The organism is Candidatus Seongchinamella marina (genome assembly GCF_026262685.1).
Classification (GTDB): domain Bacteria; phylum Pseudomonadota; class Gammaproteobacteria; order Pseudomonadales; family Halieaceae; genus Halioglobus; species Halioglobus marinus.
In genome coordinates, this window is the sequence record NZ_SHNP01000001.1 from 461372 (window position 1) to 518902 (window position 57531).

General features: G+C 53.0%; 54 protein-coding genes (2 of these 54 only partly in view). 28 read left to right on the forward strand and 26 right to left on the reverse strand.

Annotation, left to right across the window (positions count from 1 at the left end; genetic code table 11):
* Positions 1-406, reverse strand: the start of a protein-coding gene (locus tag EYC87_RS01955; RefSeq protein ID WP_279251375.1) for a choice-of-anchor Q domain-containing protein. 3260 nt of this gene lie to the left of the window's left edge; the window shows 406 of its 3666 coding nt (coding positions 1-406); the start codon lies at positions 404-406; its stop codon lies beyond the left edge, outside the window.
* Positions 407-674: 268 nt separating this feature from the next.
* On the opposite strand from EYC87_RS01955, the gene EYC87_RS01960 reads away from it, so the two are divergent.
* The 3 genes from EYC87_RS01960 to EYC87_RS01970 all read left to right on the forward strand — a co-directional run bounded on the left by EYC87_RS01960 (position 675) and on the right by EYC87_RS01970 (position 3286).
* Complete coding sequence (locus EYC87_RS01960; RefSeq protein ID WP_279251376.1) at positions 675-1346, forward strand: hypothetical protein; 672 nt, start codon at positions 675-677, stop codon at positions 1344-1346.
* 210 nt (positions 1347-1556) lie between these two features.
* The gene (locus EYC87_RS01965; RefSeq protein WP_279251377.1) at positions 1557-2354 is read left to right on the forward strand and encodes an SDR family NAD(P)-dependent oxidoreductase; all 798 of its coding nucleotides are present in this window, start codon (positions 1557-1559) and stop codon (positions 2352-2354) included.
* A 101-nt stretch (positions 2355-2455) separates the two neighbouring features.
* Entirely contained in the window at positions 2456-3286 is an 831-nt protein-coding gene (locus EYC87_RS01970) for an SDR family NAD(P)-dependent oxidoreductase (RefSeq protein ID WP_279251378.1), read from the forward strand.
* Positions 3287-3413: 127 nt separating this feature from the next.
* On the opposite strand, the gene EYC87_RS01975 is transcribed toward EYC87_RS01970, so the two are convergent.
* Entirely contained in the window at positions 3414-3707 is a 294-nt protein-coding gene (locus tag EYC87_RS01975; RefSeq protein ID WP_279251379.1) for a hypothetical protein, read from the reverse strand.
* A 275-nt stretch (positions 3708-3982) separates the two neighbouring features.
* Here EYC87_RS01975 and EYC87_RS01980 point away from each other — a divergent pair, with 275 nt between their 5' ends.
* From EYC87_RS01980 to EYC87_RS01990, 3 genes are all read left to right on the forward strand, one after another.
* Complete coding sequence (locus tag EYC87_RS01980) at positions 3983-4735, forward strand: glucose 1-dehydrogenase (protein WP_279251380.1); 753 nt, start codon at positions 3983-3985, stop codon at positions 4733-4735.
* A gap of 946 nt (positions 4736-5681) precedes the next feature.
* Positions 5682-6482: an SDR family oxidoreductase gene (locus tag EYC87_RS01985; RefSeq protein ID WP_279251381.1), complete on the forward strand. Its 801-nt coding sequence runs from the start codon at positions 5682-5684 to the stop codon at positions 6480-6482.
* Between the two features lie 18 nt (positions 6483-6500).
* Positions 6501-7487, forward strand: a complete 987-nt coding sequence (locus EYC87_RS01990) for an NADPH:quinone reductase (protein ID WP_007227101.1) — start codon at positions 6501-6503, stop codon at positions 7485-7487.
* On the opposite strand, the gene EYC87_RS01995 is transcribed toward EYC87_RS01990, so the two are convergent.
* Positions 7484-9556, reverse strand: a complete 2073-nt coding sequence (locus tag EYC87_RS01995; protein WP_279251382.1) for an alpha/beta fold hydrolase — start codon at positions 9554-9556, stop codon at positions 7484-7486. The two genes, EYC87_RS01990 and EYC87_RS01995, sit on opposite strands and share 4 nt — an antisense overlap.
* Before the next feature lie 422 nt (positions 9557-9978).
* On the opposite strand from EYC87_RS01995, the gene EYC87_RS02000 reads away from it, so the two are divergent.
* Entirely contained in the window at positions 9979-11130 is a 1152-nt protein-coding gene (locus tag EYC87_RS02000) for a glycine cleavage T C-terminal barrel domain-containing protein (protein ID WP_279251383.1), read from the forward strand.
* Positions 11131-11231: 101 nt separating this feature from the next.
* Here the strand turns inward: EYC87_RS02000 and EYC87_RS02005 are convergent, their stop codons facing one another.
* Positions 11232-13217 (reverse strand): SDR family oxidoreductase, encoded by a 1986-nt coding sequence (locus tag EYC87_RS02005; RefSeq protein WP_279251384.1) that lies wholly within the window; start codon positions 13215-13217, stop codon positions 11232-11234.
* A 98-nt stretch (positions 13218-13315) separates the two neighbouring features.
* Positions 13316-14392, reverse strand: a complete 1077-nt coding sequence (locus EYC87_RS02010; protein WP_279251385.1) for a helix-turn-helix domain-containing protein — start codon at positions 14390-14392, stop codon at positions 13316-13318.
* A 164-nt stretch (positions 14393-14556) separates the two neighbouring features.
* On the opposite strand from EYC87_RS02010, the gene EYC87_RS02015 reads away from it, so the two are divergent.
* Both EYC87_RS02015 and EYC87_RS02020 read left to right on the forward strand, forming a co-directional pair.
* The gene (locus tag EYC87_RS02015; protein ID WP_279251386.1) at positions 14557-16236 is read left to right on the forward strand and encodes a class I adenylate-forming enzyme family protein; all 1680 of its coding nucleotides are present in this window, start codon (positions 14557-14559) and stop codon (positions 16234-16236) included.
* Between the two features lie 237 nt (positions 16237-16473).
* The gene (locus EYC87_RS02020) at positions 16474-18066 is read left to right on the forward strand and encodes an isocitrate lyase (protein WP_279251387.1); all 1593 of its coding nucleotides are present in this window, start codon (positions 16474-16476) and stop codon (positions 18064-18066) included.
* A gap of 83 nt (positions 18067-18149) precedes the next feature.
* Here EYC87_RS02020 and EYC87_RS02025 read toward each other — a convergent pair whose 3' ends face one another.
* Entirely contained in the window at positions 18150-19613 is a 1464-nt protein-coding gene (locus EYC87_RS02025; protein ID WP_279251388.1) for an NAD-dependent succinate-semialdehyde dehydrogenase, read from the reverse strand.
* A 94-nt stretch (positions 19614-19707) separates the two neighbouring features.
* Here EYC87_RS02025 and EYC87_RS02030 point away from each other — a divergent pair, with 94 nt between their 5' ends.
* Positions 19708-20538: a glucose 1-dehydrogenase gene (locus EYC87_RS02030; RefSeq protein WP_279251389.1), complete on the forward strand. Its 831-nt coding sequence runs from the start codon at positions 19708-19710 to the stop codon at positions 20536-20538.
* Between the two features lie 3 nt (positions 20539-20541).
* On the opposite strand, the gene EYC87_RS02035 is transcribed toward EYC87_RS02030, so the two are convergent.
* Positions 20542-21054, reverse strand: coding sequence for a nuclear transport factor 2 family protein (locus EYC87_RS02035; protein ID WP_279251390.1), 513 nt, complete (start codon positions 21052-21054; stop codon positions 20542-20544).
* A complete protein-coding gene (locus tag EYC87_RS02040; protein WP_279251391.1) occupies positions 21054-21587 on the reverse strand; it encodes a nuclear transport factor 2 family protein in 534 nt (177 codons plus the stop codon). The genes EYC87_RS02035 and EYC87_RS02040 overlap by 1 nt, the downstream gene beginning before the upstream one ends.
* A gap of 134 nt (positions 21588-21721) precedes the next feature.
* Here EYC87_RS02040 and EYC87_RS02045 point away from each other — a divergent pair, with 134 nt between their 5' ends.
* From EYC87_RS02045 to EYC87_RS02055, 3 genes are read left to right on the forward strand one after another with little or no spacing between them, the layout of a single operon-like run.
* Entirely contained in the window at positions 21722-23104 is a 1383-nt protein-coding gene (locus tag EYC87_RS02045; protein ID WP_279251392.1) for an aromatic ring-hydroxylating oxygenase subunit alpha, read from the forward strand.
* A 4-nt stretch (positions 23105-23108) separates the two neighbouring features.
* The gene (locus EYC87_RS02050; RefSeq protein ID WP_007227536.1) at positions 23109-23423 is read left to right on the forward strand and encodes a Rieske (2Fe-2S) protein; all 315 of its coding nucleotides are present in this window, start codon (positions 23109-23111) and stop codon (positions 23421-23423) included.
* A 24-nt stretch (positions 23424-23447) separates the two neighbouring features.
* On the forward strand, positions 23448-24788 hold the full coding sequence (locus EYC87_RS02055) for an aromatic ring-hydroxylating oxygenase subunit alpha (protein ID WP_279251393.1): 1341 nt from the start codon (positions 23448-23450) through the stop codon (positions 24786-24788).
* Here EYC87_RS02055 and EYC87_RS02060 read toward each other — a convergent pair whose 3' ends face one another.
* The 3 genes from EYC87_RS02060 to EYC87_RS02070 are packed head-to-tail and all read right to left on the reverse strand — an operon-like array spanning position 24789 to position 27949.
* A complete protein-coding gene (locus EYC87_RS02060) occupies positions 24789-25949 on the reverse strand; it encodes an aromatic ring-hydroxylating oxygenase subunit alpha (protein ID WP_279251394.1) in 1161 nt (386 codons plus the stop codon).
* Between the two features lie 27 nt (positions 25950-25976).
* Complete coding sequence (locus EYC87_RS02065; RefSeq protein WP_007227592.1) at positions 25977-27164, reverse strand: acyl-CoA dehydrogenase family protein; 1188 nt, start codon at positions 27162-27164, stop codon at positions 25977-25979.
* A gap of 23 nt (positions 27165-27187) precedes the next feature.
* Positions 27188-27949 (reverse strand): SDR family NAD(P)-dependent oxidoreductase, encoded by a 762-nt coding sequence (locus EYC87_RS02070; RefSeq protein ID WP_007227235.1) that lies wholly within the window; start codon positions 27947-27949, stop codon positions 27188-27190.
* 241 nt (positions 27950-28190) lie between these two features.
* On the opposite strand from EYC87_RS02070, the gene EYC87_RS02075 reads away from it, so the two are divergent.
* Together EYC87_RS02075 and EYC87_RS02080 are read left to right on the forward strand one after the other, a co-directional pair.
* Positions 28191-29444 (forward strand): cytochrome P450, encoded by a 1254-nt coding sequence (locus tag EYC87_RS02075; RefSeq protein WP_279251395.1) that lies wholly within the window; start codon positions 28191-28193, stop codon positions 29442-29444.
* Positions 29445-29508: 64 nt separating this feature from the next.
* Entirely contained in the window at positions 29509-30345 is an 837-nt protein-coding gene (locus EYC87_RS02080) for a ThuA domain-containing protein (RefSeq protein ID WP_279251396.1), read from the forward strand.
* A 56-nt stretch (positions 30346-30401) separates the two neighbouring features.
* Here the strand turns inward: EYC87_RS02080 and EYC87_RS02085 are convergent, their stop codons facing one another.
* The 4 genes from EYC87_RS02085 to EYC87_RS02100 all read right to left on the reverse strand — a co-directional run bounded on the left by EYC87_RS02085 (position 30402) and on the right by EYC87_RS02100 (position 34786).
* Positions 30402-31274 (reverse strand): SDR family oxidoreductase, encoded by an 873-nt coding sequence (locus tag EYC87_RS02085; protein WP_279251397.1) that lies wholly within the window; start codon positions 31272-31274, stop codon positions 30402-30404.
* 16 nt (positions 31275-31290) lie between these two features.
* Complete coding sequence (locus EYC87_RS02090) at positions 31291-31500, reverse strand: hypothetical protein (protein ID WP_279251398.1); 210 nt, start codon at positions 31498-31500, stop codon at positions 31291-31293.
* A complete protein-coding gene (locus tag EYC87_RS02095; protein ID WP_279251399.1) occupies positions 31500-32306 on the reverse strand; it encodes a hypothetical protein in 807 nt (268 codons plus the stop codon). Before EYC87_RS02095 ends, EYC87_RS02090 begins: the two co-directional genes overlap by 1 nt.
* 68 nt (positions 32307-32374) lie before the next feature.
* Positions 32375-34786, reverse strand: coding sequence for a TonB-dependent receptor (locus tag EYC87_RS02100; RefSeq protein WP_279251400.1), 2412 nt, complete (start codon positions 34784-34786; stop codon positions 32375-32377).
* Positions 34787-34934: 148 nt separating this feature from the next.
* Here EYC87_RS02100 and EYC87_RS02105 point away from each other — a divergent pair, with 148 nt between their 5' ends.
* Positions 34935-36365: a carotenoid oxygenase family protein gene (locus EYC87_RS02105; RefSeq protein WP_279251401.1), complete on the forward strand. Its 1431-nt coding sequence runs from the start codon at positions 34935-34937 to the stop codon at positions 36363-36365.
* 23 nt (positions 36366-36388) lie between these two features.
* Complete coding sequence (locus EYC87_RS02110) at positions 36389-37810, forward strand: carotenoid oxygenase family protein (RefSeq protein ID WP_279251402.1); 1422 nt, start codon at positions 36389-36391, stop codon at positions 37808-37810.
* Here EYC87_RS02110 and EYC87_RS02115 read toward each other — a convergent pair.
* Complete coding sequence (locus EYC87_RS02115; RefSeq protein ID WP_279251403.1) at positions 37807-38601, reverse strand: SDR family NAD(P)-dependent oxidoreductase; 795 nt, start codon at positions 38599-38601, stop codon at positions 37807-37809. The two genes, EYC87_RS02110 and EYC87_RS02115, sit on opposite strands and share 4 nt — an antisense overlap.
* A gap of 68 nt (positions 38602-38669) precedes the next feature.
* On the opposite strand from EYC87_RS02115, the gene EYC87_RS02120 reads away from it, so the two are divergent.
* Together EYC87_RS02120 and EYC87_RS02125 are read left to right on the forward strand one after the other, a co-directional pair.
* The gene (locus EYC87_RS02120) at positions 38670-40034 is read left to right on the forward strand and encodes an aromatic ring-hydroxylating oxygenase subunit alpha (protein WP_279251404.1); all 1365 of its coding nucleotides are present in this window, start codon (positions 38670-38672) and stop codon (positions 40032-40034) included.
* The gene (locus tag EYC87_RS02125) at positions 40031-40819 is read left to right on the forward strand and encodes an enoyl-CoA hydratase/isomerase family protein (RefSeq protein WP_279251405.1); all 789 of its coding nucleotides are present in this window, start codon (positions 40031-40033) and stop codon (positions 40817-40819) included. Before EYC87_RS02120 ends, EYC87_RS02125 begins: the two co-directional genes overlap by 4 nt.
* A gap of 1 nt (position 40820) precedes the next feature.
* Here the strand turns inward: EYC87_RS02125 and EYC87_RS02130 are convergent, their stop codons facing one another.
* A complete protein-coding gene (locus tag EYC87_RS02130) occupies positions 40821-41231 on the reverse strand; it encodes a nuclear transport factor 2 family protein (RefSeq protein ID WP_007227450.1) in 411 nt (136 codons plus the stop codon).
* A gap of 59 nt (positions 41232-41290) precedes the next feature.
* On the opposite strand from EYC87_RS02130, the gene EYC87_RS02135 reads away from it, so the two are divergent.
* Positions 41291-42652 (forward strand): aromatic ring-hydroxylating oxygenase subunit alpha, encoded by a 1362-nt coding sequence (locus EYC87_RS02135; protein ID WP_279251406.1) that lies wholly within the window; start codon positions 41291-41293, stop codon positions 42650-42652.
* 8 nt (positions 42653-42660) lie between these two features.
* On the opposite strand, the gene EYC87_RS02140 is transcribed toward EYC87_RS02135, so the two are convergent.
* From EYC87_RS02140 to EYC87_RS02160, 5 genes are read right to left on the reverse strand one after another with little or no spacing between them, the layout of a single operon-like run.
* Positions 42661-43089: a MaoC family dehydratase gene (locus EYC87_RS02140; protein ID WP_279251407.1), complete on the reverse strand. Its 429-nt coding sequence runs from the start codon at positions 43087-43089 to the stop codon at positions 42661-42663.
* A complete protein-coding gene (locus tag EYC87_RS02145; RefSeq protein WP_279251408.1) occupies positions 43086-43538 on the reverse strand; it encodes a hypothetical protein in 453 nt (150 codons plus the stop codon). Before EYC87_RS02145 ends, EYC87_RS02140 begins: the two co-directional genes overlap by 4 nt.
* Positions 43539-43542: 4 nt before the next feature.
* Positions 43543-44259, reverse strand: coding sequence for a dienelactone hydrolase family protein (locus EYC87_RS02150; RefSeq protein WP_279251409.1), 717 nt, complete (start codon positions 44257-44259; stop codon positions 43543-43545).
* Positions 44260-44289: 30 nt separating this feature from the next.
* The gene (locus EYC87_RS02155) at positions 44290-45078 is read right to left on the reverse strand and encodes an SDR family oxidoreductase (RefSeq protein WP_279251410.1); all 789 of its coding nucleotides are present in this window, start codon (positions 45076-45078) and stop codon (positions 44290-44292) included.
* A gap of 14 nt (positions 45079-45092) precedes the next feature.
* Complete coding sequence (locus tag EYC87_RS02160) at positions 45093-45749, reverse strand: nitroreductase family protein (protein WP_279251411.1); 657 nt, start codon at positions 45747-45749, stop codon at positions 45093-45095.
* Positions 45750-45876: 127 nt separating this feature from the next.
* Between EYC87_RS02160 and EYC87_RS02165 the strand changes: the two genes are divergently transcribed.
* Positions 45877-47007: an acyl-CoA dehydrogenase family protein gene (locus EYC87_RS02165; RefSeq protein ID WP_279251412.1), complete on the forward strand. Its 1131-nt coding sequence runs from the start codon at positions 45877-45879 to the stop codon at positions 47005-47007.
* Between the two features lie 7 nt (positions 47008-47014).
* On the opposite strand, the gene EYC87_RS02170 is transcribed toward EYC87_RS02165, so the two are convergent.
* The 3 genes from EYC87_RS02170 to EYC87_RS02180 all read right to left on the reverse strand — a co-directional run bounded on the left by EYC87_RS02170 (position 47015) and on the right by EYC87_RS02180 (position 50251).
* Complete coding sequence (locus EYC87_RS02170) at positions 47015-47689, reverse strand: TetR/AcrR family transcriptional regulator (protein WP_279251413.1); 675 nt, start codon at positions 47687-47689, stop codon at positions 47015-47017.
* A gap of 158 nt (positions 47690-47847) precedes the next feature.
* Positions 47848-50016 carry a molybdopterin-containing oxidoreductase family protein gene (locus EYC87_RS02175; protein WP_279251414.1) on the reverse strand — a complete coding sequence of 723 codons (2169 nt, stop codon included), beginning with the start codon at positions 50014-50016 and terminating at the stop codon, positions 47848-47850.
* Positions 50017-50035: 19 nt separating this feature from the next.
* Positions 50036-50251 carry a hypothetical protein gene (locus EYC87_RS02180; RefSeq protein ID WP_279251415.1) on the reverse strand — a complete coding sequence of 72 codons (216 nt, stop codon included), beginning with the start codon at positions 50249-50251 and terminating at the stop codon, positions 50036-50038.
* Between the two features lie 160 nt (positions 50252-50411).
* Here EYC87_RS02180 and EYC87_RS02185 point away from each other — a divergent pair, with 160 nt between their 5' ends.
* Positions 50412-51428, forward strand: a complete 1017-nt coding sequence (locus tag EYC87_RS02185; RefSeq protein ID WP_279251416.1) for an NADP-dependent oxidoreductase — start codon at positions 50412-50414, stop codon at positions 51426-51428.
* Between the two features lie 11 nt (positions 51429-51439).
* Here EYC87_RS02185 and EYC87_RS02190 read toward each other — a convergent pair whose 3' ends face one another.
* Complete coding sequence (locus EYC87_RS02190; protein ID WP_279251417.1) at positions 51440-51871, reverse strand: nuclear transport factor 2 family protein; 432 nt, start codon at positions 51869-51871, stop codon at positions 51440-51442.
* A 153-nt stretch (positions 51872-52024) separates the two neighbouring features.
* On the opposite strand from EYC87_RS02190, the gene EYC87_RS02195 reads away from it, so the two are divergent.
* The 6 genes in view from EYC87_RS02195 to EYC87_RS02220 are tightly spaced (at most 27 nt apart) and all read left to right on the forward strand, a layout consistent with a single transcriptional unit that may run on beyond the window.
* Positions 52025-53431, forward strand: a complete 1407-nt coding sequence (locus EYC87_RS02195) for a carotenoid oxygenase family protein (protein ID WP_279251418.1) — start codon at positions 52025-52027, stop codon at positions 53429-53431.
* A gap of 27 nt (positions 53432-53458) precedes the next feature.
* Positions 53459-53887, forward strand: a complete 429-nt coding sequence (locus EYC87_RS02200) for a Zn-ribbon domain-containing OB-fold protein (RefSeq protein ID WP_279251419.1) — start codon at positions 53459-53461, stop codon at positions 53885-53887.
* Positions 53888-53902: 15 nt separating this feature from the next.
* Entirely contained in the window at positions 53903-55045 is a 1143-nt protein-coding gene (locus EYC87_RS02205) for a thiolase family protein (protein WP_279251420.1), read from the forward strand.
* Positions 55046-55055: 10 nt separating this feature from the next.
* The gene (locus tag EYC87_RS02210) at positions 55056-56441 is read left to right on the forward strand and encodes an aromatic ring-hydroxylating oxygenase subunit alpha (protein ID WP_279251421.1); all 1386 of its coding nucleotides are present in this window, start codon (positions 55056-55058) and stop codon (positions 56439-56441) included.
* 11 nt (positions 56442-56452) lie between these two features.
* The gene (locus EYC87_RS02215) at positions 56453-57229 is read left to right on the forward strand and encodes an SDR family NAD(P)-dependent oxidoreductase (protein WP_007227199.1); all 777 of its coding nucleotides are present in this window, start codon (positions 56453-56455) and stop codon (positions 57227-57229) included.
* A 3-nt stretch (positions 57230-57232) separates the two neighbouring features.
* Positions 57233-57531: the 5' portion of a hypothetical protein gene (locus EYC87_RS02220; protein ID WP_279251422.1), read on the forward strand. It continues 142 nt past the right edge of the window; the window shows 299 of its 441 coding nt (coding positions 1-299); its start codon is at positions 57233-57235; its stop codon lies beyond the right edge, outside the window.

The following is a 57531-nucleotide window of genomic DNA, read 5'->3' on the forward strand; positions in this document are numbered from 1 at the left end:
CTCCAGGCCCATTGCTGGCGGCGCCTGACAATTCTAGGCCGCTGATGATGATAGGGTGGGACTCGTCAGGGTCTGAACTTGAGTTTTCGAAGGAGAAGAGCCCGAAGCCATCAGAAGCAGCATTGATGACCACCTGGGGCCGGCCATCAGCCGCCACCGGAGCTTGAATAATGACGGGCTTGTTTGCAACGGTAATGGTTCCGCTGAGTGAGATCTCCGGGCAATTGGCAACATCAATAACAACGGTTTCCCCAAGCACAGAGTCCACGTCGTTCAACGCTTGTTGCAAACTATCTGCGCAATCGATTGCGCCGGTGCCAGTGACCCCAGCAGCCAGCGACTCAGCCGCGAGAGATAAGGAAACGTTAGCAACGGCTAGCGATAGGAGTCGTTTTTTTATATTCATGACTAGCCCCAGATGTTAAATTTCCCAACCGTGGTTAGCGTCGACTTACTCCATTAAGCCAGATAACGGAAAGATACCTTAAATTCAAGATAGTTACCATGGCATTTTCTGCTGTTGCCGCTTCCCAATGAGACCTATTGTGATGTGCATCACACTTTGCGTCAACGCAGTGGGGGATTGTGTCGCAGTGGACACCGCCACTGTGGTATGGTCAAAGGAGTAAAAAAGCAGCCTGCACCGATGAGTAAAAGGGTGGTATTGTTCAGTTATGAAACCCCTGTCGATAAAATTATTGTTCGTTCTTCCCCTTGCCGTAGTGGCATGTATCGCAGCGTACCAGTCATTTGGGCCAGTGGGCACAGAATTGGTCCACGAGGTGCTGCCGCAAGAATTGCCAAAACCGCAGAACGATTCTGTGGTAAAAAACACAGGTTATAAAGTGGCAGGCCTTGCTGGCGGTAACGGAGGCTCGGAGGCTATTAAGCAGAGCGCAGAAACAGATCATGCAGTGTCGACTTGGGATTCTGTTAGTGCCGACCCGAAAACGATGGCCGAATGGCGAGAAAAGGCAGAAGCCAAGCGAGCGCTAAGAATACACAGTAGAGAGCAACGAGTTAGAAACCCGGAGCAAATGGCAGAGAGAGCAAGCCGTTCCCTCGCTCGTCGTCTAAGGCTCACAGACGATCAACGTAATCAGGTATCTCAGATCTACCAGCAATATGCTAAGCAACTTTCTGCACTGGACAACTTTGACGGCACATCATCAGAGCTTGCCCAGGCGCGCCGTCGTATTGAAGGCGAGCGAATACAGGAGTTGATGCCGATCTGGAGCGCAAGCCCTGCGCTACAAACCGCAAGAGCGCAATTTATGGAGGCAGGACGCCTCGCAGGCGCTACGCTCATTACCCCAGCTCAGGAACGCAAACTAGAGTCGCAATGATGGTGTTTTTGATCACGCGTTAGGCCGTCTTTGGCCCGGGACTGCCTTCATCGGGAGTTTGGAGGCCTGCCGTTTGTACGCCTTTAAATTTACCGACCTACCACCAAGTGATGGCGTTATCACGCTAGTGAACTTACTCATCTTGGCGTTTAGACTCAAAGCGGGCGGGTAGCGTAAAGCAGGTAGCCTAGAGCAAAAGAGATGAAGCATATGAGCCAGTTATTAGAGGGCAGGGTTGCGTTGGTAACGGGTGCTGGTGCTGGCATTGGTCGCGCGATTGCTCGCGCATTCGTTCGCGCTGGCGCTAGCGTTGTGGTTGCTGAATATAATGAGGAAACCGGGGCACAGGTAGCGACAGAACTTGCAGAACTCGGAGGCGAGGGGCTTTTTATCCGCACTGATATCATGGATGTTGCAAGCGTTACTGCAGCCGTTGAGGAGACCATCTCTCGTTGGGGTACCATCGATATTCTGGTAAATAACGCTTATCCAACCATGACTCATCGCCCAGCGGGCATTGAAGCTATTGACCAGCAACGGTTGCGTGACAGCATGACCGCAGGATTTTTTGCTGCGACTGCTGCAATGCAGGCGGCTTTCCCCTCCATGAAGAGTCGCAGTTACGGTCGAGTCATTAATATTTGTTCTTTAAACGGTGTAAATGCCCACAAATTCACTGCCGACTACAATGCGGCCAAAGAGGCTCTAAGGGCCTATACCCGGACAGCGGCAGTGGAGTGGGCTCCGCACGGCATTACTGCAAACATAATTTGCCCCGGGGCAGCCACGACACCTTTTAAGGCACTGGCAGAGTTTATGCCTGGTATGGCCGATGAGATTAAAAAAACGAATCCCATGGGATATATGGGGGACGCGGAGCGGGATATTGCGCCGGTTGCAGTTTTTTTGGCCTCAGATATGTCTGTCTATATGACGGGCAATACACTTTTTGTAGATGGTGGCGGTCATATAAACGGCGTACCGTGGGCACCTGAAATAGACGTTTAGGCGCTTTAAAACGACTGCTCAAAACCTGTCGACAGCCAGTCTATACTGTCCCATAGAAGATCATAGGCACACCTCCCGAAATATAAAAATGCGAGAACTCAATGAGCACATCGAACTTCAAGGATAAAACCGTCATTATCACTGGCGCCTCGGCAGGCGTGGGTGCCGCTTGCGCAGAATTGTTTGCCAACCTGGGGGCCAGACTGGTGCTGTCTGCCAGGGGCGAGGAAGCACTGAACGTTTTTGCCGATACGCTGCGCGATAAAACCAATGTGCTCGCTATCCCCATGGACGTCGCAGACGAGGCGGGATGCGAGGCACTGATTGAGCAAGCTGCAACCGAATACGGTGCTATTCATGTGCTGGTGAATAACGCGGGTGCCCACCATCGCGGTGCTGTAGAAACACAGACACCTGCAAATATGGCCCAAATGGTGGACGTTAATTTACGGGCACCGATCTACCTCACAGCGCTCGCTCTCCCGCATATTCGAAACGCGGGCGGTGGTGCTGTGGTTATGGTGGGTTCTCTAGCGGGTCGCACGCCAATGCAGGGCGCAGCGACTTATGCATCTACAAAAGCTGGTCTAAAAGCATTTACGCACTCACTTGCAGACGAGCTCATGGACAGCGGTATAAATATTGGCGTGGTATCCCCCGGCCCAATCGACACCGCATTCATCATGGGCAGTATCGACGAAGTAGAAGATATCGTTTACTCGCAGCCGATGAGTACCGCGGGTGAAGTGGCCGAGGCAGTAATGGCGGTGGCCAACGGTGAAAGCGTAGAAATTTGCTTGCCTACCATGAGCGGTCGCTTAACCAACCTGAGCTACCTCTCTCCATGGCTGCGTAGAAAGTTGCGTCCGTCGCTTTACAAAAAGGGCGCTAAAAATAAGGAAAAATATCGTAACCGGCCGGTCGTTTCCTGAGCAGCAGGCTCGTCGATCGACTTTTCCGAGCGAATCTGTTTTCAGAAACGCATGAGGCCATGGAGGCTGATCCTGTCTTCTTACCCGAATTAACCCACACGGCTTTGAATTACTTCGGTACGAGATGCTACGACTTGTCTTTTCGTAGCTTCAGCAACCAAGAGCTATTGTTTTTTTCGGCGTCGTAGAATATTGCGACAGTGAAGAAAAACATCAGAATTAAGACAATATGTGCTGCCACACTGAGCCCGAAGTAAGTGATGCTTCCCAGATAAACGGCGAAGGCACCGCTCCACATAAAGGCAAGAATAGTCATGATAAACATTCTGCTGGTGGGGTCAGGGATATGCCTCAATGGGTTTTTACTGGAATCGAAAATGTATTGATAGGCGTCGTAAATCCATAGGCCAAATCTTTTCATGTCATCACCTTTAGTTTTATCTATTTAATAAAAGATACGGATCAGCTATGTGCTTGGATTCGAAAGCAGCCCACATTTTTCTATTTTTAGACAAGAGCTTCATGGCTGCGATGCGGTGATACCGGAAATCTAGCCCTTCAGGGGCGAACCTGGCCTAAAACGTCGGCTTTCGCCCATGAATGCACATCGTCTAGTTATCTTTATTGAGGCCTTTTTCGACTCAATCCTGATATCGGTATATCCTTGTTATAGGTCTAACAATAAGGAAATAAACCATGAACCAAGAGAGTAAAGTCGCGCTTGTCACCGGCGCTGCCTCAGGATTAGGCGAAGCCATTGCACAGCGATTGGCAGCCGATGGCATGGTCGTGGTAGTGGCCGATATCGATATGGCCAATGCCGGGCGGGTTGCTAAGGCGCTCACTGCGAGTTCGATCTCACTGAAACTGGATGTTACTCAAGAACAAGACTGGGTCGAAGCTATAGCGGCCATTGAGCAACAATTCGGGCGCTTGGATGTACTGGTCAATAATGCGGGCATCACCACCATGGGAACGGTTGAGGACTTGACGCTGGAGGCTTTTAAACACGAATTCAGCATTGATGTCGACGGTACGTTTCTGGGCTGTAAACACGGCATTGGGTTAATGAAAAAAAATGGTGGGGCTATTATTAATATGTCCTCGGCGGCGGGCATCAAAGCCAGTTCCTTGCTTTGCGCTTACAACGCGGCCAAAGGTGCTGTGACAATGCTGACCAAATCCGTAGCGCTACATTGTGCGGAACAAAAGAATGGCATTCGTTGCAACTCGGTTCATCCCGGCGCAATTCATACCGCCATCATTGATAAGACTTTGGCGCAGTCAGATGACCCTGAGGCATTAATGGAAACCTTTGTGGCCTCGCATCCGGTCGGTCATTTAGGGAAGCCAAGTGACATTGCGTCGATTGTTTCTTATTTGGCCTCGAATGAATCAGGCTTTGCTACTGGCGCGCAATTTGTCGTTGATGGGGGGATGACCTTGTAGGTTAATGAATTTTTAGCGAGTTCCAGCAGCAGTTTTTTTTGGCGTTATCGAGCGTCTCTTGTTGGCACAAAGCGGCTCCCAAAAGCCGAAATCGGCTGATTCCCTATGACCATCGTGAGGTAATAGCGGACATCTAGTCCACCTGGGCCAACTCAGCTCCTAATGTCTTCGCGTTCGCCCAATAGCGGGCATGGGTGTGCGACGTCAGCCGTCGCAACACCAGGTGGCCTGATCTACTAAAAGACACATCTGCTACTTTTAGAAATAGGATCAAACGGCTCCTTAAGGTTTGACGACGTAAAGTGGCAACCTCTGGGCAACCGTAGCATGAGACCAAAAAAAACTACTGAAGTAGATCTGCACGCGTACGTATGCATAGTGTTCGCTTTTGCCTAATTGCGGAAGCGACTAGGATGAATTAATTCTGTAACAGGGATTCCGACAAAGGATGGTGGCTACCAAGTCTTCTAGTCAGTTTATCCTTGATAGGGGTGGACCATCCTTGGCCCTCTCATCCTTGAGATACCTCCTTGGGGAAAACTAATTCTCGCTCTATATGCATTCTTAGGAGATGGCCCCCTGCGCCAATTTGATGACTCTGTGCGCCACTATTCAGAAATTGGAAATGAAAAACGAGATGACCGCTAGGAGGTGATAGCGGACATTAGCGAAGGCATAGAAAACCTACCGAAGTGGGTCTGGTATTCAGGTCGTGATCACAGAGAAGGAGTTGCTCCCCGTGACATCTCGACCAGCCCTTCCATCTGCAGAAGAGTGAGCTTAAGAGTTTGTGGCTGCAGGTTCGCAGCAAACGGAAATAAACTGGGCGCTCAGTTGCTGTTCGAAGATTGCCGATTTTCTCGCTGGGATTGCAAAAATCATTTGTTCCGCGTCGCCGCTGGTGCCACCATGCGTCTGAATACACTCCTTGGCCAGAGCACCGGACATGACAACACCAAGTATCCAAATAGAGCCCGGGCAAGTGGTACTGGTAACCGCCGGTGCCAGCGGTATAGGGCGTTGCATTGCTGAGACCTTTCTCTATCACGGGTGCAACGTGCATGTGTGTGATATCAATGAGGAGGCACTGGGCGACTTTCTCGCCACTAACGGGTCCGCGGTCGGTACTGTTGCAGACGTTTCAGACACAGGCCAGGTGGACGCGCTCTTTCAAGAGATCGCTAGCCGATGGGGCCGACTCGATATTCTTATAAACAATGCCGGCGTTGCCGGTCCTACTGCTCCGGTGGAAGCCATTGAAGACGATGATTGGGACCGCACTATCGCTATCGATCTCAATGGCCAGTTCTATATTACCCGGCGGGCAGTCCCGATGTTGAAGCAGTCAGGTGGTGGTTCTATCGTAAATATCGCATCTAACGCCGCGATGTTTGGGTGTCCTTTACGGTCCCCCTATACGGCTGCCAAGTGGGCCATGATAGGCCTTACCAAAACCTGGGCGATGGAATTAGGCCCCGATAACATCCGCGTCAATGCCCTGTGCCCTGGTAGCGTGAAGGGGGAACGCATAGATCGCGTTATTGAGCGAGATGCGTCGGAGCGTAATATGTCGATCTCCGCTATTCGCGAGGCCTATGAGCGGCAAAGTTCAATGCGCATGTTTGTTGAACCGCAGGATGTTGCCAACATGGCGCTTTTCCTCAGTTCAAGCCTGGGGTCTGCTATTTCAGGTCAAGCGATCGGTATCGACGGTCACACCGAAGGACTGGCCAACTGGCTAGGCTGAACAGGTTTAGGATTGAGTATGAATGCATTCTGGTTTGAAGCTTTTGGTGATGCAGCAGGTTCGCTGATTTCAGGAGCGCAGCCCAAACCCAAGGCCGAACAGGGACAAGTACTGGTAAAAATTTCGACCACTGGCATAAACCCTTCTGATGTTAAAAAGCGCGCAGGTGCTTTTTCGAACCTGCTCGACGCTGGTCTGGTTATTCCTCACAGTGACGGTGCTGGGGTGATCGAGTCTGTCGGCGAGGGCGTCGAGGAATCCCGGGTTGGTGAACGTGTCTTTGTCTATCAAGCACAGTATGGCCGACGTTTCGGTACAGCGGCGGAGTATGTGGCGGTAGACAGCATAAGAGCGCCAAGGCTGCCCGATACCGCCTCTTTTGAAGTGGGAGCCTGCATTGGTATTCCCATGATGACGGCGCATCGTTGCGTGTTCGCCGATGGCGGCGTTCGAGGTAAAAACATTCTCGTCACCGGGGGTGCGGGGAGGGTGGGTTATTACGCTATTCAGCTTGCCAAATGGGGTGGCGCCAACGTAGTTGCAACGGCCAGCAATCCTGCAGACAAAGCCACTTGTCTTAAAGTGGGGGCAGACTTTGTGGTTAATCATCGGGAAAGCGGGTGGGGAGATGCGGTGCTGACCCTTATTGAAGATGAGAAGATTAATCGTGTGGTGGATGTTGAATTTGGGGCTAATTTACCCGAGTTGCTCAACTGCCTTGCGACAGGGGCGACCATAGCGACCTACTCATCGACTCAGGTCCGTGAACCCAAGCTTCCTTTCCTGCAAATGATGTTTATGGATCTCACGATTCGGATGGTCATTGTTTATGCCATGCCTGAAGAGGCTAAAGCCCAAGCCATAGATGATATCTGTCATTTATTGGACAGCAGTACATTGCAACACAGGGTGGCCCACTGCCTGCCTTTTGAGGAAATGGTGAGGTCACATGAGTTGATAGAGCAGGGCGGGTTTAGTGGTTGTGTGGTGGTGTCCGTACCCTAGGGCAAACGCTGATAGCGCTGGAAAAATTGCCAGAATAAATCCATGCCCCATCGCTGGTCGCTAGCCTCTGGCTGCGGGCACAGAGGTTGCCCGGGTAGTGATTCTTGCTGGGCAGCTGTGACACAACTGGCGGATATTTGCGTGATGCGCTGACCGCGCCATTCGTGACCAGCTTCAGGGTCCATGCAACTAGCCACTTCCTGGCCGCTGTTGGGACAGTTTGTATAAGCAGAACAAATTAATCCGTTGGCTTCGCTAATTGCGGTGCGCCAGGTCTCGATCTCGTTACCGCAGTTCATCGCTCCGGCCCAGTCTTGCGTGTTCTTCGCAGCAGACGTGTAAATCCAACCGTCGCTTGTCGCCGTTCCATCGTGGCCGACACCATCGTCTTTTTCTCCGTAGAGATGAAGCATAGGTAAGCCTGACGCCGGGCCACAGGTGTGCCCCGGTGGCATTTGATAGATGCTCACACCAATCGCAGCAAATCGTTCAGGGTGATCGCAGCCCAGGCGCATGGCCATGCCTCCCCCATTGCTGTTACCAACGATGTAATATCGACTGGCATCAGTATTGAACTCCCGGGTCACTTCATCGAGTACTTGCAGTAGAAACCCGCTGTCATCGTTGCAGCTGGTCCAGGCACAATGGTTGCAGCTGCCGCAGTCGGGAGGGCAGGGGTACTTCAGTCGATCGTCAGTGCAGTGCGGCCCTGCTTCGGTGGGAGTGAAGTTGCTGGTCTCATCGTTCCAGGTGCTGATCAGGTAAGGTTCCACCGTTGAGTCATCGCCAATAACGCCCTGGAAATGCGAGCCCTGGGGGTAAACGATAATGTAACCGTTCTTTTTGGCATGTGCGTTGAGGTCGTAGCTAGTTGCAAACCCCGTCGCGGTAGAGCCAAGACCATGCAGGCCCATGACAACAGGCAGTGGCGTGTCGCCGTGCCCATCAGGCACATAAACAAAATATTCTCGACTCACGCCATCAAATTGTAGGCTGCGCCGAAGCAGGTGTCGCTGATTTCCCTGTTTGAGAAACTCGTTCACATGGCTGGCGACATCGCTCTGGTAGCATTCCGGGTTGGGACCGAAGTGGCCACAATCGCCGCTAATGTTAATGACGTCAAATCCCAGTGATTCTGCCAACTCGAGGTTCGGGCCAGGAATGACAGTCATGTCAGACTCGAAAACAACGGCTAAAGCGCTGATGTGGTGCAATCGTGATAGTCGCTTTGCAAGATCCTCGCGGTTCCTGCGAATATCATGGCTCAGCAAGGCCCTGGTTTGGCTGGCTCTATCAATGAGTCGCTCCTTACTGCGGTGCCGACGCATTGCATCAAAGCGGGATTCGAAAGTCCCTTCATCCAGCTCGCGGTTGACGTAATCGGGAGTCCAGAACAGCAGCGTATCCATGGCACTTATCACATCAGTTACTCGCGCAATTTCTTGCGGGCTATCAAGTGGGCTGTCCAGGGCCGCCATCCAGCCTCGCTCCTTCACATAGTCGTAAAAGGTAGGCCACGGACTTGCTTCAATGGGTACGAAGTGAGAGGCAAATTCGGGGTACATCATCATCCATTCATATACCTGGTGCCCGCCCATTGAGGCTCCTACTACGGCATGGATGTGCTCCAGTCCCAGTTCTTCCAAAAGCAGTCGATGTTGCGCATTGACCATGTCCCGTATAGTGAATTCAGGGAAGGGCACCTGTAGGCTATTAGAGGGTGAAGAGGAAACACCGTTGCCAAACGCATCAATAGCAATGACCTGATAGTTGTGAGTGTCCACGATGCCGCCGGGCCCCAAATAGCCATAGTCGAAAAGGGCCTTTGAATCTCCGTTATGCCAGCTAGGCATCAAGACTATGTTTGAGGCTTCCTCATTGCGCTTCCCATACACCCGGAAGCTCACCTGGCAGTCGAGAATTTCCTCGCCATTTTCCAGTGCACAGCGGCCAAGCTCGATAGACTGCAGTTCGCCTTCTGCCCGGGTTGAAACCGCTGCGAAGGTGACAACCGCCGTCAAAAAAGACCGCGCGCAATAGCGCCTGACAGTTACCCAGTTCGCGGCCATAAACATGTCCCTAAATAATCGTAATGAGCACTGTATTAATACAGGTTATCTTCGCGCTGTCCACGATATATCGGCACCTTTGGGCATTGCGAAGTGTTATCTATGGATGAGCTTTTCTGTGGTGTAGCCGAATTATTTTCGCGTGAACGATGATTGATTTTTGTCCAAGATATCGCCACGCGAAACTAATAAAACCAGCGTTGAAGTAATGCCCGATTTTCGCTCTCGTCTGGAGAAATTCTACCTCGAGGTATTCCCCGTAAAGAAGGTCTAGGCGCAGCTGGAACAGTTGCCTCGGTGTGGTTATCTGGGACTGCCGGGTGCAGTGGATTGCATGAGACTGTTTCGCACTTCCTGAGCGTTGGAGTTGGTCAGCGCGGTGGTAAATTAATATGTCCAAGTAATGAGCGGAGAATAACGCAATGAATGAAAACCAATTTATCAGCGCCTTGACTATCGGCCCCCGGGTGCGCAAATCACCTTTTTTCGATGCGACTCTCGCCGCCGGCGTAAAATCTTTTACCGTATATAACCATATGTATTTGCCAACCAGCTACGGTGACCCGTTGCAAGAGTACTGGGCCATGGTGGAGGGCGTCACCCTGTGGGACGTTTCATGTGAACGGCAGATTGAAGTGAGTGGGTCGGATGCGATTGAGTTCACCCAGTTGTTAACGCCCAGAGATGTCGCAAGCTGTCCAGTGGGACGGTGTCGCTATGTGGTGTTCACTGACCATGATGGCGGCGTAATTAACGATGCCATCATGTTGCGTTTGGAGGAAACTCGTTTCTGGCTTTCACCGGGAGACGGCGACGTCCTGTTGTGGGCTCAGGGAGTAGCCGCCCGCAGTGGCATGGATGTAAAGCTCACCGAGCCCGACGTGTCGCCGCTGCAATTGCAGGGACCATTGGCGCCAAAGGTAGCACGCAAGCTTTTCGGGGATGTGGCTGTTGAAATGGGGTACTACCATCTGCATGAGCTTGAACTCAATGGCATTCCACTGGTGCTCAGTCGAACAGGTTGGAGTGGCGAGTTGGGCTATGAAATTTATCTTCGCGATGGTAGTCGTGGAACGGAATTGTGGGACCTGGTAATGGCGGCGGGCGAAGAGTTTGGTATAAAGCCGGCCTGTCCTTCGGCCATGCGAACAATAGAAGGAGGAATACTGTCTTACGCCTCGGATATCACCCGTGAGGACACACCGTTCACTATCGGTATGGAGCGCTTGCTGGACCTGAATAAATCGCAGGAATACATCGGTAAGGCTGCGTTGCAGCAGATAGCAAAAGAAGGCACGCCCCGTCGCCTTGTGGGCATAGAAATCGATGGCGACCCTATCAGCGGCAATGACCGTTTCTGGGACGTTTTTGAGAACCAGGACAAGGTTGGCCACCTTACCCGCTGTGCCTGGTCGCCAAGGCTGGAGCGGAATATTGGGTTGGTCAACTTGCCCACTGAGTTGGCCGAGGCGGGGACTGCGCTGAAGGTGCAAACTCTGGACGATCTCCGTGACGGTATTGTGGTGGCCTTACCTTGGTTCAAGTCAATCACCAAGATTCCCGACGATTTATAGTATGGCGTTAGTAGCACGGCCTCATTAGAGCGGGCTAAGCACCTTTAAGTCCGCCAAAAAAAACCCGCCTGTTGGCGGGTTTTTTGTCACTTTTTTTCAGTTTAGAAGTGCACGCCCTTCATCAGTGCGGCAAGTGCGACCTGCTCATTCGAGGCCTCAACTTTCTCAACCTTTTTGTCACCGCGCGCGGCAGCAGAGTCATTGAACATGCGAAAGACAACGTTCATTACAACTTCGGTGAACTTGGGTGCGACTGCGGTCATGACCTGCAGATAGACGCCCAGCGGCGAAGCTATGCGCTTGGGCTTCTTGATAACTGCCTCAACCACCATGTCGCCGGCCTCATCGGGCGTCAGGACAGGCATTGAATCGTAGACGCTGGTTGCCTCGATCATCGGTGTGCGAACGAGTGGCATGTTGATGGTCGTGAAGCGCACGTTAAGATCGGAGTACTCTACAGCTGCGGCACGGGTCCAGGCATCCAGCGCTGACTTTGATGCGACATAAGCAGAGAAACGCGGACTGGGTGTGAGCGCACTAATGGAAGACATATTGATAATGTGGCCGGTACCGCGCTCAGCCATTGAAGGCAGCAGCCCCATGGTGAGGCGGATAGCGCCAAAATAATTGATCTGCATGGTGCGCTCGAAATCATGGAAACGATCGTAGGAAAGTTCCAGTGAACGGCGTATGGAGCGGCCAGCGTTGTTGAGCAAAATATCGATGAACCCGTGGTTCTCCAATACCTCGGCAACCAGGCGGTCGCAATCAGCAAGGTCCGATACGTCGGCCTGGTAAATGGTGGCAACGCCGCCAACTGTGGCGATCTCCGCGGCAGTCTCCTCAAGTTTCTCTGCACTGCGAGCGACCAGCAGCACATGTGCTCCGGCTTCTGCAAGGCGCAAGGCAGAGGTCTTGCCGATACCTGACGAGGCGCCTGTGATTAGTACCACTTTGCCACCCACATTGCCTTCCAGCGAATGGTCCACAAAGAGGTCTGGGTCCAGGTTACGTTCCCAGTAGTCCCAGATCACTGGCGCGTAGTTCTCCAGTTCGGGGCATTTGATACCGCTGCCCTTGAGCGCGCGCTCGGTATCACGGTTATCGTAGCGAGTCGGATAGTTCATGAACATGGTTACCGAATCTGGCAGACCCATGTCTGCGAGCAGTGTACTGACAATTCGTTTTACCGGGGGCAAGCCAGAAACCGCCTCGCGCACGAACTTGGGAATAAAATGGAACATTCTCATGTCAAGACGCATGCTGAAGCGCGGCGTGTGACCGGCATCGGCGAACACGTTCAACAGATTTCCCATGCTGTGATGATCGGGGTTGGTCAGGTGGAAGCAGCGCCCTTCAAGATTCTCCTGGTGAACAATGTGGTCCATCGCGTCCACCACATAGTCGACAGGTACTACGTTGAACTTGCCGCCCTCAATGCCGATCAGTGGGAACCAGGGTGGCAGGATTCTGCGGATTTTTTGTAAGCTCTTGAAGAAGTAGTAGGCGCCATCAATCTTGTCGATTTCGCCTGTTTTGGAGTGTCCTACTACCATTGCGGGGCGATAAACCCTGAATGGTATCTTGGCCTCGTTACGCACCACGCCCTCAGAGTCATGCTTGGTAGAGAAGTAGGGGTGCTCCAGGTTTTCTGCCTCTTCGAACATGTCTTCGCGGAAGGTGCCGTTATACATACCGCCTGCTGCGATGGAGCTGACATGCTCAAAGCAACCCACTGCGAGAGCCTCTGCCAGCTGCACAGCATGGCGAGTGCCGTCAATATTGGTTTTGGTTTGTTCTTCTGCGGAGGCGGCCAGGTCATAAATGGCAGCGAAGTGGCAGAAATGTTTGATGCTGCCTTTAAGGTCAGCGATGGTGGCTTCATCAAGGCCTAGCAGCGGCTGACGAAGGTCGCCTTCTACGGGTATGAGGCGATCAGAGCCGCTACCGAAGCGCTCTTGCAGGGCTTCAAATTTCTCACGAGATCCAGCGCGGGTTAATACATAAATATCTCCCTCGCGCTCCTTCAACTTGTCAATGAAGAAACGACCGAGAAAGCCGGTGCCGCCGGTGATGAAGTATGCCATTTTGAGGTTCCTGATTGTTGTGGTGGATTGCAGAAAGTTTAGTTGATTCTGGTAATCTCACCATTGCGATAATTTGCAAACCGTAGGGGCAGGAATTTTCAGTGGGCGCTAATGTGCTTCTTGCGATAGTCCTGGGGCGTTAGCCCGGTCCATTTTTTGAAGGCGCGGTGGAAGGTACTGCTATCCGAGAAACCCATCAGCTCCGATAGTTCTGATGTGGTGTATTGGGCAGAGCTTAAATAGCCAATCGCTGCGTCCCGACGACAGTGATCCTTGATCTGCTGGAATGACGTTTGTTCTTCACGCAAACGGCGGTGCAAGGTAGGTGTCGTCATGTAGAGGCGTTCTGCGACCTCCTGCAGACCAGGCAAGGGACGCTGGAAATCATTGCCAATCAGGTTGCGAATACGTATCGCCAGGCTGTGCTCTTCTGGACTGATGCGAAACAGCTCGGCCGGGTAGGTCGCGAGCATGGCATGCAGCGACTCCTCGCTCTGGACAATGGGAAAGCTCAGGAATCGGCGGTGAAAAGCAAATGCGTCGCGCTCACTGCCGAAACGAACTGGGGCGCCAAATACCTCACTGTAATCCTTCCCCGCCTCTGCTCTCTCAGTCATTTCCACGCTGATCAGATCAATGAAGCTGCCGACGAACCAGCCGCAGACCCGGTGCCACATAGCCATGGACAGGATTCTTCCAGTCATGCCTGGCAACCAGTGCAGGTACTCCATACTGAAATTTTCAGGAGAAGAGAGAGTGCGGTCGGTGTCTCTGGCAAATACGAACCGACAATAAACGGTGTCGCCATCTTCTTCTAGGAGGAAGGTTTCGCCCTGTTCTTGCAGTCGCTTGAAGTAGATTGACGCCCTCTGCAGGGCCTGGGCCAGGTCTTTGGCATGAAGCATGGCCTGAAACATCATGCGATAAGCGCTGAAACTTCGCGTATCGTCAGGGTCGGCGATGTTGCCAGGGATGGAATCCTGAATTTTGTGAATCAGGTGGATAAAAAGGCGGCCGTAGTCCTCTACTGAGATGCGGGCATCTGCCACCGCTTTTTCTTCCATCAGCACCAATGGAAGTTTGAGTGCCCTGAGTTCCTTTTTGAGCTCCGCGGGTTCCACGGGCGCCAGGCGCAGCATGGATTGCGCGTAATGAAGAGGAATGGTGTTGGCCATGGACTAAACTCCTGAACTGTCGCCATTCTACTGTTATGGGTATGTTGGGCAAGTGGAGAAACTGATGCAAAATCCCGTCAGTCGAATTTGCAAAGTCTCGCTGATGCCCGCCCGATGAGCTTAAACTAGACTTCACACTTATCTACCTGATACGGAAAACAGCCATGTCACAGCTCAAACAGGAATTTGATACCGCGATTGCGCAACTTACGGGCGAGGGCGCACCTTACGAGATTGCCGTTGATGAGACCGGTCTGCGTTATTACAAGTCAGCACCCGCCAATTTGCGTGAGGCGCTGGCTGTTGGCCGCAATCACGGCGATCGCGAGTTTTTGATTTATGAGGGGGAACGTCGCACTTTCAACCAGCTGCTAGACGAGGCTGACGCCTTGGGTGCAGCCTTGCAGTCATCGGGAATTGGCCCTGGTGACCGAGTTGCGTTGGCAATGCGCAACTATCCTGAGTGGATGTCGGGGCTTATTGCGGTTGTCGGCATAGGTGCAGTTGTTGTTCCCGTTAACAGCTGGGGCAAGCCGGCAGACATCGCCTATACAGTAGAAGACGCCGGGGCGAAACTGGTGATCTGTGATCAGCAGCGTTACGACGGTATCGCACAGATGATGGATGCAAATGGCATTCGCACTCTGATTGCCAGGCCCGCGAACCCACAAGACGTTAACGGGCTGCCCGCTCTGGTCTCTGGTTTCCAGGGAAAAGCACCACAACATGTCGATATTGATGGCGATGACGTCGCCATGATCATGTATACCTCCGGAACCAGCGGTAAGCCCAAGGGAGCGGTATCCACCCACAGGGCTATTTGCCAGGCGGTGTTCAATATGGAGTGTGCAGCGATTGCCGCGGCAATGACCAACGGTGAATTGATCACGGCAATGTTGGAACGTAATTTTGAACCGACCTCACTGCTAGCGGTTCCACTTTTTCATGTCAGTGGCTGCCACGCTCAGTTCCTGGCCAACTTGCGCGGTGGTCGACGGATCGTAATGATGTACAAGTGGGACGTAAGTCAGGCCCTTAAGTACATTGAGAGTGAGCGCGTTACCGCTGTTGCGGCAGCCCCAGCTATGATCCTCGACTTACTGGAGGCGGAGAACTTCGACGCGACAGACACCAGCAGCCTGTTTTCCATGGGGGTGGGAGGCGCTGCAACGCCGCCCAAGGTGGGTACTTTGTTGCAAGAAAAAATGCCGCAGAATTTCAGCGGCACTGGTTATGGGATGACCGAAACCAATGCCCAGGGAGCCTCCTTGACCGGGAAGGCCTTTCAGGAGAAGCCCGGCACAGCGGGATTTCCACATCCGATTACGGACATTCGCATTGGTGACGAGACCGGAGAATCGCTGCCCCAAGGCGACACCGGTGAAATTTGGGTGCGTTGTGTGGCCAACATTCGCGAGTACTGGAATCGGCCCGACTCCAATGCCGAGGACTTCCATGAAGGCTGGCTGAAAACAGGTGATATCGGTTACCTCGACGACGACGGTTTTTTGTTCCTCGCCGATCGCGCCAAGGACATGATTATTCGCGGTGGCGAAAACATCTATCCCATAGAAATCGAGAACGAGTTACTCGACCACGAGGCAGTGAAAGAGGTGGCAGCGGTAGGTTTGCCTCACGAGCGCCTGGGCGAGGAAGTGGCGGTTGTAGTGCACTTGCATGAGGGAGCAGCGATTGCGGAAGAGGAAATTATTGATTTCGCTAAGGAGAGGCTCGCTAGTTATAAAGTACCTGCCAGGGTTTATATCTCCGAGCAAGCGCTGCCGCGTAATGCCACGAATAAGGTACTCAAGCGAGAGATTAAAGAAGCATTGCTGGGCGCCTGATCACCTCTGCGTGTTCATTTTGGGCTGGGCGCCAGCATGCGAGGGCTAGAGTGGTCGCGAGAGGCCGTTATCACTGGCATTAAGGGGCAGTTGGTCCATTCTTGGCGTGAATACCAAGAATCTCGCCTATTTATTTCAATTATGCCTCTCCCGGGACTAGTATGCCCTTCAACGACTGGCTGACCTTCCGTCTTCCGGCTACCCACAGTCCTAAACCCGTATCCAGAGGTACCACCTATGTCTATCCAGAACGACATCAACGACATCGCCCAGCTGCGCTCTCAGCAAGGCAGCGCCTGGGATGAAATTAACCCCGAATCCGCCGCTCGCATGCGTGCCCAGAATCGCTTCAAGACCGGTCTGGATATTGCTAAATACACCGCTGGAATTATGCGTGCCGACATGGAAGCCTATGACGCTGATACTGCCAAGTACACTCAGTCTCTGGGCTGCTGGCACGGTTTTATCGGTCAACAGAAGCTGATTTCTATCAAGAAGCACTTCAACAGCACTGACCGTCGCTACCTGTACCTGTCCGGTTGGATGATTGCCGCTCTGCGTTCTGAGTTTGGCCCACTACCTGATCAGTCCATGCACGAGAAAACAACGGTCTCTGGCCTGATTGAAGAACTTTACACATTCCTGCGCCAGGCCGATGCCCGTGAGCTGGGTGGTCTATTCCGCCAGCTGGATGCTGCCCGTGCTGCCGGCGACGATGTTGCTGCCAAGGCAACCCAGAATGATATTGACAACCACGTGACTCACGTAGTGCCCATTATTGCCGATATCGATGCGGGCTTTGGTAACGCAGAAGCGACCTACCTCCTCGCCAAGCAGATGATCGAAGCGGGTGCTTGTGCCATTCAGCTGGAAAACCAGGTGTCTGATGAGAAGCAGTGTGGTCACCAGGACGGCAAAGTAACCGTTCCTCACGAGGACTTCCTCGCCAAGATTCGCGCCGTACGTTACGCGTTCCTTGAGCTGGGTGTTGAAGGCGGCGTGATCGTTGCCCGTACTGACTCACTGGGTGCTGGCCTGACCAAGCAAATTGCTGTGACTCACGAAGTGGGCGACCTGGGCGACCAGTACAACAGCTTCCTTGACGTCGAAGAGCTGGAGCCAGGTGACATGAATCACGGTGACGTGATCATCAATCACCACGGTAAATTGGTTCGTCCAAAGCGTCTGCCGTCCAACCTGTATCAGTTCCGTCAGGGCACAGGTGAAGATCGCTGCGTACTGGACAGCATTACCTCTTTGCAAAATGGCGCTGACCTGCTGTGGATCGAAACCGAAAAGCCACACATCGGCCAGATTGGTGGCATGGTAAGCCGTATTCGCGAGGTAATTCCCAACGCGAAGCTGGTTTACAATAACAGCCCTTCATTCAACTGGACGCTGAACTTCCGTCAGCAGGTGTTCGATGCCTGGACTGAAGAAGGTAAGGACGTATCTTCTTACGATCGTGACAGCCTGATGAGCGTTGATTACGACGAAACCGATCTGGCTGCAGAAGCAGATGAGCGTATTCGCACGTTCCAGGCTGACTCTGCACGTGAAGCGGGTATTTTCCACCACCTGATAACACTGCCTACTTACCACACCGCGGCCCTGTCTACCGACAACCTGGCCAAGGAGTACTTTGGCGATCAGGGCATGCTCGGCTATGTTAAGGGTGTTCAGCGCAAGGAAATCCGTCAGGGTATTGCCTGCGTTAAGCACCAGAACATGGCTGGCTCTGACATGGGCGACGACCACAAAGAGTACTTTGCTGGCGACGCAGCCCTCAAGGCCGGCGGTGCAGACAACACCATGAACCAGTTTGGCTAAGCTTTCTGGTTACAATAAAAAGGGCGGGTATTACCCGCCCTTTTTTTATGCTTTTAGTTTGCGATTGCTTTTTAGTGCAAGCCTCAGCTATCCAACCCGCCCATCAGCATGTATTTGATTTCAACGTAGTCGTCGATACCGTACTTGGAGCCCTCGCGTCCAGAGCCGGATTCCTTAACGCCACCGAAGGGCGCCATTTCGTTAGAAATAATACCTTCGTTAATACCCACAATGCCGTAATCCAGTGCTTCGGCGACGCGCCATACGCGGCCAATATCGCGTGTGTAGAAGTAAGACGCCAAACCGAATTCAGTGTCGTTGGCCATCGCGATGACTTCTTCTTCTGTGGAAAAACGCACCACGGGTGACACCGGACCAAAAATTTCATTGCGGAAAACGGCCATGTCTGAGGTCACTTCGGTCAGCACGGTGGGCTGGTAAAAACAGCCGCCTAACTCATGGGGGCCACCTCCAACCACCAGTTTTGCGCCCTGCCCGATAGAGTCCTGAACGAGTTTGTCCACATCGGTGACGGCTTTGGTATTGACCAGGGGGCCGATGATAACGCCATCGTCTGCGCCGTTGCCTACGGTCAGTTCTTCGGTCGCCTTAACCAACTTGGCGACAAACTCATCGTAAACACCGTCCTGCACAAACATTCGGTTAGAACAAACACAGGTTTGTCCGGCGTTGCGGTACTTGGAGATCATCGCTCCCGTGATGGCAGAGTCAATGTCGGCATCGTCGAACACGATGAACGGAGCGTTGCCGCCCAGTTCCATGGATGTCTTCTTCATGGTGTCTGCACAGGCGGAAGTTAGCATCTTGCCCACGGGGGTGGAGCCGGTAAAGGTCAGTTTGCGAACTACTGGGTTGGCCGTCAGTTCACCGCCAATAGCGGCAGAACTTCCAGCAATGACATTAATAACGCCTGGGGGTACACCGGCGCGCTCAGCCAGTTCAACCATGGCGAAGGCAGACAGAGGTGTTTCCGTAGCGGGCTTGATCACAATGCTGCAACCTGCGGCCAATGCAGGAGCGGCTTTGCGCGCGATCATGGCATTGGGAAAATTCCAGGGGGTGATGGCAGCTACCACACCCACAGGCTGTTTGATGCACACGATACGCTTGTCGGAAGAGGGGCCGGGAATAACATCGCCATCAATGCGCTTGGCTTCTTCGCCAAACCACTCCACGAAGGCAGCTCCGTAGGCAATTTCGCCGCGGGATTCTGCAATAACCTTGCCTTGCTCTGCGGTCATTATCTGAGCCAGGTCTTCCTGGTTAGCCATCATCAAGTCATACCACTTTCTGATAATGCCAGCACGTGCCTTGGCGGGCTGTTTTTTCCAGGACTGCATTGCTGCATCAGCCGCAGCGACAGCTCTGGCAGTTTCAGCGGCTCCGAGCTTGGCGACATTGGTAATCAACTCGCCGTTAGCAGGATTGGTGACGGGAAAAGTAGCGCCGTCATCTGCATCTATCCATTGGCCATCGACGTACGCCTGACTTTTAAGTAACGAGGGGTCTGACAGGGAAAGTGACATTTTATTAATTCCTTTTGTGTTTCGATGTTGGTTAAATGAAGCGGAGCTTATCATGCAGGCTCGCCCCTGACCTGAAAAAATATGAGGAGACAGCGTGACCAGAGACAGATTTATTGACCATACAGTAGTGGTGACCGGCGGAGCCAGTGGCATTGGCGAGGCTACTGTGCGCGCTATCGTGGCCGAGGGTGGAAACGTAGTGATTGCAGACCTTCAGGAAGAACTGGGTGCTGCATTGGCGGCAGAGCTGGGCAATGCTGCGATTTTTCAGCGCACTGATGTCACTCGTGAAGAGGACATTGAGGCGGCGATAGCGGCCGGTTGCACCACCTTCGGTTCTATCACCGGCATGGTAAACAACGCCGGTATCGTCGGCGCAGTTGGTTCTATTATGGACACCACGGCGGAGGCTTACGATAAAACGATGGCCATTCTTTCCCGTGGTGTTTACCTGGGGATTAAGCACGCTGCGCGCGCCATGAAGGAGCACGGTGGCGCAATTGTTTCTCTTGCCAGCACCGCGGGAATTCTGGGAGGGCAGGGTCCCCATGTTTATTCTATGGCCAAGCACGGTGTGGTCGGGTTGACTAAATCGGCTGCTAGTGAACTTTCCAGCTATGGAATTAGAGTCAACGCGGTTGCGCCCGGAGGTACGGTGACGCCGATGACCAATGCGCTGGTTGAAGGCGGCGCCGAAGCCATGACGCAAGCTATTGCCGCTGGGTCGCCACTGGGTATTGCCTGCATGCCTGAAGATATCGCCGCTGCCATCCTCTATCTGTTGAGCAACGAGGCACGCTATGTCACTGGTCATACCTTGACCGTCGATGCAGGTCTGACAACCGCCGGCAATACGCCGCCGTCCTTTTTCGCTGAGGAAGCCAAGATTCTTAAGCATGCGGGTCAGAGGGAGTTGGACGCTTAGGGCTCAGGGCCTGCGCCGATTGTCACGAAGATAAACCGCATCGTCACTGCGGGCGCCACGCAGTCCATCGGGGGCTAGTTCAAAGTAAAGGTCGTTGGTGGGGCTGGTGCGGCTCCAGTCCACCAGTTCGCTGCGATAGGCAAATTTCCAGATGCCCTCGCGCTTTTCGTAGCGATCCAGGTAACGACCGGAGATGATCAGGTCTTCATGACCGTCATCGGTAGGTACCTTGTGATAGGCCTGAAAATAGATCTCACCGAAGGCCTCATCGCCTTCTATATCAATCAGGGAATTGCCGATCAGGTGCTGGTTTGCCGCGTGTCCCTGCAGGGCAGACATCGCAAACTCAATAAACGCCGCGGGATCACTGTTGTGAATTCCGAATTCGCACCAACCATCCTCCCAGAACTGATCCAGCATTAGAGATGCGTCCAATCTGTCCAGGCCGCGCATATACCGGCAGCACAGTTCGTAGATGTCTTGTTTTGCCAGGTAGGTTTCTAAACGTTGGTCCATTATGCATGTCCTCCCGCATTCAGGAATTCGTGAAGGGGGTCTTGATCGCCGTGGCTGCCCTTGGCCAGTTGTAAAAATGCGTCGCTATCGCGCTCATCCTCAACTTCCCGGGTGCGGCTCCAATCCATGACGACCTGGCGATGCAGCATTCGCCACTGTCCCTGGCGTTTTTCCAGTAAGTCCAGGTAGCGACCGGCGAAGCACATCTCCTGGCCACCGCCGGGTAGCAGATGATCGGCATTGACGTAGCTCTCGCAGCGGGCACTCGAACCCTCCAGCGATACCAGTGTATTGCCAAGAGAATGCCGGGTGAGTTCGTAGGCACCACCCAGGGCCTCTACCACCAGCTTCGCGAAGGCTTGGGCGGGTCCCTTGTAACTTCCGTAGTCTACTTCCGCCTCTGGCCAATAGCAGTGCTGTAGCAGGGTGCTATCCAGGCGGTCCAGGCCGCGGGAATGCAGCTGCAGCACTTCGATAATTGCCAGCTTGTCGGCCATATCTTCAGTTTCAAGTGGTATACCCATGTCCATCATTACTTTGTCCTTGGAATGTGGTTGTGTGACTTGCAATAAAGACCTAAGAAAGCACATACTAAAAAACAGTCAATCCTGATTGTATTATTGGATGTGCATCTGCGTCCAGTCACTAAATGGGGGATCGAGGTAAAATGACAGAGAAAACTGCAGCACCTGGCTCTGCGCGCGCACCGGGACATACGGTGGCTTCTACCCTGGCTGACGATACCAGGCAGGTGCCCCCACCGTTGATGGAGCAGAGTTTCGAATTTCTTGGGGATGAAGATATTCCCTGCAGTCGCTATACCTCCCGGGCCTTCGCCGATCTTGAAACCGAGCGCCTTTGGGGGCGCAGTTGGCAGTGGGCCTGTCGTGAGGAGCACCTGCAGGATGTGGGTGATAACTATGTCTATAACATTGGTCCCTATTCGATCATTGTGATTCGCAGTGAAGAGGACAACATTCAGGCGTTTATCAATAGTTGTTCCCACCGGGGAACAAAGCTCCTGGGTGGCGAAGGGGCGGGATACTCGCCACAATTAACCTGCCCCTTTCACGGCTGGACCTGGAATATAAAAGGGGAATTGGAATCGCTGCCGGCCAAGTGGGATTTCCCACATGCCAGCGCCGAGACACACGGCCTGCATCCGGTCAAAACCGAGCTATGGGGAGGGTTTGTTTTTTTCAACCTGGATCCCAACGCAAAGCCTCTGGCCGACTACATGGATGTGATGCCTGAGCACTTTTCACACTTTCCTCTCGAGCAAAGGCGTATTCGGGTACATGTTCAAAAGATCCTGCCAGCCAACTGGAAAGCGTCGCAGGAGGCCTTCATGGAGGCATACCATAACTTCGAAACCCATAACGCCCCCAATGGTGCCAACACGCAATACGATGTCTTTGGTAAGTACGTCAGTCGCTTTATTCACAATATAGGCAATTACAGTCCCGAATCATTGAGTGATTACCCGGGCGATAAATGGCGTGCCCCTCCATTGACGGAAAACGAGCTACTGCAGATGCTCTCTATATTTGGCCTGGACCATGATGAAGTGCCAGCGGGCGAGACTGCTCGTAGCATTGCGGCCGAAGACTTGCGTCGTCGTATTGGTAATGGACTGGGAGTCGACTTATCTGCGGTGAGTGATTGCATGATGCTCGATTCCATCGAATATCACCTGTTCCCTAATATGTTTTTCTTTCCCGGTATTACTGTGCCCATGGTTTATCGATTCCGCCCTAATGGCGATGACGTCGATAGCTGTATCTTTGACCTGATGATATTAGAACCTTTGCCGGAAGGGGTTGGGCATCCAGAGCCACCGGAGCCGGAAAAGTTGAGCGTGGAACAGTCCTACACCGAATCGGAAGCACTGAGCTGGCTGGCGCCGGTCTACGATGAGGACACCGGCAATCTCGACCTGCAACAGCAGGGTTTTAAGACCAGTCGAAAGCCAGGTATTACGCTGGGCAATTATCAGGAGTCACGTATTCGACGAGTTCACATGACACTGGATGAATTTTTACAGGAGTAAGCGGGTGAATGAATTTTTGCAGGTAGCGAGCCTATCTGATCTGCCTCAGGGTCAGACCCTGTGCGTTGAAATTGACGGACGCGAAGTGCTGCTCTGCCATACTGCTGAGGGAGTCTATGCGGTGGACAATCTTTGCAGTCATGCGGATGCTCGCCTGTGCGATGGCAAGCTCAAGGGGCAAAAAATTCTCTGTCCGTTACACGGTGCTGCGTTTGATGTTCGTGACGGTAGTGCACTTACGCGTCCGGCCATCACTCCGATCGCCAGTCACAGCGTGACAGTCGATGATGATGCTATTCTGGTAGCATTGACCGACTGATTTTAGCTATTTAAAAACTACTCTATGCCACAAATAACACAGGAAGAAGATTTCCCCGGCGGCCTTAAGGCGCGTACCGCGGAGCGGGCTGTGCTGGACAAAACGCGCTATACCAACCCCACGGTGCGGGAGCGAGAGTGGGAAAAAATCTGGAGTCGTTGCTGGCTGTTTGCGGGTCTGGTCTCTGATATTCCCGGCGCAGGTGACTATTTCCTGTATGAACTGGGACCCGAGTCGGTGGTGGTGCTGCGCGATGAAGACGGCAATGTCGGTGCCTTCTACAATGTGTGCCAGCACCGTGGAAACCGCATATTCAGTGGCAGTCCCGGCTGGGTAAAACAGGTAGCCTGTCCTTATCATGGTTGGCGCTATCATTTGGACGGCTCACTGGCGGAGGTGCCAGACGCAGACAGGTTCTGCCCTGCGATAACAGCGCAGGAACGCTCCCTGAAAACGGTACGAGTAGAAGTTTGGGCTGGCCTGGTGTGGCTTAACTTCGACCCCGGGGCTGAGCCTCTGGCTGACTACCTTGGGCCAATAGTATCCAGGCTCGAACCCTACCGGTTCGAAAATATGCTCTTGGCGAAGCACCAGACTGTAGCCTTGGACGCTAACTGGAAGACGGTGCGCGACAACTTTCTCGAGCAATACCATGTTGATTTTATTCACCCGCAACACGCTGGATTTGTGGACTGCTGCAATTCCATCAACACCTTGTGGCCTATGGGGCACTCTGCCACAGTCGTTGAGGGCTTTGTCACTAACTCTCGCTATCGTGTGCCGGAGGAGGTGCCTGAACCGCTGCGTCCTTTTCTCGAGTCACTGGGGCTTGATCCCGCGGCGTTTTCGGGGCGCGTGCCCGAGATTCGCGCTGCAGTGCAGCAGCGAAAAAGAGAAGTGGGCGACTTGCTGGGACACGATTATTCGCCGCTGAGCGACGCGCAGCTTTCGGATGTCTGGCAGTACGACATATTTCCGAATACGTTTATGACTATCAATCCTGAGGAACTGTGGATTTTCGGTCCCCGGCCTCACCCCACCGATCACGAAAAGTGTTTCCTGGATAAATTCACCCTACAGATTCCGGCTGAGACAGGCTGTGACGAAGCGAAGGGTCTTTCACTGCACCCGGCTTTGTGTGTTTCGCGCGACGCAGAAAGGCCAGAGCATGAATCATTCACTCGCGATGACGTGCTAGCGGGCAAGCACTCGCTGACTATAACGATTGATCAGGATATTGAGTATCTGCCTGATATGCAGGCGGGAATGCGCTCCAGGGGCTTCGACAGGGCTGTTCTCAATGCCGACGAAGTTCGCGTTCAACATTTTCATGATTGGGTCGATGCCTGGTGCGCCGACGACTGATCAGGCGGGCTTGACTCCCAGTATCTCGTGCAACTGTCTATGCATGTTTTGCACACCCGGCTCGTTACGCCCCACCAGCACTTCGCGCTTGATACCGCTACTGAGTCCACGATTAATCTTGTCGACCAGCGCATAGTCCTCTGTAACAGCAACATCCCTGATCATTTTAAAGTATGCCTCGTATTCCTCGCGCTGTTCGTCATTGGCTGGTGGTTCGGGCAGGAACATGCTGTGATAAATCACTGAACGATCGGGACTAATAGGATATACGCGCCAGGTCTGAAAGTGATCCTCCACCACAAAAATCACAGTGTTAGGAAAAATGTAATTGACGTGAGAAGTGTATTTGCGTGGATTCCATTGGTCCTCGGGAATGCCGTTGAGTTCTGTAATTTCAAGACTGGCAGAGCCCATTGCGTGATTGCGACCAAATTGGTGATAAGTGCCAAGGTTGTTATAAGCCATCTGGGCAATGGAATCGCTGTGCAGACTTTCAAAGTGGTAAAACTCATGGAAAGTATCCATGTTAAGTTTCCAACTGAAATCTGTATGGACCTGTGCCGCGCCGAGGTAGTAATGATCACTGAGTCCGAAACCTGACAAGTGTGTATCTAGTCCTGCCAGTACGTCATCAATATCAAACGTGAGATCAGGATTGGGCATCACAAAAATAAAGCCGTTTTTTTCCTCCACCTGCAACGGCCGCAACCCCAGTTGCTCTCGGTCGATATCGGTAAAGCCCTCTTTGCCGAAGGGAACGCCGATCAGCTTTCCATCAAGGTCGTAACTCCATCCGTGGTAAGGGCAGGAGAACATCCGCTCCATTTTGGCTTTGCCATGTTGACATTCGTTCAGCGGTGCACCTCGATGAGAACAGATATTGACGAAGGCGTTTAGCGTTCCCTCGACCGTTCGTACGATAAGGATAGGAATGCCAGTATCGTCGAAGGCGAAGTAGTCACCCGCTTCGGGAAGCAGGCAACTGGGACCGACAAACTGGGGATAGTTGCGAAATAGCTCGGTTTTTTCTCGAGCGAAGAGGTCTGGGTCAGTGTACTCGCCTACATCGATTTTCATTACGCTGTTGGCGAGCGCAGTGGTGTTGTTGGCCACCAGATTCAAGAGAGTCTTTACTTCTGCAATTTGCTGGTCTCTCTGCATCAATCCGACTCCTTGTTGAGGGCTGTGCTACAGGCCGAGCACCATCTTGGCGATGATGTTGCGTTGTACCTCCTGAGAGCCGCCAAAAATCGAGGCGGCACGATTGTTGAGATAACGCGGTAGTACTGCAGACACCGGATCGGGGCGGTAGGGGCTGCCTCCCTCTACCGGATCCATATCCAGTGCACGATAGCCCAGGATATCCAGAGAAAGCTGGTTTATTTCTTGCTCCAGACGTGTGGTGTTGAGCTTGAGAATAGATGACTCCGGGCCGGGTGTGCCGCCCCCACTCACGGAAGAAAGAATTCGCATCTCGGTAATTTCAAGCGCTTTGTGGTCGATTTCCAGGCGTGCGACCTTGCGCTGGAAGTCTCCACGTGGATCGAAGTTTTCGACACTTTCGCAGGTGTCGCGGTAAAGCCGTTGCAAGCGTGCTAACTCGTGCGAGATCAGCGGGCCGGAGAAACCGCCTCCGCGCTCAAATTCAAGCAGGTACTTGGCATAGGTCCAGCCTTTATTTTCTTCGCCAATGCGATTTGCCTGAGGCACTCTTACGTTTTCAAAGAACACCTGGTTGACCTCATGATCACCCGCCATGGTAATGATAGGTTCTACGCTGACGCCCGGGCTATCCATGTCAATGAGCAGGAAGCTGATGCCTTGCTGTGGCCTGCCACTGTTGTCTGTCCGCACCAGGCAGAAAATGTGATCCGCCATATGGGCGTGGGTGGTCCAGATCTTGGATCCGTTGACGATGTAATCGTCACCGTCAGCATCAGCCCTGAGCTTCAAGCTCGCAAGGTCAGACCCTGAGCCTGGTTCGCTATAACCCTGACACCAGTACTGCTCTCCGGACAGAATTTTTGGCAGGTACTCGGCTTTCTGCTCTTCATTACCAAAGGCCATAAGCACCGGGGCGAGCATTAGCAAGCCCAGCGGAATCAGCATCGGTGCGCCAGCGAGATAGCATTCTCGGCTGAAAATGTACTTCTGGGTAGGGGACCACTCCGTGCCGCCATGCTCGCGGGGCCAACTGGGTACCGCCCAGCCTTTAGCGACCAGAATTGATTGCCATTTCAGTGCCAGTTCTTTTTCAACGAACACACTGGCATTTTGAGAGGTTGTCTCAACAATATCTGCGCTAAGATTCTCCGCGAGGAACTGCTGTACTTCCTGCTGGAACTGCAGGTCATCTTCTGAAAATTTTAGATCCATGGTGAATTAGCCTGACGCACTCCCTACAATTGAACGCGCTTGGTGAAGCCGCCGTCAGCGACCAGGTTTACGCCGGTGATCAGGCTCGCTGCCGGGCTGGCAATAAAGGCTACGGTGTTAGCAATTTCCTCGGCGCTGCCGAACCGGCCCGATGGTATGTCAGCCAGTGTGGCGTCGTACAAGTCGGTCATGTTTTCTTTGATGAATTCCCAAGCGCCGCCTTCGATGAAGATGGGGCCGGGGGATACGCAGTTGACTCGGATGCCCGCAGGAGCAAGGGCCTGGCTAAGCTGTTTGGCATGAATCACCAATGCACCTTTGATGGCGTTATAGGGCTGGGGACCCATGAAGGTCTCTACACCTGCGGTTGAAGATATGACTACAATAGAGGCCGCGGATGACTTTTCCAGAAAGGGCATTGCTGCTTCTACGCCCCGCGTAGTTCCCAGTAGGTCTATGTTGAAGTTCGCTTCCCAGCCTTCCTCACTCATGTTACCGCCCCCGGCGCTGACGTTGGGCACGAAAATATCGATTCCGCCCAGTTCTTCACCAACACTGGCAATCCATGCCTGGTAGCTCGCTTTGTCGGCTACATCGACGACGGCACCAGTGACTTTCACGCCCTTGGCACTCAATTCAGCCACAGCGCTATCGACTTCCTCTTGGTTGCGAGAGCAGATAGCGAGATTGGTCCCCTCGTCGGCCAGTAGATTGGCAATAGCGCGGCCAATACCGCGAGTTGAACCTGTAATAACAGCATTTTTTCCGGCGAGTCCGAGATCCATAATTTTCTCCTGGGAATAGGGCTTGAGTTTAGCAAATCAGGCTACAGCTTGCCTTCGCAGAGGGCAGTGCGAGCGCCAGTTTGGTTGTTGGATTAATGTCTGTTGGCAAAGTAGCAAAGCTCTCTGGAAAAAACAATCAGATTTGACTGTTTATTTTCTATTCGATAATGTGAGTCGTATTCTACCGTCTTCAAACGCCATGAAATCAATGCCGCCCCAAAGCTGGAGCAAGGATAATATAGTGGCCAATTGCCCTGCAGATTTCGACTTTTTTACGCCCGAAGTCATCGAGTCCCCGTTTGAGTTTTATGAGGCGATACGTCGCGAAGCCCCGGTGTATCAGTTGCCTGATACCAATATATATATGCTCTCTCGTTGGGACGATATTCGTCAGGTTAATCGAAATACAAAGACGTTCTCTAACGATTTTCAGGACTTGCTGAAAGGACCGGAACCTTCAGCCGAAGCGGCGGCAATTTATGAGAGTGGTTACGAACAGCCGCCAACGCTGTTGACCCTGGATCCACCCCAGCACAAGGTTTATCGGTCGCTGATCAACAAGGTTTTTTCCGCCAAACGGGTCGAGGGTATGCGCGACTACATGGAGCAAGTCGTCGATGAATTGATTGATGAATTTATCGACAAAGGCGAATGCGAGTTCGTTCGTGACTTCGCCACGCCCCTGCCAGTGTATGTGATTGCTGATCAATTGGGTGTCCCGCGTAAGGACCTTCGCCAGATCAAACTCTGGTCGGACGCCTTTGCCTCGCGCTTGGGCGGTATGATGACGGCCGAAGAAGAGATCGACAACGCCAGGTTGATCGTCGAGTACCAGCACTACATGGTCAATATTATTGATGACCGGCGCGCCAATCCCAGAGACGATATGATTTCAGATCTTGCCAACAATATGATCAAACCCCCGGAAGGGGAGCGCTTGATGAGGAATGAGGAACTGCTTAGCATGATCGAGCAGTTGTTGGTGGCGGGCAACGAAACTACCACGTCGGCGACAACCGGAGGCTTGCTTTCTCTGATCCAGCTATCTGATCAACTGCAGGTGCTGTTAGATGATCCGAGTATGATTGCGAATGCAGTGGAAGAAATACTGCGCTTTGAATCACCTTCGGCGGGTTTGTGGCGGGTTGTTACCGAGGATGTTGAATTGCAGGGCGTGGCGATACCCAAGGGCGCTTTGTTGATGCTGCGTTATGCTGCCGCTAATCGTGATGAAAAGGTTTTTGATGACCCGGAGCGTCTGGACGTGTGTCGGCCTAATGCCGACGACCATATCGCATTTGGCTATGGCACTCATTTCTGTCCCGGTGCCTTTCTTGGCCGCAAGGAGATGCAGGTTGCTTTTGAGCGCATTCTGGCGAGGCTAACCAACATTCGTCTTGTGGAAGGCAAGAACGACCTGACGCATTGGCCCAACACAGTACTGCGTGGTCTCAAGGAATTACATATTACGTTCGACAAGCGCGATGTAGTTTAGCGCTCAACCGGCATCAATGTGAGCCTCGACGCGCGCGACTCAGACCTTTAACAGGAGCGGAGCAGTGTCTTTTATCGATTATCAATCCAGTACAGACGTACTGGTAATGACCAAGGGCCATCCCTTTGACCGCGACGCTTTTTTCGCCGCGTTCGATAGTTTTTCTGACCTGTCCTATTGTTCAGTGGAGTACCCTGCCTCGCAGGCTTTTTTTTCACCGGGACTGGCTGCCGACTTCCGCACCTTTGTTTTTTACGATATGCCCGGAATGGATTTTCAAAGTCCCGATCCGGCAGATGGACTCGCGCCCAGGCTGATTGAGCCACCGGCGAAGTTCAAACAGGATTTTCTTGATCTGGTAGAGAAAGGACACGGATTTGTATTTCTCCACCATGCACTGGCCGCCTGGCCTGCCTGGCCTGAGTATGCTGAATTGGTAGGTGGACAGTTTCTTTACAAACCGGGGCTGGTGCGCGGCAGTCCCTGCCCTGATTCTGGTTATCGACACGAGGTGTCACATACGCTGACGGTAGAGACCGACCACCCAGTCACTCGCGGTTTGCCGAAACAGTTTTCGTTAACGGACGAGGTTTATTTGGCGCATGCGTTCGACGACGATGTGATTGCATTGCTCAGTAGCGACTATGAATACCATCAGGATAACTTTTATTCAGCGCAGGAGGCGGTGCAAGGCAGGCTCTACAGTCGACAAGGTTGGCAGCACAGTGAGGGTACTCACTTGGGTGCCTGGGTACGCCGCCAGGGCAACAGTCCGATCGTTTACCTGCAGTGCGGTGACGGGCCGGAGACCTATGCCGATCCAAACTTTCGCCGCTTACTGGCCAACGCCATTGCCTGGGTGAGTAGTGAAGAAGCGAGAGAGTGGGCCCGCTCAGACTGACGGTTTTTATGCCCTGCCAATACGTCCAGTCATCCGTATGAGGTGCTCAGCCGGTGTTAATCGTCAGCGCCGAAGTAATCAACGCCTACCACTTCTTTCCAGCGTTGGGCGAAGTCTTGCCCCTGAAGCCGGTTCATTTCAATCCATTCATCGTCTGATACGCTTTGCCGGCCGGCCACATCCTCGACGGCATCCTGACCCACCAAATACCGAAAATGAGGCTTATCCGATTCGATTGCGTGACTAACAGCATCTGCAACGTCCTGGGTGGAGGCTGGGTTTTTCATGGTAAAGGTTGCCCAGGTGGCAAGTCGCGTGAGGCTGTTGCCATAGTGGGTGTCTTCTGGAGGTGGCGTGCCTTTCTCCCACGCCGGCGTCGGTACAGAACCGGGTTCGATCAGGGCTACCCGTACATTAAACTCTGCCATCTCCATGGCCAGGGCCTCACTCAACCCCTCCAGCGCCCACTTTGCTGCAGAGTAATGACCGTGGCAGCCAAACACCATGCGGCCCGCCAGGGAACTCATATTAACGATACGGCCCCCACGTTGCTTGCGCATGATAGGGGTGATCGCCAGGAGCATCCTGGAGATGCCAAAGTAGTTAGTCTCAAACACGCCCCGCACTTCCTCTAACGGGGTTTCTTCAACCGCACGTCCACCGCCAACACCGGCGTTATTGACCAGCACATCGATACGGCCTTCCTCATCCATGATCTGCTGCACGGCGCTGTCTACTGAGGCCTGGTCCGTTACGTCCAGTTGGATCAATGCTACCGAACCGCCCTCTGTTGCGATTCTTTCCTTTAGCTCATGGGCTGTATCCGGGCTGCGCACGCCGGCAAAGACCTTGTATCCCTTGCTGGCAAGGTGCAGGGAAGTGGTTTGGCCTATACCGGTGCTGGCACCGGTGACGAGAACGACGGACATAATTACTCCTTATTTATTAGCGATTAGTGGCAATTTTGATGGGTGCGGCGAGGTGACGATTTTTGAAATCCAGGCGGTACTCGCAACTCACACAGCGACGCATGCCTTCACGCATGCTGGTGTTTTGTGCTTCAACTTGTTGCAGGTCTTGCTCTAGTTGACGAATGCGTCGCTCCTGTTCCAGTAATCGCACTCGGGGGGACAGCAGTTCACGCAGAGACGGCACTAGTCCGTTGCCCAGCTCATTCTAACCGTACAGGAAGTTTCAGGCAGGTGGGGGTCAAACTCCATCTTCAGGCCTCCACCTTCACCGTTAAATAGAGCTTCGAAAGGGCCCTTACAGATATTTAGGCAGCCTTCTTCGGGCAATGCATTGGGGTTGGGAAGGTCTTCCGCGCGACCGCAACGATGCCAGGCGCAGTCTGGAATTTCCATTACAGTTAGCCCGTTGGAAGGATCAAATTCAGTAATTGTTGCCGGACCCGTTAGCCAGTGCGCGGGGTTGAATGTTTCAAACATGAAGGTGCTCCAGCGCCCAGGCTTTTGAGCCACTCCATCTTTTGATTTACGTGTTTTTTTGTTCTTATTCTTATCTGACATGGAATTCATCATGTTCAGGAAGTCAGCCGAGGTTTCGTGAGATAGTGCTACTGACGTGCCAATGACGATCTCTTCATACTGTTTCTGGCTGTAATACTTGCGCAACTCCAACAGCGCCCACTCGGCTTCGCGCACAAAATTGCCATAGCGCTTGCGCCATTTTTCTCTAGGCGCTTCAAAGCGCTTCACTTTTTCGCGCTTTGCTTTAATCGCATCGTAGTCTTTATCTACCTGCTCTTTGTCACCGGACAGCCGAAGTATAGGCACGAAAGTGTGACTAACGATGGGCATGGCTTTCTTTACCAGCATGGAATTGGACATCCACATGTCTATCCACGCCTGGGGGCCCCAGTTGTAGTAGAAGCCGGAGCGTTGAGCCGGCGCAACCCGGCCGGTACCCTGGTCTGTTGATATCAACTGCTCGTCATTCATGTGATCCTCCACTGCGCGACGGTGCGCCCAGAAACTGACTGACTCAATTATAGCTTGCCACAGGCCTGCTAGCGGAAATATCGCAGGGTAAGGCCGTAATAAGCACCGGGGGCCACGACGCCGCTATAGCCGCCAATAGTTGGAGTATCCAACCCCCAGGCATAATATTCTTCGTCCAACATGTTGCGGCCCCAAACAGCGACTTCCCAATCGCGGGCTATGTTGCTCAATGTCAGTCGCAGGTTGATGAGATTGACTGCATCGTTTTTCAGGTTTTCATCCAGATCCTGATCCAGATAAAACTCATCGATGTAGCTATGCTCCAGGCGCATCGTGCCCAGCAGTTGCTCGCCGATTTCATGATCGTACTGGAAGAAAGAGCTGATATTCCATTCCGGCGCATTGTCCAGCGCTTCTCCGGCGAGGTCTTGTGTGCAAACCGAACTGGTGGCGGGAGAGCCGCTTTGCGCGCCATCCACCACGTAATATTCAAAGAAGGTCTGGTCTATGGTGCACTGACCTAAATCGAAGGAGTCATATTCGGCCTTGTTATAGCCGATTGCTGTTCCGATCGTGGTATTGACCCAGGGCAGAAATATGAGCTCAAGCTCGGTGCCATAGCTTTGCATGTCGCCAGCGTTGGTCACTCGCACTGAAGAACCATCGAAGGTCTGTGACTGAAAGTCTTGGTAATTGACCAGGAACAGCGTGCCATTGAGCTGCAGTCTGCGGTTGTTCCACGAGGTTTTCCAGCCAAGTTCATAATTGGTGGCAATTTCTTCGTCGAATTCGCCTGTTTGGCCCTGTGCCAGACGGCGTTGATCGTAGCCTCCGGATTTGAAACCGCGGCTGACCGATGCGTAGCCCATCACATCGGGGTTGAAAAAATAACGCAGGTTAATCGAAGGGGATATGTTGGAGTCGCTGCGCTTGTCATCGTATTCGATGTCGGGGCCAGCGACCGGTGGTATATCCAGTGCGAAGCTGGGATTTGTCACCTGGCTGCCTTCTCTTTCTTTTTTCTCGTAGGTGTAGCGCAGCCCCAGGGTGGCGCTGAAGTCGTCTGTCATGTTCCAGACGAGCTGGCCAAAGGCGGCGTAACTGGTCGTTTCGTATTTGTTGGTATCAGTGTTCAGGGACCCGTCAGGGAAAAATATGCCCATGCGGATGTCGGTGCCCGGAATGATAATGACATTGTCCACCAGGTCTTCGCGCTGCTCAAACTCACCGACGGAATCCATGTCAGAGTAATAGGCATAAAGGCCGCCCTGATAGTCGAATGTTTCACCTCCGGCGGAGGTCAGTCGCAACTCTGAGGAGTATTGATCCAGATCGATGTCGGTAGAGGCGCGCACCGCGTCGTAGGCAGTGAAATCACCGTCAAAAGCGCTGTCAGACTGGTAAAAGCGCCAGGCGTTGATAAAGGTTACGCTGCTGCCGCTCTCCAGATTGCGGTTCCATTCCAATGCGGAGCCGCCGATTTTCACGACATTATAAATAGGTGCATCAAACCAGTAATCGTCACTGAATGGGTCATTTTCCGGGGGTGAAGTACCTGTGGCATCCTGAAGGGAGTTATATTCCAGTACAGGCCTGCCAAGGGCATTAATTCCCAGCGCTGCCTGCAATTCTTCAGAAGGTGAATTGGTAATTGGCGCGTTTAGTGTGGACAGGCCATCGTAGTCGATGGACGTCAGTGCGCAACAATCAGTGTCTTCGTTGGTATAGTCGAGAGTCAGGATGAACTGTCCAAAATCATCACTGCTGCCATCACCCTCAAAATCGAACAGCAATCGACCTCGGCCTCCCCATTTGTTGCTGTCATTAACACCCTCGCCGTTAAAGGTGTTTTTGTAGAGATGATCACCATCCACTTTAAACGCAGACAATCTCATTGCATGGGGGCTATCGCCCAGCGGCACGTTCACCATGCCGCGCAATTCACCTTTTTCATTGCTGTCGTAAGAAAGCTCTGCAAACGCCTCAAATTGATCGGTGGGCAGCTTGCTAATCACACTAATCGCCCCGGCGGCTGTATTCTTGCCGTAGAGGGTGCCCTGGGGGCCGCGAAGTACTTCGACACGCTGTATGTCGACCAGGTCGCTAATGCTCATGCCGGCACGACCCTGGTAAATGCCGTCGATGAATACGCCCACGCTGGGATCGATGCCGGAGTTGCTCCCTACAGAGCCGATTCCCCGAATGCGGATTGAGGTGCCGTTAGAGTCTGTGCCGCCCGGGGTAATCTTGAGGTTAGGTGTGTACTGCTCCAACCCAGCGAGGTCGTTGACGCCAGCGTTTTGAAAAAAATCGCTGGAAAAAGCGGACACAGACATGGCCACTTCTTGCAGGCTTTCAACTCGGCGACTGGCGGTCACCAGTATTTCTTCCAGCACCAGCTGTCCTTCCTGGGCCTGAACTGAGGGGCTGGCCAACTGGACGAGAATTGCCGCCCCAAGGGCGGTAATCATCTTTTTCATGTTGGTGTCCAAGGAATAAAAAAATGTATTTTTTTGTATGCAATAGACCTTAACAAATGCCTTTTTTAAAAACAAACAGAATTGACTGATTTTAATCTCAAGGGTATGTTTGTTCACTTACACAAGAACTCACAAAGCGAGAACAGCTATGGCTCAAGCAATGCCAGTGGATAACCAATTCCTCAATTTTCCCTGGGGACCCATTCAGATGGAGTGCGAAGCTCAGGACCTGGTTATCGAGGGAGAAGTACCGGCGGACCTCAATGGCACGCTCTATCGCGCCGGTCCTAATCAGCGCTTCAAGCCGCGAGGTGAGTATCACCTGTTCGCAGGCGACGGTATGGTGCATGCGTTCCATATCGGCAATGGTCAGGTCGACTACGTCAACCGCTGGGTGCGAACCGCCAAGTTCAATATCGAGGACATGGAGGGCAGGGCAGTTATTAACGCAATGAACCCGTTCGACTGCGATCCGGACTACGCGGAATTTACCCTGGCTGACAAAGAAGGTTTGGCAAATACTGCGGCGGTTTGGCACGGCGGACGCTTACTGGTCATGGAAGAGGGCCACCGGCCTTATGAAATTGACCCGATTACTCTGGACTCTATCGGCAGTTGGACGTTCCGGGGCAAGTTGCATACCGCTATGACGGCTCACCCCAAGATTGATGAAAAAACCGGAGAAATGGTGTTCTTTGCCTACATGGCGACCGGGCCTTTTTCTGAAGATGTCATGGTTCACAAGGTCAATGCCGAAGGCTTGCTGACCCAGAGTATTCATATCCCCACGCCCTATTCGGCGATGGTGCACGACTTCGTCATTACTGAAAATTACATCGTGGTACCTATTTTTCCGATTACCGGCAGTTTGGAGCGAGCAATGGAGGGTGGTCCTCCCTTTGCATGGGAGCCGAGCAAAGGTGTGCACATTGCTGTGCTGCCGCGTGGTGCAGAAAACGCAGATAATATTCGCTGGCTGGAGATGGATACCTGTTTTGCATTTCATTTTATGAATGCCTTTGATCAGGATGGCGTTATTAACGTGGATGCCGCGCAATTTACCCAGGCGCCACTCTTCCCCACGGCTGAGGGTGAAGCCACCGGTGAAACGCGCAGCCAATTGTGCCGATGGACTATCGACATGAATAACCCTGAAGCCAGGGTAGAATCGACAGCGCTGGATACCTTTGAACTGGAGTTTCCGCAGATCGATATGCGGTATGCTGGTCAGGCCTACAGGCATGGGTGGTACACCACAACCGACGGCACAATAAAAAGTTCACTGGAGGTTAATGAGAATCTTTACAACACTATTGGTTACTGGGATCACGAGAGCAATACCACCGAGACGTACTCTTGTGGCCAGAGCATGGTGTCCGAAGCATTGTTCGTACCGCGCTCTGATGACGCCCCGGAAGGCGACGGATATCTATTGGCGGTGATCATCGATCTCGAAACTCGATTGAGCAGTTTGCTCATTTTTAACGCCCTGGATATTACAGCGGGCCCAGTGGCCCGAGCTCAGTTATCGCATCGTGTGCCCCCCGGCTTCCATGGAACCTGGCGACCTGCGGACTAAGCAAATTATAAAAGGATTCGCCAATGAAGCAGTGGCCAAACAATGCTTTTCTGCGTGGATATTACGAGCCGCTCACAGCTGAATGCATGGCGCAAAACCTGGTGGTTGAGGGTGAGATACCGCGTGAGTTGAACGGTACTTTCTATCGCAATGGGCCGAATCCGCAATTTCCTCCAGAGAACGAGTATCACTTGTTCACCGGCGACGGCATGATTCATGCGTTTAACTTTGAGGACGGGAGGGTCAGTTACCAGAACCGCTGGGCGCAAACTGAGCGTTTCAAAATCGAGCGGCGCGAGGGAATGTCTTTGTTCAGTGGTATAAACCCGCTGGAAACAGACCCCCGTTACCTGGACTTCGTGTTGAATGACAAAGAGGGGGTGGCCAATACCTCCGTGGTCTTCCACGGCGATCGTTTGTTGCTGTTGGAAGAGGGGCATCTGCCCTTTGAAATGGATGCCGATACCTTGGAGTCGCAGGGTGCGTGGCGCTTTTACGGCAAGTTAAATACTACTATGTCAGCCCACCCTAAAATTGATCCGGTTAACGCAGATATGCATTTTCACGCGTATATGACGGCGGGTCCATTTACCCCCGACATGGGCTATTACCAGGTCAATGCGGCGGGCCATATGCAAGAGTCGCATCATTTTCAGGCACCATACTCCGCGATGGTCCATGACATGGTGGTGACAGAAAACTATGTGTTGTTTCCGGTGATGCCTATCACCGGTGATTTAGGACGAGCCATGGAAGGCAAGCCACCCTTTGCCTGGGAGCCGGACAAACCTACCCTGGTGGGCGTTATGCCCCGGTCGGGTACTCCCGATGATATTCGGTGGATAGAGGGTGATGCCTGTTACGTCTTTCACTTTGCCAATGGCAGCGATGTTGAAGGAGTGATTACCGTTGAGGCCTGTCACTTCGATTCACCGCCCCTGTTTCCCATGGTTGATGGCACGCCTACACCAGCGAATGTTCATCCGTCATTAGCGCGCTGGACAATCGATATGAATGCGTCAAATCCACGTGTGAAAATGGATTATCTGGCAGATCACGGTGCAGAGTTCCCGGTAATCGATCCGCGCTTTGCGATGCGCGAATATCAACACACCTGGTATACCTCTTCTGATCGATCCATACCTGCCCAGATTCCTGACAGTGATGTGGTATACAACGCAATTGTGCGCTTCGATGTTAAAAGCCATACAGCCGATAGTTACGCTTTCGACGCCGGCTATGTCGCCGAGCCGATGTTCGTGCCTCGCAGTGCAGATGCACCCGAAGGCGTTGGGTGGGTGCTTAGCACCGTTTATGACATACCCACTAATACCAGTGCGCTGTGTATTTTTGATTCGCTGAATATTAGCGCAGGGCCTATTGCCAAGGCCTGGGTTTCACATCGTGTGCCGGTGAGTTTTCACGGTACCTGGCGACCTGCCTAGGGGTTGTCCTCCAGCCGGACAACGCCCCAGGGTTTGTTGATTCGATCAACTATAAACGCGGGAAGATTCATTAACAGACGGGTGATGAAGACCATTTGCCAGGGGAATGTGATGCGCGCTTTATTACGCGCCAAGCCTCTGGCTATGATTTCGGCAGCTTTGTCTGCAGGTATCAGGAAAGGCATGGGGGCGCGGTTTTTTGCGGTCAGTGCGGTGCCTACGTAACCAGGGCAAATCACTGATACGCCAATACCCATCCCACTAAAGGCGCCTCGAAGTGCTTCGCCGTAGTGTTTAATCGCGGCCTTTGAGGAAGAGTAAGCGGGCGAACGAGCCATGCCAGCGTAACCCATCACTGAGCTCATTAGTGCAACTTGGGCGTTGGCGACAGGGTAAGGGCGTCTTTTGGACATGAACTCCAGGGCAGGGTGTACTGTATTGAAAACGCCGTTGACATTGATGTTGAACGAGTTTGTCGCCGCCTCTTGCAGGCCCTCGACTGTCGCTGAGCCCAGGGCGACACCCGCGTTGGCGATGACCAGGTTGAGGGTATGGGTTTGATCACAATCTGCAATCCAGCTTTTGATACCTGCGCTGTTGCAGACATCGCCGGCCCAGGTATCAACCAGTGCACCTTTCGCGCGGCAACTTTCAGCGACCGTTTCAAGCCTGAGAGGGTCGCGTCCGGTGAGGCACAAGACGATGTCGTCAGCGGCATAGTGCAGAGCCAGCGCTTCGCCAATGCCGCTGGATGCACCCGTGATCATTATGGTTTTGGGCTTAGAGTACATGCACTACCTACTTGTGGCTTTGCTGATCATCTATTATCACCGGACGCGCTGAAAACGGAAATAGACTTGTGCTGAAGAAAGGATCAAATATTCCTACCTACCAGGACCTGTTACACAACGAGCCCCTTGCTGTGCCGGAGTCCCTGAAGCTAAATTCCCTGACTGACCTTGGTTGCAGTCCGCTGGATGTTGAGTGCTACCTTAGTCGTGACTACTATGAGTTAGAAAAGCAGCGTCTGTGGCCTCGAGTATGGCAGGCAGTGTGCCGTGAAACAGAAGTGGCTGAACCGGGGGACTTTTACAGTCACCAGATTGCCGACATCAATGTCCTGGTGGTGCGAACTGAGCAAGGTTGCCTGCGTGCCTACCCTAACGCCTGTTTGCACAGAGGCCGACAATTAAAAACCGGCAGTGGCAGTAGCAGAGAACTAAAATGTCCTTATCATGGCTTCACCTGGAACCTGAACGGGCAATTTCGCGGTGCCCCTTGTCAGTGGGACTTCCCCCACATTGATCAGCAGAGCTTTGGTTTGCCCTCCTTGCGCGTTGAAACCTGGGGAGGCTGGGTATTCGTGAACCAATCAGCAGATGCCCCGTCGTTAAGAGATCATCTGGGTGAAATGGTTGATCACTTTAAACGCTGGGAACCGGAGAATACCTACAAGGCGATGCACCTTAAAAAAGTGCTGCGTTGCAACTGGAAGGTGGCACATGAAGCCTTTATAGAGTCCTACCATACGGTGGCGACACATCCGCAGTTGCTGCCCTACACTGGAGATGCGAATTCCCAGTACGACTGTTTCAATGACTATGTAAGTAGAACAATCACCCCTATGGGCGTGATCAGTCCGCACCTGCCCGGTCACTCAGAGCAGCAAGCGGTAGATCAATGGCTGAGAGTATATGGTGTCGGAGAGGGTGAAGATCTGCCCGAGCTGGCAGAGAATGTAAGCGCCCGTGAATACCTGGGTGAGCTTAACATTGCGCGTTTTTCACGGATGTATGATCGCGAGCTAGCAGGAGTAGCGACATACAGCGAAGTGCTGGATGCGATTTTGTATTCTGTGTTCCCTAACTTTGCACCTTGGGCGGGCTTTCGCCCTAACGTAACGTATCGCTTCCTGCCATGGGAGGACCGGCATGATATGTGCACTATGGAAATTATGCTGTTGCTGCGTTTTCCTGAGGGGGAACGTCCGCGTGATGTTCCGGAGCAATTTGTCGGCCCCGATCAAACTCTGGCGGAGACAGCGGGCATTGACCCGGAGCTTGCCAGGGTGTTTGATCAGGATTTCAGCAACCTTTCGATGGTTCAGCGTGGTTTAAGTTCGCTGCGCGATGGTCAGGTTCAACTGGCCAATTATCAGGAAGTGCGAATTCGACACTTTCACCAGACGCTTGAAAAATACCTATCTGCAGAGACATTCTCATGACATCACCGATTACTCTGACCGTCGACAAGCGGGTTGCCACCATCACCTTGAACCGACCTGACGTCCTCAATGCGATTAATGAGGAAATGCTGCCTCTCTGGGTTGATGCCCTTGAGCACTGTCGCACCAGTGACGACGTGGCCGTGATTGTAGTGTCCGGTGCGGGCGAAGCTTTTTGTCGAGGCGGCGATACCAGTAAGTTGGGAGCTCATACCGCGCCTTCACCGGTGGAGATCAAACAGCAATTCTGGGACCGTCTGCATCGTATTCCGCGCAAGCTGGCAGAGATCGATAAGCCGGTGATTGCTGCGGTTAATGGTCTGGCATCCGGTGCAGGTGTCGATGTAAGTTTGCAGTGCGATATCCGGTTAGCGGCGCGTAGCGCAAAGTTTCGAGTGAGTTACACCGCCTTTGGGTTAGTGCCTGGCAACGGTGGTAGTTATTTCTTGCCGCGCATCGTGGGAGAAGCGAAAGCGTTGGAACTGTTTTATGCAGCCGAACCCATCGACGCTCAAGAGGCCATGCGTATTGGCATGGTCAATCAAGTGTTTGACGATCAGGACTTCATGCAACAAACCATGGATTTTGCACAAAAGCTGACTGAGCGCGCACCGTTGGCGATGGGGCTGGTCAAGCGAGCAGTAAAGCAAAGTCACTCGATGGATCTCAATACTCACCTGGACCTGATTTCCTCACATATGTTGATTACCCGCCCCAGCGAAGATCACGCTGAGGCGATCAAAGCTTACGAAGAAGGGCGAACCCCTCAATTCAAAGGGAAGTGACTTAGTGGCTTTGGCTCGCGCGCACCACCAGTTCATGGCGACAAATTTTCCAGCCATGTTCGGTGAGTATCATGTCACTCAGGTAAGTTGCCCAGAGCGTGAATTTCTCTTCACTGCCTGCAAGCACATGAAGCGCCTGTACATCGGTGCGCGCGGAAGCTCTTTTCCCGTCAATGGTCGCCAGCTGCGAGCCCAGCAAGTGTTGCGTCGAGTCATAGTTTCCCAATGCGGTCCAAACGTATTCAACCCAGTTGCTGCGTCCAAAATGGGTTTGATCGCCAAAGCCTACAACTTCAACATCGTCGGTAAAACAGTGGGAATAGCGCTCTCGGTCGCGTTCGTCAACGGCTGCCGCGTAGGTGGCGAGCAAGTCTTGCAGTGCTAGTCGATGAGCGCAATTTTCAAGAGACATTCGCGAATCCAATCAGTGTTTAAATAGTAAATAGCATTAGTTTAGCAGGAGTGAGTTAAATGGCAGAGAATGTCGGGCAAACGAATAGACCAGTTGCGGATCTTCCCTCGTGGCCGGAGCAAAAAATTCGTGGACACAAACTGGAGGGGCATCGTTATACCTCTAAAGATTTTGCTGAACAGGAGTGGAGTCACGTCTGGACCAAAGTGTGGCTGTTGCTGGGCGCTGAGAACGAGATGCCCAACCCGGGAGATTGGCAGCAAGAGGAGGTCGGCCGGGAATCTATTTTGATGGTGCGTCAGGACGATGGTGCTATAAAAGCCTATTACAACGTTTGCCAACACCGTGGCCAGCGTCTGGTGAGCGAGGAAAAAGGCCATGCCAGGCGATTTATCTGCCCCTATCATAGCTGGGCCTGGACCCGAGATGGGCAGTTAGACTTTGTCCAGGATGCGGATGATTTTCCCCAGGGAACTCCCTGCGGCAAACTGACCTTGAAAGAAGTGCGCTGCGAGACCTTTGCGGGATTTGTCTGGATTAATATGAATCCGGACTGTGTGACCCTGAAGGAGTATCTGGGACCCGTGTGGGATGACTGGTCGGTTTATCGTATTGATCAATGGAAGCGCTACGTCGCTAAAACTACGGTAGCGCCCTGTAACTGGAAAGTGGTGATGGACAATTTTAACGAGTCCTACCACGTTAATACGGTGCATAAGCCCAAGGGTGCAAACGTCGAAAAGTTACGCATTCATTCGGGCGTAGATACCTCTTACAAAACCACACGATTTGATATGGCAGACGAGGGGCACGGGCGGATGATTATGCTCGGCGGCTATGCGGGGCCTGCGACTGACAAGGACGGCGCTATTGGTGAGCCATTGGCCGATATTTTGCGAGACTGGGACCTGGACCCGGAAGATTATCGGGGCAGGGGAGAAGACACGCGTGAAGCATTACAGCAGGCGCGTCGCCGCCTGGGGCCTGGCCGTGGTTATGCTTACTTCAATGAACTTAACGACAGTCAGTTGACCGATGCCTATCACTACACGCTGTTTCCAAATTTTGCAGTGTCCTTGTGGGTGGACGGTTTTCACTTTTTGCGAGCCCGGCCGCACCCGACTGACCCCGAGCAATGTATCTTTGATAACTTCTGGTACGCGCCAGATCCAGACGGCGTAACAGAGCCGGTGCGAACGACTGCAGGATTGGTAGAGCGGGGCACTGAGATTGAACACGAGGTGTTTTCCCTGGGAGAGAAAAGCATGGGCCTGACTATAGATCAGGACTTGACGATTTTCCCCGGTCAGCAACGCGCCATGAGCTCCAGTGGTTATCAAGGTTCTTATCTGGCGGGACAGGAGAGTCGCGTGTCACGGCTGCACGAGCTGATTGATGATTTTATTGAGGAATCCCGATGAGGTTGCGCTTATTTCGCTTGGTTGTCTGTTGCCAGCGACACAGTGGCTTCACCCTCCAGGAGAATGCCTCGCTCTGCATGTTCCAGCCAGATGCTGCAATCCGCTCGCAGTTCGCCCGCTGCGCTGTGTAAGTTCGTGATCCGGCCTCGTGCGATAACTTCTTCGCCATCGAGCACGACCTGCGGGAAACGCGTCACCATGCGGCGTATGCTGCCGGCACCTGCCCATGCGTGCAGCATATTAACCATGTATCCCAGGCCAAGCGGGCCTTGATTGATTGTTCTGCGACCCAGGTTTAGTGGCAGGGAGGCGACCGCATCCCGGTCCCAATGCAGCGGGTTGGGGTCACGCAGCAGAGCCGCCATAGTGCGCATACGCTCAGCGGAAACTTCTGGCATAACCCACTCGGGGATAGGGTCACCGACAGCAGGGCTCACAGGGTGTTTCTCGTGTAATGCCAGGTCACTAGTGACCGGGCAACAGGCTCGCCGGTAGTCAGCGCTATGTCGAAGCGAAACTGAATACGATCGTACTCCCTGTCGACTTCCTGAATCCGCTGTGACGAATGAATTGCACCTTCGACTCGGTAATCAATCTCTTCCCGCAAGGGCTGGTAAAACTCCCACTCGTAACTTTCAATCATAATAGAAAGATCAGACTCTGCTTTGCCCAACGCGAACATCTTGGCAATGCTGGTGCCAGCGCCGGCAATGGGTAAGTGGAACAGGCTGCTGGGGTGGGCGAGTCCATCTGGCAACAATTCAGTGCCGGTGCAGCCGGTTAGTAGCACATTTTCCCAGTGAGCAATGCGGTATTCTCCTCCGGCAAAGCGGTGTCCTGCGAGTGCTTCTATCTCAGCCTGTGCAGGCACAATGTGAGCGGGCATATGGCTAGAGCACCTCTTGGAAAAACTGAAGCATGGCGTGCCAGGACCGTCGGTCTGCCAGCGGGTTGTAAACAACACCCAGTTCCGGACTATTTGCCTCAGGGCGAGTAAAGCCGTGCACCGTGTGGCCGTAACTGACCAGCTGCCAGTCGGCGTCTCGCTCGTTCATTTCGCCTTGAAATTCTGTAACTGCCTCTGGCGGAACCATCGGGTCGTCATGTCCATGAAGTACAAGGACTGAGGCGTTGATGGCAGTAGCCTCCATGCCGTTACCCGCCAGGCCACCATGGAAAGAAACCGCCGCTTTGATATCAGGGCCGCCAGAGCGCGCAAGATCAAGGGCGCAGGTGCCGCCAAAGCAGTAACCCATGACTGCTATTCGCGCAATATCGGCGCCAGGGATCGTCTTTGCCGCAGTAAGGGCGGCCGCGAGGCGACGCAACAGCATTGCACGGTCAGCCATGAATGGCCCCAGAACTTCCTGTACCGTACTGAAGTCGGTGTGCAGAATACCGTCGCCGTGAACGTCGATAGCAAATGCCACGTAACCTTGAGCGGCAAGTCGGGTGGCCTTGTCCCTGACCTCGTCGCCTAATCCGTCCCAAGCGTGCACTACCAGAACTATTGGTGAGGCTTTGGCACTATGCTCAGGTTGAAAAACCTCGCCCAGACAGAGCTGCTCACCATCGTAATATTCCAGGGTTGATCCTTTTGCTGTCATCTGTGTAATTCCTGCCTGTGGTGGTTGGTTTCAGAAAGTGGCGGTAGTAGCACCGCCATCGATTACCAGGTTCTGGCCGATAATGTAGCTAGCCTGTTGGCTGCAAAACAAAGCACATATTGTTCCAAAGTCATCTATATTGCCGAATTTTTCCGCTGGAATCCGCCACTCCCTGATCCAGTCGTCTACCGCCTCCTCGTAACTTTTGCCCTGTTCAGCGGCGATACCACCCAAGCGCTCTTCTGCAGCTGCTGTGTGGTGCATACCCGGCAACAGGTTGTTGATCGTGACATTATGTCTGGCGACCGCTTTTGCGACGGACACGGTGTAGTTAGACAGTGCAGCCCTGGGTGGTCCTGAGAGCGTCCGAATTTCGGCGGGAAACTTGCTGGCCCCGGTGGAAATGTTGACGATACGACCAAAGCCCCGTTCGCACATGCCATCTATGGTGGCACGAATAAATTCGATGGGGCTGATCAGGCCGGTAGCCAGGTGTTGTTGCCAATCTGTGACGGTGACGTCACGGAAGTCCGGCGTAAATGGTGCAGGTGAGCAGGTGCCCACCAGAATGTCGGGATCAGGACACACTGATAATATTGCTTCGCGGCCGGCATCTGTTGAATGATCGGCGACTATTGGTGTGACGCTGGCACCGGTGTCCCTGGCGATTTCTTCAGCGACCTTCTCCAGACGTTGCTGGTTTCTGGCGGAAATGTAGAGCTCTACACCCTCCGCCGCGAGAGCTCTTGCGCTGCCCTTGCCAAGCCCCGCACTGCCGCCATTGACCAGGGCTTTCTTGCCTGTGATTCCCAGATCCAAAACTCAGGCTCCCGCTACCAGCTATCCAGATGCAGCGAATCATCTAACGATTTTCGCGGCGCGGGCTGAAAACGTGTGCCCTGGGTGTAGGCAATAGGTATAAGCGCCACTTGAGAATACTCATCTGGAATTTCCAGCAGTGCGGCAGCTTCCTTTTCAAAATTCAGGTGCAGCGTTGTCCAGCAGGTCCCCAGTCCTCGTTCCCGAGCGGCCAACATAAAACTCCAGACCGCCGGTATCACCGAGCCATACATGCCAGCGATAATGCCCTGCGGAAGGTCACCGCTTTCTGGTCGCCCCAGCATGCAGGGAATGAGCAGCGCAGGTACCTCAGCCAGGTGGGCCGCCAGGTACTGGGCAGAACTTAAAACTCGCTCCTGGGTTTCGGCCATGTCGGGGTTGTCCGTGTGCAAGCGCGTCGGCTGTGCCGGTCCTGACTCATACTCGGCGAAGGCACGCTGGTAGTAGTCAGCGATTGTTTTAATTTTTGCCCGGTCTGTGACCACTATAAAATGCCAGCCCTGTGAGTTCGAGCCGGAGGGTGCTTGCAGTGCAATCTCCAGACATTCCTTGATTACAGCCAGTTCCACCGGTCGTTGCAAATCCAGTCTTTTACGGACTGCCCGGGTAGTGGTTAGTACCTCATCGGCGCTCAGGTTTAGTGCAGGCATGGGATGACTCCGTCTCTTGTGTCAGCTTGAGTCTAGGGGAAATACAGGAACAATAAAACAGTAGGGACTGATTGTTTTGTAAGAGGCAAGTTGCTAGCATGAGCGCAGCTAATTTGCAGGATATACCGTGGACTTTTCCCTTTCAGAAGAACAAGTACTACTGCGTGAAAGCGTAGAGAAATACACAGCAGATCATGGCAGTGTGGAGCGCCATCGCAAGCTAAGCCAGAGCGATCTTGGCTTCGATGCCCAGGCCTGGCAGGCCTTTGCCGAGTTAGGTTGGTTGGCACTGCCCTTTGCCGAAGCCGATGGCGGATTAGGCGGTAGCGTGACCGACCTGATGGTGCTTTGCGAATCTTTGGGTAAGGCGCTGGTTCGTGAGCCTTACCTGCACTGTGTGGCAGCCTGCGGCGGCTTACTGTCTTTGGCTGCAAGTGAAGAACAACGAGCGACGTATATACCCGCGCTGGCCGAAGGCAGCAGTCAGTGGGCGTTCGCGTTTGCAGAGGCCGGTTCCGGCTATGATTTTGCAGCGATTAACGCGGTAGCTAGCGCCGCAGATAATGGATTTTCACTGTCTGGCAGCAAGATTGCGGTGCTCAACGGGCACGTTGCAGACCAGTTGATTGTTAGCGCCCTGACAGAACACGGCAATCCCGATAGCTTGAGCCTGTTTGTGGTTTCTGCAGACAAGCCCGGCGTGAATCGCAGTTCGTTTACCGCTGTTGACGGTAGTCGCGGAGCAGTCATTGGCTTTGAAAATGTGGCTTTGGCCGCAACCGACATGTTGGGCGAGCCTGGCAATGGTGCTGCCATTATTGCTAAGGCGCTGGATTACGCGATTATTGCGTTGGGTGCTGAATCGCTGGGAGCTATGCAAGTCTTGCTCAATGCCACTGTGGAGTACACCAAAACACGTGAACAGTTTGGTCAAGCCATTGGCAAGTTTCAGGCCTTGCAACACCGCATGGCCGATATGTACCTGAAATTGGAAGAAACAAAGTCTTTGTTATATAACGCGGCTATTTTGCTTGAGGAAGGCGACAGTGCGGGACCTGCTGCTTGCGCTGCGCTAAAAGTGAAGGTGGCGGAAGCGGGACGGCTTATTTCCCACGAAGCAGTTCAACTGCATGGCGGTATGGGCATGACTGATGAATTGATTGTTGGCCATCTTTTGAAGCGGCTGCTGCTGTTGGCGAAGCTTTACGGAGATGAAGATTACTACCTGGAACGCTACATTCAGCTCCAGGCAGCCTGAACTGAATTCAGGAAGAGTGGCGGCCGATCGCGCCGCTGGTGCCTTCCTGAAAAATTTCTTCCAGACGATCCGCCAGGTAGTCCAGCACACGGTTGACCCGCTCTTCACGATCAACCACCAGTTGGCCTACTGCCAGTCCTTCCATCATGAACTTGGTAACGTCCATAGCAAGCAGGAACCTGTCGCCGGTTCCTTCCCAATCCTTGAACAACTCTTTGTTGGATTCCTGGACATGCATGTCGAACTTGACACTGGATTTTTCCAGGATGGCCTTGAGTTCGCTGTCGGTGCGGCCCGCAACGCAGAGTTCGTGATAAGCAGTGAACAAGTCTCCAGTGAGGTGTTGCCAGTAGGCATCAATACCCGCGCGACGAAATTTACGGCCCTTGAGTTTAGGAGAGATAGATTTCACCCTCTCTTGGTAATCTTCCAGCAGTTTGACATGAAGGTATTCAACTGCTGCCTGGATTAACTCGGTTTTGGAGGGGAAATGATGCAGCATCGCACCTCGCGACACGCCAGCTGCGCTCGCTATCTTGGCGGTAGTAACGTTGGTGTAGCCCAGCTCGATAAAACAGGAGATTGCCGCATCCAGAATGCGGTCGCGGGTCATCGCACTCTTCTGCGCCTGCCAGCTAATATCCTGTGCTGTATCGTCGTCCTTAGTACTGCTGTTGGCCATTTTCACTCCGTTGTTAAATGAAAACAGGATAGCCTGATTAAAACAGTCACCCTTAAGCCGGGATTGTAACCGATTAACAGGAGTGGCTGTAGTTATTTACCGTTCAGCGCTTTGATTCTTTCGCTGTGGAGGTACTGCAGAGGTCAGCGCGCTTCCGTTCACGCTATCTTGCTAATACTAATAGGCACCGTACTTAATCTCGGCATCGCAGAGTAGCGTTCTGTATGCTCACGATTGTCAATCAGGCGATTGGTATTACTGCCCATCTCGCGAACTTTTTCATCGATCTTCGCCGCTGGATCGGGTGTCCCTCCCCAGCTGTGGGACATCGATACCAGTCCGGGTTTAATGTCGTCGCTAGCGGCTGCTATGGCAGGAATCGCGCCGTGTCGGGAGCGCACTTCTACCAGTTCACCGTCTGCTATATCCAGTTTTGCCAGGTCGCTGGAGTGCATATAGGCCGGATTATGACTGTTCTTGGCACGCAACAGGGCGAACTCAGGTCCGGTGGAGTTGTGCGTATACTTCATTCTGCGGCTGATCAGTAAATGAGGATACTCGCTGTCGGTTTTACCCTGCATGTCTTGCAGTGCAGCGGTGAGTTCTTCGTCCAGTCCGGGTGGGAACAGTTGCAGGTGGCCTGCGGTCTCTGGGTCTGCGGGTAGGGCGATGATATCGTCGACGTCCTGCACATGACCGCCTTCTTTGGCAGCAATGTCCTCAATGGGTACACGTGATCCCTGGGTAATGGTCTTGAGCAAGTCCATTTTCTCGGGCAATGATATCATATCCACCGGCTGCTCATTTAGGGTCAGTTCCAGGCCCATGCGTTTGCCCAGTTCCCAGAACACCTGCCACTCTTCTATTTCATCGCCACGTGCTTCTACGACTGCGCGGGTGTACTGACTGTAGGGTTTGTCATGCCAGACATCCGTGAGCAGGGTAACGTCTTCTCGCTCCAAACAAATTTTGGGTGCCAGCACATAGTCAGCCATTTGAGCGGTGGCCGCCATTTTAATGTCCACACAAACCAATAGTTCCAGACTCTCCAGTGCGCGGTGAGTTTTTTCCTGATCGGGCCAGGCGAGCAGTGGGTTTCCGCCAACACAGATTAACGCTTTGATTTGGCCCTCACCGGGGGTGAGAATTTCATCGGCGGCAAGCCCTGCAGGCATTTCCTTCAATGGACCATAGGGCGACAGCACCACGGTCTCGTGAATATCCGGATCAATTCTGCTGGCGACCCCTTCGGTCAACCATTGGGGCTGCGGCGAGGTTGCTTGCGCATGCCTGGGCCCAGGAGGAGTCAGTACACCGGGGTTGGGGATGCGCTCGCCGGCTCTGTAGTGACGCCCGCAAATGGCATTGAGCGCTAGTGATAAATGCAATACCAGGTTGGGATGCGGCCCCATTTCTGGCCCAGTGCCCGTGACCGCAGAGCCTTTCGGGCCAGCGGCAAATATTCGAGCAGCCTCATAAATTTGCTCTGCGGGAACGTCAGTCGCGGCGGCGGCGGCCTCGGGGGTAAATTGACGAGTAGCCTGGTCAAGTTCTTCAAGACCTTCCGTGTGGTCCTCGCAAAATTCCTTGTCGTAAAGATTCTCGCTAATCACAATTTGAATAATCGCCGCCAGCAGGGCAGCATCCTGCCCCGGACGCACTTGCAGATGCAGGTCAGCGCGGGCGGCGACCTCTGATTTTCGTGGGTCGATCACAATCAACTTAAGACCGCGCTTGCGACCTTCGCGCAGGGCATTGGCAGGGCTGAACGAGGGCACACCTCCCGGCACTGAGAAATGTGAAATCAGCGTGTTGTTGCCAATCACCATGGATACATCAGAATCACTCCACATGTGTGAGCCCGCATTCCACCAGCCCATGCGTGCAGGGGCGATGGCAACCTTTGCGGGTTGGTCAATGGTCACACTGGTGAAATAATTAGGTGCATCCAGGGCTGCGTGAAATGCTCGCGCCATGCCGTGTGCCGCAGAATTTTGAAAGGAGTACGTGCCGTTATAGCTGGCGATGCTGCGGGGGCCGTATTCCGCGAGGATCGCTTTCAACTTATCGGCGATTTCGTCCATGGCTTTCTGACTGCCAATGGCCTCGAACTCACCGTCTGGCAGGCGTTTCTGTGATTGTTCCAGGCGACCAGGGTGATAGATTTGCTCCAGCATTTGCCGTCCCTTGACGCAGGTATAGCCGCCATAAATTTCGTTGTCCGTGTCCGGCGCGATAGCGATGAGGCGGTCGTCTTCTACCGTCGCTACCATAGGGCAGTAGGCGTGGCAGAAACGGCAATAGGTTTTTACTTGTTCGGTTGCCAAGGCGGGAGCCTCCGTAAATTTAGCCAGTAAAGAAGTCAGCCCGGAGGCGGCCTTCAGAGTGATTCACCGATTCTTCCACGTCAATGGGAAATTTAGAAACCTCGGTGTTATAGGATTGGTCGTGGTCTAACAAGCCAGACATTCGTCCATCATAGGACCCCGACATATGATCGGCCAGTGCCTTTTTCCGGTCGCTACCCAGAATGTTGAGAGTGTTTGCAATGTGCATGGCCATGGCCACTACCAGTGTGATCAGAGTTATAGAGTTATAGATCATTAAACGACTGAAAGTAGCAGAATCGCGCGGTCAAAACAATCAGGGTTGACTGATTTTTTGCCAAGGGCTATGTTTGCGGGCTGAACTCAATCCCCGCTCGCAAACAGGTGCGCATCCCATGACCGAAATTCTCAACAGACAGTACTATCTCGCATCCCGCCCCAAGGGTGAGCCAAACTCAGAAAATATCCCTTCGCGAGATGTGCCTTTAGCTGCCCTCAATGCAGGCGAGGTGAGGATGCGCAATCTGTTTATCTCACTGGATCCGGCGATTCGCGGCTGGATGTCGGACGAGCCAAACTATATCGAGCCGATAGCGTTGGGCGACGCGGTGCGGGCTTCTGTCATCGGTCGAGTGGTGGAGTCCAACAGCGAAAATTTCGCGGTGGGCGATGTTGCGATGACGATGGGGGGTTGGGAGGCTTACACAACATTGCCCGCAGAGGCGTTGAACAAACTGGATGAATCCATGGGGATTCCCTTGAGTAACTTTTTGGGCGTTTTGGGTCCTACCGGGCTCACTGCCTACTTTGGCTTAATGGAAATCGGTCAACCCAAGGCCGGTGAAACCGTGTTAGTGAGTGCCGCTGCAGGTGCTGTCGGGTCGGTAGTAGGTCAGATCGCCAAAATGCAGGGATGTCGCGTGGTGGGTATGGCGGGCACTGACGAGAAATGTGCCTGGCTTACCGAGGATCTGGGCTTTGATGCAGCGATCAATTACAAGACCTGTGGCGACTTCAGCAAGGCGATAGGGGAGGTATGTAGGGATGGTGTAGACGTTTACTTTGATAACGTCGGCGGAGAAATTCTCGATGCGGCACTGAGCTGCATGAATAAATTTGGTCGTGTAGCGGTATGCGGCTGGATCTCTTCTTACAATGCGGAAGAACTGCCCCACCTCAAGAATCTGTGGCAGCTGGTGGCCGAAAGTATCACTATCCGCGGATTTGTGGTGCTGGACTTTTTGGACCGCTTCCCCGAGGGAGTCGGTCAACTGGTTGAGTGGTTGGTGGCAGGTAAACTTCAGTTCAAGGAAGAAATCGTAGATGGTCTTGACAATGTGCTGCCCGTTTTTATGAAGCTGTTTGACGGCAGCAACCAGGGCAAACTGGTGCTGCGCCTGCCCGAGGATTAATGCTTATCGACTTATTCCGGTAAAGGTGTGTAGTCCCCGCTCAGGTCACCCGGGCCCCGGTAGATAAAGTCGTAGCGACGGGTTTGGAATAACCACTGGCCATCCACTTTGACGTAGCTGTCCAGGTAGCGACTGATGGCACAGTGTCGCTCATTTTGCAGATCGCGAGTGAACTCCTGCAGATACCAGTGTCCCTGGGCGGTATCCCCATTGATCTCAAACAGGTGAGAGCCCGGAACCAGCAGCGCAAAATCAAAGCCAGCGACAACTTGCTGCCACAGGGCAAGAATACTGTCTCGACCCTTTACCTCCATTCCCATTAGGTTCCAACAGCCGTTCTCTGCCCAGGTTTGCGCCCAGGCGTGGCCATCTCGCCGGTTAGCCGCATCCACATAGCGGGCCATTAGCTTTTCCAGGGCCAGTTCTTCTTCAAGTATGCTCATTGTCTCACTCCACAGATAGGTTGATCGTGTAATGCAGGTGCTCGCGTTTAAAAAAGAAACAGACGAGACTGTTTTTATAAAATTCTAGCTGCTAATATCCAGCATTGTTTCATTTACTAACACCACCATAGCCAATAATACAGGTACAACACCATGGATTTGAGCGCCTTTCCTTACTTACAGGGTAACTACGCCCCAATAGACGAAGAGCGCGACTTTGACGAGTCGCAATTGCGAGTAGAGGGCGAGATCCCGAAAAAGCTGCTGGGTGCCTTTATGCGCGACGGCGCCAATGTCGCTTATCAGCCCAATCACTATGTTTATCCCCTGGACGGCGATGGCATGGTACATGGGGTTTACTTTAAAGACGGTCATGTCGAATACAAGAACCGTTGGGTGCAAACCAGTCACCTGATGACAGAGCGCAAGTTTGATCACACCATTTATGGCAGCGTGGGCAAACTTTTGGAAGTGCCACAGGAAGTCATAGATGCTGGGGGTGAGCCAAACCCCATTCGCAATACCGCTAATACCAATGTGATCTATCACGGCGAGAAACTGCTTGCCTTGTGGGAAGGTGGATTTCCGCACCTGCTCAATAATGATTTATCAACAGTAGGCTTGTATGACTACGATGGCGCGCTCAAGCCCGGCGATGCCCTGACTGCACACCCTAAAATTTGTCCGATCACCGGTGACCTGGTGTCCTGCAGCCAACGCTGGGACAGTCCAAATTACTGGGTTCGGGTGTTTGACGCCAAAGGCAGGCACAAACAAGTGATGGAAGTAGAACTCCCGCGCAAAGGCATCATCCACGATCTGCAAATTACTGCTAATTACGTGGTGATTTTTTACGCTCCAACCTATCACAGTGTAGAAAAAGCTATGAAGGGTGAAGATCCCTTCGTCTGGGAGCCCGAGTTAGGCACCAAGATCATCGCCATTCCTCGCGATGGCAGCGGTGAAAATATAGTCTTTGAAACAGAGTCATTTTTCAGCTGGCATTTCTGCAATGGTTTCGAGTCCGGCGGGAAAATTGTTCTCGACTACGTCTGGATTAACTCTATTCCCTTCACCCAGTCCCAGGGTACAGGTGTGGAGAAGCAACCTCGCCGCATGTATCGCATGACCCTCGATATGGTGACTAGGCAGGTCACCAACGAACAGTTCTCCGATGTATTTTGCGAGTTTTCCCGAATTGATGAGCGTTTAATGGGTAAAGACTATCGTTATGGATTTGCTGCCTGTTCCAATCGCGAATGGGGCGACGCTCACGGTTACAACTGTACAGGAAGTTTCGACTTCCAGACTGGCGAGACGGTGTTGTGGGAGTACGGGGAAAAGGCCAACGCGGGCGAGCCTGTGCATGTACCAAATCCTGACAGTGACAAGGAAGAAGATGGCTGGCTCATGTGCTTTGTAGACAATCCGGGTGAAGGGCCTTTCCTCAGTATTCTCAGTGCCGGCAATGTCACTGACGGTCCTGTTGCTAAAGTTCACATTCCCGGTCGGGTGCCTAACGGCTTCCACGCCAACTGGATGCAAAACCTGACTCTCTAATTGGGTTGATGATTAAAGGATCTCTATATGAATAACCAAGTGCCAATTGCGGAGGGCTTGTTCAGTTGGCCCTCGCCCAATCCTGCCCTGCTGGGGAGTCGCTGCAAGAATTGCGGTATCGCGGCGTTTCCCGCTGCCGAGTCCTGTATGGCCTGCAGTGGTCAGGATGTAGAGATCGAAGAGTTGCCGCGCAAAGGCACGCTTTGGACATGGACCGTGCAGCAGTTCATGCCTAAGCCTCCCTATCACAGCAATGAAACTCCACAGACATTCAAACCTTACGGCGTCGGCTATCTTGAATTGCCCGGCGGCGTGAGAGTCGAGGGGCGACTGACCGAAAGTGACCCTGAAAAGCTTCGCATTGGTATGGAAATGGATGTCATTTTTGATACTTATCGCACCGAGGAAAACGGTGACGAGGTCATCAGCTTTTTCTTCAAGCCGACTCAGGCATAGACAAGAGACGTAACTATGGACGTAGCAATTGTAGGAATCGGAATTCACCCCTTCGGGCGTACGCCTGCGCGCAGTGGTTTGCAGCAGGGTGCCTTTGCGGCGCGCGAGGCGCTTAAAGATGCTGGCGTAGAGTGGCGGGATATGCAGTTTGCCTTTGGTGGTAGTGCCAGCTCTGGCAACGCAGATGCGCTGGGTAATGAATTGGGGCTTACCGGCATTCCGTTTATTAATGTCGCGAACGGCTGTGCAACCGGGGGTAGCTCACTGATCTCCGCATACAATGCCATTAAGTCTGGAGAGCATGACATTGGCCTGGTCGCCGGCTTTGATAAACATGATCGAGGTGCATTTGATGCCGACCCGGCATCGCTGGGAATTGGGCGATGGTACGGTGAAGTGGGCATGATGATGACGACCCAGTTTTTTGCCATGAAAATCCAGAAGTACATGGACGATTACGGTATTTCCAAAGATACTTTGGCTAAAGTGTCGGAAAAAGCATTTATCAATGGCTCGCTGAATCCCAACGCATGGCGCCGTCAGCCGATTGAGGTTGAAGAAATAGCCAATTCGATGATGATCAATGATCCGCTGACTAAATACATGTTTTGCTCTCCGGCAGAGGGCGGAGTGGCCTTGATTCTTTGTCGGGGTGACAAGGCCAGGCAGTACGTAGACAAGCCAATTTATCTCAAGTCGGCAGTGCTCAAGTCTCGCCGTTATGGCTCGTTTGAGGTGTTTGCGCCCAGTCAGGCCCTGGAGCAGGTGGATGGACCCACTGTGGACGCGGCCAAAGCTGCTTTTGAAATGGCGGGTGTTGGTCCCGGAGACATGGATGTACTGCAATTGCAGGACACTGAATCCGGGGCGGAAGTGATGCACATGGCCGAAAACGGCTTTTGTGAGCACGGTGAACAGGAACACCTGATTCAATCCAAAGCGACATATATTGACGGTAGCATGCCGATTAATACCGATGGCGGTTGTCTGGCAAATGGCGAGCCTATTGGTGCGTCCGGTTTACGTCAGGTCTATGAAAATGTATTGCAACTGCGTGGTGACGCCGGTGAGCACCAGGTGCCCGGTGACCCCAAGCTGGGCTACACCCATGTTTATGGTGCGCCAGGTATCAGCGCCGTGACTATATTGCAGCGCTAGGAGAGCTCAGGTGAGTAGAGCAATAGAATTAGATGACGGACAAATTGTTGCTCGCTCCGGTGGTGAATCCTACCAGGAGATGCTCGATAAAGAATTGAATCCGGTACCGGTCGCACTGCGTGAAAGCACCAATACATTTCTTGGTTCAGACAACCTGTCTACTGATCGTTACCTGAGTAAGGAGTTTCACGATCTCGAAGTAGAGAAAATGTGGAGCAAAACCTGGCAGGCGGCGTGTCGCGAGACAGAGATCTCCAAGCCAGGTGATTTCTATGTCTACGAAATCGCAAGTCACTCTATTGTGGTCACCCGCACTGACAAGGGTGAATTAAAAGGCTTCTTCAATGCATGCCTGCATAGAGGACGACAACTGCGTAAAGACTGTGGCAGCGCGCGCGAGTTCAAATGCCCTTATCACGGGTTTCGCTGGAGCCTGGATGGAGATTTTCTCGGTGCCCCCTGTCAGTGGGACTTCCCGCATATCAAGGCTGAAGAGTTTTCTCTGCCGCAGGTACAAATAGATACCTGGGGCGGTTGGGTATTCATTAATATGGACCTCGAGGCTGATTCGCTGCAGAGCTACATGGGAATACTCCCCGAGCATTTTACCCGCTGGAAGCCAGAAAACACCTTCAAGGCAATGCATGTGGAGAAGGTGATCGAATGTAACTGGAAAGTTGCCTGGGAAGCTTTTATTGAGTCATACCACACGGTGCAGACTCACCCACAAATCATGCCTTACCTGGGCGACTCCAACTCACAATACGATTGCTGGGGTGACAACGTCAGTCGTACGATTTCGCCCATGGGCGTGGTCAGTCCGCACCTTGAAGGCGTTGCGCCCGATCAGACAGTGAATGACTGGCTGGAGCATGGTGCCTGGATGACAGAGGGAGAGAAAATAGAAGTGCCAGAAGGTCTGAGCGCTCGCGAGTGGCTGGCGCAGTATTATTTCGAGCACTATTCCAAAGAGTATGACGTGGATCTTGCCAGCTTCTGCACCCGCAGCGAGATTATGGATTCCATTTTGTATTCCCTGTTTCCCAACCTGGCACCCTGGGCTGGCTTCCACCCTAATCTGACATATCGGATGAAGCCGTATGGTGACAATCATGAAATGTGCACCATGGAAATCATTTTCCTTATGCGCTACCCGGATGGCGCCGAACGCCCTGCCGATGCTCCCGTTCACAAGCTGGATAAAGATCAGTTGTTTTCTGCGGCGCCTGGCCTTGAGGGCGGTATCGGGCGCGTATTCGACCAGGATTTTAGTAACCTGAAAATGGTGCAAAAGGGCCTGAAAAATCTAAAGTCCAAGGAAGTGGTTCTGGCGAATTACCAGGAGATTCGGATTCGTCACTTCCATCAAACACTGGACAAGTATCTCAACGCCTGAGGGATAGTAGTATGAACGACCTGCTTTCGGCATTTGATATCACAGGCAGAGTGGTCCTGATCACCGGGGCCTCTAGCGGATTTGGTCGGCATTTCGCTGATGTTATGGCGCAGTCCGGCGCCAGAGTGGTTTTAGCCGCCAGACGCACTGAATTGGTTGAAGTTGCTCGAGATGAAATTGTTGCCGCTGGTGGCCAGGCCATGGCTGTTTCCATGGACGTCACTAGTTCTGCCAGTATTGCGGCGGCATTAGACGTCATCGAATCCGAATTCGGTGTTGCCAGCATTGTGATCAACAATGCTGGAATTACCATTCCCAAGCTGTTGCTGGATCTGAGCGATGAAGACTGGGAAAACGTAGTAGACACAAACCTCAAGGGCGTGGCCTTCGTTACCAGGGAGGCAGCGAAGCGTATGATTGCCGCAGACGTTGGCGGAAGCGTTATTAATATTGCATCCATTCTCGCGGTGCGCGTGCAGTCTATGTTGTCCAATTATGCCGCTGCTAAGGCGGGAGTGGTGCAGTTTACAAAAACTGCCGCGTTGGAATTGGCACCTTATAATATCCGCGTCAATGCGATATGCCCGGGTTACTTCGCCACTGAAATGATTCGCCAATGGCTTAAGACTGAAGACGCGCAGCATCGTATCGAGAAAATACCGCAACGGCGAGTCGGCGAACTCCACGAAATGAACGGTACCCTGATGCTGCTGGCCTCTGATGCCAGTTCCCATATGACTGGCGCAGAGATAGTGATTGATGGCGGCCATGTGTTGTCGGAACTCTAGCAGGTGTCTGAACTTAACCGCCAATTTTTGCTTAATGCCAGACCTGTGGGTGAGGTAAAGCTCAGTGACTTGCGCTTTCATAAAACGGAAATTCCTGAACTAGGGCAGGGAGAGTTTCTGGTGCAGGTGAGATACCTCGGCCTTGAACCTGCCATGCGCGGTTGGATGGAAGAAATCGGTAAGCCAAAGTCAGGAGACTCTGTTGTCGTTTCCGGCGCTGCCGGTGCGACAGGATCAATAGCAGGTCAAATTGCCAGAATCGCCGGTGCTTGTGTTATCGGTATCGCCGGCTGCGAAGAAAA

Coding starts and splice junctions, on each gene's coding strand:
- EYC87_RS01980 (WP_279251380.1), top strand. CDS start 3,983: ATGAACCAAGAGAGTAAAGTCGCGCTTGTCACCGGCGCTGCCTCAGGA.
- EYC87_RS02095 (WP_279251399.1), bottom strand. CDS start 32,306: ATGAATGACGAGCAGTTGATATCAACAGACCAGGGTACCGGCCGGGTT.
- EYC87_RS01970 (WP_279251378.1), top strand. CDS start 2,456: ATGAGCACATCGAACTTCAAGGATAAAACCGTCATTATCACTGGCGCC.
- EYC87_RS02000 (WP_279251383.1), top strand. CDS start 9,979: ATGAATGAAAACCAATTTATCAGCGCCTTGACTATCGGCCCCCGGGTG.
- EYC87_RS02205 (WP_279251420.1), top strand. CDS start 53,903: ATGGACGTAGCAATTGTAGGAATCGGAATTCACCCCTTCGGGCGTACG.
- EYC87_RS02105 (WP_279251401.1), top strand. CDS start 34,935: ATGGCTCAAGCAATGCCAGTGGATAACCAATTCCTCAATTTTCCCTGG.
- EYC87_RS02060 (WP_279251394.1), bottom strand. CDS start 25,949: ATGCAGAGAGACCAGCAAATTGCAGAAGTAAAGACTCTCTTGAATCTG.
- EYC87_RS02020 (WP_279251387.1), top strand. CDS start 16,474: ATGTCTATCCAGAACGACATCAACGACATCGCCCAGCTGCGCTCTCAG.
- EYC87_RS02070 (WP_007227235.1), bottom strand. CDS start 27,949: ATGGATCTCGGACTCGCCGGAAAAAATGCTGTTATTACAGGTTCAACT.
- EYC87_RS02145 (WP_279251408.1), bottom strand. CDS start 43,538: ATGCCCGCTCACATTGTGCCTGCACAGGCTGAGATAGAAGCACTCGCA.
- EYC87_RS02170 (WP_279251413.1), bottom strand. CDS start 47,689: ATGGCCAACAGCAGTACTAAGGACGACGATACAGCACAGGATATTAGC.
- EYC87_RS01975 (WP_279251379.1), bottom strand. CDS start 3,707: ATGAAAAGATTTGGCCTATGGATTTACGACGCCTATCAATACATTTTC.
- EYC87_RS01985 (WP_279251381.1), top strand. CDS start 5,682: ATGACAACACCAAGTATCCAAATAGAGCCCGGGCAAGTGGTACTGGTA.
- EYC87_RS02045 (WP_279251392.1), top strand. CDS start 21,722: ATGACAGAGAAAACTGCAGCACCTGGCTCTGCGCGCGCACCGGGACAT.
- EYC87_RS02185 (WP_279251416.1), top strand. CDS start 50,412: ATGACCGAAATTCTCAACAGACAGTACTATCTCGCATCCCGCCCCAAG.
- EYC87_RS02055 (WP_279251393.1), top strand. CDS start 23,448: ATGCCACAAATAACACAGGAAGAAGATTTCCCCGGCGGCCTTAAGGCG.
- EYC87_RS02085 (WP_279251397.1), bottom strand. CDS start 31,274: ATGTCCGTCGTTCTCGTCACCGGTGCCAGCACCGGTATAGGCCAAACC.
- EYC87_RS02180 (WP_279251415.1), bottom strand. CDS start 50,251: ATGGCCATGCACATTGCAAACACTCTCAACATTCTGGGTAGCGACCGG.
- EYC87_RS02200 (WP_279251419.1), top strand. CDS start 53,459: ATGAATAACCAAGTGCCAATTGCGGAGGGCTTGTTCAGTTGGCCCTCG.
- EYC87_RS01990 (WP_007227101.1), top strand. CDS start 6,501: ATGAATGCATTCTGGTTTGAAGCTTTTGGTGATGCAGCAGGTTCGCTG.
- EYC87_RS02035 (WP_279251390.1), bottom strand. CDS start 21,054: ATGGACCAACGTTTAGAAACCTACCTGGCAAAACAAGACATCTACGAA.
- EYC87_RS02010 (WP_279251385.1), bottom strand. CDS start 14,392: ATGGCCAACACCATTCCTCTTCATTACGCGCAATCCATGCTGCGCCTG.
- EYC87_RS02110 (WP_279251402.1), top strand. CDS start 36,389: ATGAAGCAGTGGCCAAACAATGCTTTTCTGCGTGGATATTACGAGCCG.
- EYC87_RS02150 (WP_279251409.1), bottom strand. CDS start 44,259: ATGACAGCAAAAGGATCAACCCTGGAATATTACGATGGTGAGCAGCTC.
- EYC87_RS02100 (WP_279251400.1), bottom strand. CDS start 34,786: ATGAAAAAGATGATTACCGCCCTTGGGGCGGCAATTCTCGTCCAGTTG.
- EYC87_RS02005 (WP_279251384.1), bottom strand. CDS start 13,217: ATGGCATACTTCATCACCGGCGGCACCGGCTTTCTCGGTCGTTTCTTC.
- EYC87_RS02040 (WP_279251391.1), bottom strand. CDS start 21,587: ATGATGGACATGGGTATACCACTTGAAACTGAAGATATGGCCGACAAG.
- EYC87_RS02130 (WP_007227450.1), bottom strand. CDS start 41,231: ATGTCTCTTGAAAATTGCGCTCATCGACTAGCACTGCAAGACTTGCTC.
- EYC87_RS01995 (WP_279251382.1), bottom strand. CDS start 9,556: ATGGCCGCGAACTGGGTAACTGTCAGGCGCTATTGCGCGCGGTCTTTT.
- EYC87_RS02025 (WP_279251388.1), bottom strand. CDS start 19,613: ATGTCACTTTCCCTGTCAGACCCCTCGTTACTTAAAAGTCAGGCGTAC.
- EYC87_RS02115 (WP_279251403.1), bottom strand. CDS start 38,601: ATGTACTCTAAGCCCAAAACCATAATGATCACGGGTGCATCCAGCGGC.
- EYC87_RS02190 (WP_279251417.1), bottom strand. CDS start 51,871: ATGAGCATACTTGAAGAAGAACTGGCCCTGGAAAAGCTAATGGCCCGC.
- EYC87_RS02195 (WP_279251418.1), top strand. CDS start 52,025: ATGGATTTGAGCGCCTTTCCTTACTTACAGGGTAACTACGCCCCAATA.
- EYC87_RS02015 (WP_279251386.1), top strand. CDS start 14,557: ATGTCACAGCTCAAACAGGAATTTGATACCGCGATTGCGCAACTTACG.
- EYC87_RS01960 (WP_279251376.1), top strand. CDS start 675: ATGAAACCCCTGTCGATAAAATTATTGTTCGTTCTTCCCCTTGCCGTA.
- EYC87_RS01965 (WP_279251377.1), top strand. CDS start 1,557: ATGAGCCAGTTATTAGAGGGCAGGGTTGCGTTGGTAACGGGTGCTGGT.
- EYC87_RS02135 (WP_279251406.1), top strand. CDS start 41,291: ATGGCAGAGAATGTCGGGCAAACGAATAGACCAGTTGCGGATCTTCCC.
- EYC87_RS02065 (WP_007227592.1), bottom strand. CDS start 27,164: ATGGATCTAAAATTTTCAGAAGATGACCTGCAGTTCCAGCAGGAAGTA.
- EYC87_RS02215 (WP_007227199.1), top strand. CDS start 56,453: ATGAACGACCTGCTTTCGGCATTTGATATCACAGGCAGAGTGGTCCTG.
- EYC87_RS02160 (WP_279251411.1), bottom strand. CDS start 45,749: ATGCCTGCACTAAACCTGAGCGCCGATGAGGTACTAACCACTACCCGG.
- EYC87_RS02125 (WP_279251405.1), top strand. CDS start 40,031: ATGACATCACCGATTACTCTGACCGTCGACAAGCGGGTTGCCACCATC.